Here is a 42289-nt window from a genome sequence, read left to right as displayed (position 1 = left end):
CGGTGCGGGCCAGCGGCCTGGCGGTACTGGAGCTGGAGGAAGACCCGCTGCGCGCCGTGGAAGCCATCGTGCGCCAGGCCGAACGGGCGGTGACCGAGGACAAGGCCGAAGTCATCTGCCTGGGCTGCGGCGGCATGGCCGGCCTGGATGAACAGATTCGCCAGCGCACCGGGGTGCCGGTGGTGGACGGAGTAACGGCAGCAGTGACCATTGCCGAGTCCCTGGTGCGTCTGGGGCTATCCACCTCCAAGGTACGCACCTATGCCACGCCCCGGCCCAAGCGAGTGCTGGGCTGGCCCTTGCGGGCGGGGCGCTGAGGCCGGCGGTACCTAGAGTCGTCGACAGGCCGGTTCCTACAAGGCGCTGAAGGCCTGAGCCAGGCCTTGCTCGGCGAACTGCTCAATGACGAAGTCGACAAAAGCCCGCGTCTTGCCCGGGAGCATCTTGTGCTCGGCGTAGTAGATCGAGGTAAAGCCATCGTCCACGTACCAGTCCGGCAGCACCCGTTGCAAGGCCCCGGAACGCAGGTAATTGACGGCAAACGGCATGCTCACCAAGGCCAGGCCCAGCCCTTGGGCCGCGGCGATGCAGGCGGCCTCGGAATCGCTCATGGTCATGCTGGCCTTGAGCTCCAGCGGGCACATCAGCCCTCCCCGACCGGTCATCTGCCAGGTGCGGATGCGCCCGGTCTGGGGGGAGCGGATAAGAATCCCCCGGCAATGCCGCAGGTCTTCGGGCCCGTTGATCGGTGCCCGCCCCCGCAGGTAATCGGCACTTGCCACCAGCACCCGGTGAGCCGGTGACAGTCGCCGGGCGACCACTCCCTGGGGCAATTCGAAACCGCCGCCAATGGCCGCATCGAAACCTTGGCCGATCAGGTCCACCTGGCGGTTGTCGAAATGCCAGTCGGGATGAATATCCGGGTAGCGGCGCAAAAAGGCGCCGAGCATCGGCACTATGTACAGCCCGCCGAACACTGTACCCATGCTGACCTTGAGCGTCCCCGCCGGGCGCCCCTGGGCATCGGCCAGGGTGCTGACCGCGTTCTGGATGGTCTGCAGGCTGTCGGCGACTTCCGCGAGGAACAGGTGGCCGGCCTCGGTCAGGGTCAGGCGCCGGGTACTGCGCTGGAACAGGCGCACACCAACCCGGGTTTCCAGCTTGGCCACGCTCTTGCCCACCGCCGCCGGGGTCAGCCCGAGCCGCCGCGCCGCCTCGGCAAAGCTGCCGACTTCAGCGCTGCGGACAAAACATTCGATACTGCTGAAGGCTTCCATAAGAGCCACTCTAAACTTCTGGTTTACACAGAGTATAGGGATTACCGGCTACTCAGAGGCTAACCAGCGGCAGATACTCGCTCCAAGCACAAGGCACCCGGCCTTGAATCTCTGGAGAAGCACATGAGCACATATGACCTCAGCGGCAAAGTAGCCTTGATCCAAGGCGGTTCCCGTGGCATTGGCGCAGCCATTGTCGAGCGCTTGGCGGCAGAAGGCGCCAGCGTTGCCTTTACCTACGTCAGTTCGGCGAGCAAGGCCCAGGCCCTGCAGGACAGCATCATCGCCAAGGGTGGCAAGGCCCTGGCGATCCACGCCGACAGCGCCGACGCCGAGGCCATCCGCCGAGCAGTGAACGACAGCGTCAAGACCTTTGGCCGCCTCGATATCCTGGTCAACAACGCCGGGGTGCTGGCCATCGCACCCTTGGACGAGTTCAAGCTGGAGGACTTCGACCAGACCCTGGCGATCAACGTGCGCAGCGTATTCATCGCCACCCAGGAAGCCGCACGACACATGGGCGAAGGTGGGCGCATCATCAACATCGGCAGCACCAACGCCGACCGCATGCCCTTCGCCGGTGGCGGCCCCTACGCCATGAGCAAAGCCGCACTGGTGGGCCTGACCAAGGGCCTGGCCCGGGACCTGGGCCCGCGGGGCATCACCATCAACAACGTCCAGCCCGGCCCGGTGGACACCGACATGAACCCGGCGGACAGTGACTTCGCCGCGAGCCTGATGAACCTGATGGCTATCCGCCGTTATGGCCATGCCGAGGAAGTCGCCGGTTTCGTCGCCTACCTGGCCAGTGCCGAAGCGGGCTACATCACCGGCGCCAGCCTGACTATCGACGGTGGCTTCGGCGCCTGATCCTCACCCGCATAAAAAAGCCGGGCCGGGGCTCTACGCCCCGGCCCGGCCGGCGTGCAACCGGTGCGCAGGATCAATCAGGGTTCGCGGCGCATACGATGTTGATGATTCGATCAGGCACAAAGATGAACTTCAGCAAGCGCCCGCCAGACAGCCAGCGCTGCACCGTTGCATCCTCCAGCACCTGAGCCTTCACCGCCTCTTCCGTCATCCCCCGCTGCAGCATGATGCGAGTCCGCAACTTGCCATTGATGGAGACCGGGCATTCAAACTGCGCCTCATACAGCACACTTTCGTCGGCGACGGGATAGCCGCAATCAAGGATCGACCGCGAGTGCCCCAGCGCCTCGGACCACAGCTCTTCAGTAATGAACGGCGCATAGGGGTGCAACAGCTTGAGCAACAGCTCCAGCACACCACGCTTATGGCACTGCAAGACGCTGAGCTGGTTCACGCAGATCATCAGAGCGGCAATCGCAGTGTTGTAGGACATATCCTCGGTGGCACGCCCCACCTTGGCAATCGCCGTGTGCACCGCCTTGAGTTCCTCGTCGCCGGGCTCAAGGTCATCCACGATCACCGCGCCCTCCTCGTCCAGAAACAGGCGCCAGACCTTCTGCAGGAACTTGTGCGGGCCATCGATGGATTGCGTCGACCAGATGGCGGTCTGGTCGATCGGCCCGAGGAACATTTCATGCAGGCGGAAGGTATCGGCCCCGTAGACCTCGATCAGGTCATCGGGGTTGACCACGTTGTACTTGGACTTGGACATCTTTTCCGACAGGCGATCACACAGGAACACGCCCTTGGAGCAGACAAACGTGCCTTCGGTGTAGGTCTGGCGCCATGTGCGAAGAGCGTCGATATCCACCTGGTTCTTGTCATTCACCATGCTGATATCGACATACAGCGGCTGAACGTCCCGCCCGTCCTTGAGATCGGCGGAGACGAATTCATGGGTCGCCTTGTCCCGATAGATGATCGCCGAGACGCCGAGGATCATGCCTTGGCACAGGACCCGCTTGAAGGGTTCGGAAAAACTCAGCAAGCCGCGATCCTTGAGGAAATGCGTCCAGAAGCGCGAGTACAGCAGGTGGCCGGTGGCATGCTCGGATCCGCCGACATACAGATCCACGGCCTGCCAGTAGGCCAGCGCCTCCTTCGACACGGGCTCATGGCTGTTGGTCGGATCCATGTACCTGAGGAAGTACCAGCTCGACCCGGCCCAACCGGGCATGGTGGTGGTTTCATACTTAAAGCCGCGGTAGCGCCAGCTACTGGCTCGCTCCAAGGGGGGCTCACCCTCGCTGGTCGGCAGGAAGGCCTCGATATCGGGCAGGGTCACCGGCAGGTCCTGCTCGGGAACCACGCGAGCAATGCCCTGCTCGTCGTAGTACACCGGGATCGGCTCGCCCCAATAGCGCTGGCGGCCAAAAATCGCATCGCGGATGCGGTAATTGAAGGTGCGCTTGGCGGTTCCGGTCGCCACCAGGCGCTGCAGAATCCACTCGGTGGCCTCGGCACGCAGCATGCCCGTGGCTTCCTGAGAGTTGATCAGGCGGCCTTCATTGATCAGGAACGGCTTGGCGGCCTGCTCTGCCCCCTCATAGATATGCACCACGGGCAGATCGAAGGCCTGGGCAAAGTTGAAATCCCGTTGGTCTCCGGAAGGTACCGCCATGATGGCGCCCGTGCCGTAATCGGCCAGGACGTAGTCGGCAATCCAGATCGGCAGGTTTTCGCCGGTCAAGGGGTGGACGGCGTAGGCGCCGGTGAACTGGCCGGTGATCCGCTCGGCCTTGGCCATCCGTTCGCGCTCGGAGCGCAAGGCCGCTTCTTCGCGGTAATTGGCCACTGCAAGCTTGAGAGGCGCTGAGGTGATTGCCTCGACGGCATCATGCTCAGGCGCCAGCACCAGGAACGTCGCGCCATACAGCGTATCGGGGCGGGTGGTAAAGACCTTGATCGCGATCTGCGAATCACGCACCTGGAAATCAATTTCCGCGCCCTGGGATTTGCCGATCCAGTTGCGCTGCATGTCCTTCAAGGCTTCCGGCCAATCCAGGCTATCGAGCCCCTCCAGCAGGCGGTCGGCATAGGCGGAAATCCGCAGCATCCACTGCTTCATCATCTTTTTCTGAACCGGGTGGCCACCCCGCTCGGAAAAACCGTCCTTGATTTCGTCGTTGGCCAGCACCGTGCCCAGGGCCGGGCACCAGTTCACATAAGAGTCGGCGCGATACGCCAATCGGTAGTTCATCAGGAACTCCGACTGCTGCAAAGGCGAGAAAGCGGCCCACTGTTGCGCGCTGATGGTTGTGGTCCGCGAATCAGACCAGGCATTCACCCCGGCATTGCCGGATTGTTCAAAACGCTGGATCAGGGTATCGACAGGCTGGGCCTGGTGGGTATCGAGGCAGAACCAACTGTCGAACAGTTGGGAGAATATCCACTGCGTCCAGTGATAGTACTGAGCATCGGAAGTCTTGATCTCGCGGTCCGGGTCATAACAGAAACCCAGTTTTCTCAACTGCGACTTGAACGTGGCAATGTTCTTGTCAGTGGTTACTCTTGGGTGCTGTCCGGTTTCGATTGCATACTGTTCCGCGGGTAATCCGAAAGAGTCGAAACCCATGGGATGCAAAACATTGAAACCGGCCATTCGTTTAAAACGACTATATACGTCAGTCGCAATATATCCGCGCGGATGCCCAACATGCAGACCGGCACCCGAAGGATAAGGAAACATGTCAAGGCAATAATATTTAGGCAGAGAAGTATCTAGTTCAACGGAGTAATGCTTTTCATTTTCCCAGCGAGCGAGCCATTTATCTTCTATCTTCCTGATACTTTCCGTCTTCATGAACAACTCCTGAAAAATGCCGCACGCACTCATTTACGAGGGCGGAATATATTACAGTCGACTACCATTCGCAACGCGCGGCAGATTGCTTTAGGAGACGCATTTAATGTTCGAATAAGCTGTTTTCGGGTTTGCGCCCAAGCATATAGGTACACCCTTGTTGAGCATTAGATCTGCCGCAGATTGCCCAGTTGCGATCATCTCGTTCAGCGCTTGCAGATAACCGCTCTCAAGCTTGGATGCTCCCTGATACTGCAACCCCTGGGCGGCCAGCCCGACCAGGCGTCCAATCCCTTCGGCCAGCGAGTTTCCCGCCCCATCGACCCCGGCCATGCCGAACTCCGCCGCCTGGGCATACTTGCGATTCAACTCGGAAGGCGCCTGCGCGCCGAGCATGTCCAACGCGGCATCAAGCGCCTCTTCGCTATAGGCCAGGCCCTTCCAGAAGGCCGCGAGTGAAGCGGCGAAGTGAGGTGCACAGGTATCGGCCGAGCGAAACTCGACAATGTTCTTCAGCCGGGCCTCAGGGTAGAGGGTACCCAGATGCATGATCCAATCCTGAAGCGTGGCAGCGCCCGAGGCAGCCCCCAGGCGCATGTAGTCGCGAAAACTCAGGTCGTTCATGTGGATCAACTGCCCTTCACGCTGAATGAACAGCAGTGGTTTCTCCAGGGCCCAGTCAACATAGTGCTCAAAGGCATGGGCGCTGAAGTGTGCGCGCAACATGAACTCGGGAATCCCGGAGCGTTGTTGATCGAATTGGGTCCAGGCATGCATCCGATGACTCTTATAGCGGCTGGTGACCGCCGAAAAGTACGGAGAGTTGGCGAACAAGGCGACGATGTAAGGCTGACAGGCAACCCCCAACTGCAACAACTTGCCCGCATGCTGCTCGGAGAAGTAGTCGACGGAAATCTGCATCGAGGCCGTCATCTTCTGCCCGGCCGAGGCCCCCGAGACCTTTTCCAGGATAGGCATCATGTGCAAGTAGCGAGTACGCGGCACCGTCGCCACCGACGCCACGCCCCCGTAGGGCCGATAACCGATGGGCAGCAACGAAATGGCCAGGCCCTGGCAGACCCGATCCAGTTCCCGCAGAAACACTTCGAGTTCGATCACAACATCGGACACCAGACGCAACGCCGATGAAGAGAACTCCACCTGGCCACCAGGCTCCAGGCTGATGACCGTGCCGCCGCGCCTCAAACCGATGATCAAGCCATCGTCATAAACGGGCGAGTAGCCGTATCCCAGCAAGCCCTTGAAGATGCTCGACAGGCTGCGCAAGCCAAAAAACGGCACACTCAGGGAAGTCGCCTTATCAATCAGGATCAACTCGTATTCAAGTCCGATCAATGCCGAAGTCCGGCGTTTGATATGCCGATGAAAATAGGCAATACAATCTTCCTTGGTGATGGCTCTTGCGCCCAATACTTCCAGCAATTCAGCGGCCATATTGATTTCCTCCTACTAAGCCAGCAGATCCTGGAGATCAGTGAGTGCCATCACTAACGTGTCGATATCTTTGCGACTGTTGTAAAGATGCATCGAGACCCGCAAGGCGCCATTAATTCCACTGTTGCGGTAGAGCGGCTGGTTGCACTGGTAGCCGGAACTCAGTGCAATGTCGTAACGATCGGAAAGAATCCGCGAGACAAATCCGATATCCACCTTGCCGACGGCAACCAGAGGAAAAATCGGCAGGTGCTGCGGCCCGATGGGGAAGGCGATTTCAATATTGCGCACCGATTGAATCTGCGACAGGAAATAGCGCTCCAGATCCTCATCGTGGTCTTGAACCCACTGCCCGCCCAAGCTGTTTATATAGTCGACCGCCGCCCCCAGCCCGATGGCCCCTTCAATGTTCGGCGTGCCGGCCTCGAACCGACCGGGGCCGGATTGATAACTGACATCACCCTGCCCCACTTTGTTGACCATGCCGCCACCATAGCGATAGCTCTGCATCGACGCCTGCAGATCACGCCGCATGTACAGCACGCCAACCCCCGAGGGGCCGAACATCTTGTGCCCGGAAAGGGCGAGAAAATCACAACCGATCTGCCCGACATTGACCGGGATATGGCCAACGGTCTGCGCCGCGTCCAGCAGGCTCAACGCCCCCCGTGCCCGGGCGATCTGACAGATCTGCCTGACGGGTTGCACGTTGCCGGTGACATTCGATGCGTGGCAGACCGCGACCAGACGGGCCGGATCGGCGGCGAGCAACGAATCCAGATGATCCAGGTCGATACAACCGTTCTGATCCAGACGGGCAACCGTGACTCGACACCTGGACAACCAGGGCAGGAGATTGGAATGGTGCTCCAGGGGCGAAACCACGACATGGTCGCCATTGCCCAACGCCAGCCCATGGGCGAGCAGATTGATCGAGTCCGTGCAATTGGCGGTAAAGACCACTTCATCGGCGCTGCACCCCAGAAAGCAGGCCAGCTTGTTGCGCGACGACTCAAACAGTTGGGTGGACAACTGAGCATACTGATGATTGGAGCGCCCGACATTGCTACCGGCATGCAGGTAAAAATCAGTGATGGCGCTGATCACCGACGCGGGTTTCAACGAGGTGGATGAACTGTCCAGGTAGATCCGCTGATTATCCCGAAAGAACGGAAAGTCACTGCGCGCATCCGGCAACACCATGCATTTCACATCCAAGGCTTGCATAACATTCTCTCTTTTTTTATTGAGGGACGACTCTTCACGGACCCGCTATTTGATAATCGCGAACTTTCCCGAGGCTTGTGGCGCAATGCTTGGAACGGCCATTGATTCAACAGTACGCATGCGGCCAAACCAGCCACGCAGGCACCGCTCAACGGCCGGCAGGTCGGCGTCGTATTCCGGGACATCGGAAACGTAAAACAGCGTGACCTTGTGCTCGGTCACCTGCAGTTGATACTGCCGGACCCAAGGCGCGGAAACGGCGAACAGCTCATCAAGATCGGCGAGGGTCTTGAGCTCCCCATCATCGGTCACCAGGCAGTCCCTGATACGGCCATGCAGCTTCAGCAAAGGAATGTCATCCACGGCGCCGAAGACCCTATTCGACCACTCACCTTCCGGCACTTCGACAAGATCCCCGGTGGCATAGCGCAACAAAGGCATCAGCGGGTTTTTCCAGGACGTGACAATCAACTCGAACAGATTGCGCCGGGCCAGGTACGGTTTGAGTTCGACCAATGTGTCGTGGCCACAACGGACGAAAGTGCCACTGCGGTTCTGCATGAACAGTACGCCCAGCTCCGTCGAGCCATACATGCTCAGAACCGGCAAACCATAGGCGCTCTCGATGAGCCGGCGAACATTGGCGGTCATGTACTCGTAGGAAGCTGCGATGTAGTCAGGGATGTACAGAGGCTCAGTAATCCGGTACTGCGCACGCTTGCTCAGGAAGATCGCGAGATAGGTCGGATCTATCTCCAGTAGCTTTGGCGCAAACATCCGCAGTTCCGCATCAATGCGCTGGATATCGGTGAGCGTCCAGCGCGTAGGGTCCGGATGCGTATTGAGGCTCAGCACCCCATTGTGGATGCGCTGCTGGTAGTCCGGGTCGTCAAGAAAGCACGACACCGCGGAACAGGCCGCCGTCGTCAGTACTGCTTTCCTGTCATGCTCCATCGAATAACCAACCATGTCCGCCACCCGCTGATAGGCGCGCGTGAACTCACGTCCCCACCAGCCCTTGTAGCGAATGATCTGGAGAATCTGGGAGCTGCTCCCGGAGGTATTGGCGAACTCCACATCGCCGCCCTCGATGCCGACACGCATCGCCTGGGTCATGAAGTTTCCAGGAAACCCGGAAATGATTGCCTTCTTGTCCAGCAGCGGAATACCGGCGGGGTCGCCCGCCTTGAAGAATAAATCGAGGCGCTTCATCAAAGGCTGATAAAGGGGCACCTGGAAGTGTTCAATTGACATGTTGCCGACTCCTTGTGGCAGCCTCACTGGCGAATGTTTTCCATATCTGCAGGTGCTCGGGATGATTGAGCAGGGTCTTTTCTATATGCCCCTGCAGCCCCAGGACGAAATGCTCGTGACTGGCCAGCTCGACCGCCTCGATCACCCCATCGGCAGCCCTCGCGCAGGCTCTCAAGCCTGGCGCCAGGCGCTTGATCGCCTGGTGGTGCACCGACGAAACGCTGAAACTGCGCTTGTCGATAATCCGATAGAGCCGGCTCTGCGGGTCGACGTCCACAGGGTGATAGTTGATCCAGCCATCGGGGTCGATCCCGTGCTCGACCCCTCGATCGGGGATCTCCTGATACAGCGAGCCGCCTTCGGCAACGTTGATCAATTGCAGGCCTCGGCAAACGCCGAGAATCGGTAGCTGTCGTGACCTGGCCTGCCGGTACAAGGCCAACTCCAGTACGTCACGATCCTTGTCGGGACTGAGCATCAGCGGCCGCTTGTAAGGCTCGCCAACCCCTGATACCTGCGCCGAATAGCTGACCTCGCAATCCTCGCCGTAATGGCTCGGACAAAGGTCCTGACCGGAGCCCAGCAACAGTCCATCGGCCATGGCGAACAGGCGCTCCAACGCCTCAACGGGCATCCCCGGCACCACCACCAGCGGAACACAGCCCAGGCTGATCAGCAGCTCGGTGAAACTGCAATTGAGAACATTCATCGCCAAGGCAGCGGAGTGATTGATAGCCAGCCGCTGGCGTGCGGCGCTGATGAGAATAACGGGCTGCATCATTCAATTCCCTGAATAGGTACCTGCACAGCGCCTACGCGCAGTGCCCAGGCTTCATGGCGTCGGCGTCAGTGACTGGCGCGCAGGCAGCGCATCGAGGTAGCTGGCAATCGAGTCCAGCTTCAGTCGGTCATAGGAGTAACGCTGGTCCGGCTCGGTATCGGGCATCTTGGTGCCGGCACGCATGGCCGATTCGACGAAGATGCCCAGCAAGGGATTGACCTCAAGGACATAGAACTTGCGGTCGGCGGTCGACTGCACCATGTCGACGATCGTCCCATTGATTCCCAACACCTGGGCGGCCTTGAGCGCAACTTCAACTTCGCCCCCCAGGATGCGCGGCGTCATTTCACCGCCCGCGGAAATGTTGGTCTTGAAGCTGTGTTTCTTCTTGCGGCTGTAGCCGCCCATCAACTCGCCGTTGAAGATCTCGACCCGACAATCGTAATCGCCAAACTCGATGTATTGCTCAACGTAGTAATCACCGAGAAAGTGCGCCGTCGCCTGGATGAAGTCGATGAACTGTTCAGCCTCCACAAAGCGCATCACGCCCACGGCCCCATGGCCCGAGCGGGGCTTGTAGACCAGGCTGCCCCAGCGCGCAAAGAGTTGGTGAATGACCGCATCATCAATCTGGCTACCCAGCAGTGCGGAGTCGGGTACGTTCACTCCATGCATGCGCAACAGCTGGTTGGCCTTGAACTTGTCGCGACAGTTGAAGAATGAAACACACTCGTTCACCACTACTACGCCGCTGTCTTGCAACGCCCGAAGAATATCGGCCTGATACGGCGACTGCTCATCGGCGTTCATATGAAACAGGGCATCGAACTCACTGAGGCAGCGCCCACAGGCGGTATAGACCTTCCCGGAAATGACATGGCATTGGCGCATGTCGAAATCGGAAAAAACCACAAAGCCTTTTTCCTCAAGCAACTCACGAAGCATTTGCTTGGGAATATGGCCGTTGTCGTTTTCATACATCCACAGTACTACCGAACGACGACTTCTGGCTGAAGTGCTCATCGCACAATCTCCGCGTTGCTATCTGCTACCGAGGGTGGGCATGGCGTGCCGTGGCACGCCATGCATGATTCAGAGAATGACCGAGAGCGGGTCTTTGTAAGACTCGCGCTGAGTCAGGCCATACCACCAGCGACGAACGTTCTCATAGTTGAATACGATGCTTTCGCTCTGCGCCTTGAGGATGTAATCGGTGTACTGGACAAACGCCAGGTCGGCCAGGGACAGCGAGTCCCCCACCAGGAATCGCCCCTCCTCGCCAATGGCGTGATCCATGGCGGCGTAGATGGCGTTCAGCTTCTCCTCGGCCTCCTTGACCACTGCCTGGTCAGTCTGCCCGCCGTACATGGGCAGGAACAGCTTCTGCCAGACCAGGGCATAGGCCTGGGGCGTGAAATAGCTGGAGTCCACGCTGAGCCACTGGTCCATCCGCGCTATGTCTTGCCGGTCCTGTGGAATCAACGAAATGCCGGGCAGGATCGCCTCCAGATAACGGTTGATGGCCTGCGACTCATAAAGGGTCAGGTCACCGTGGATCAGCACCGGAACCTTGCCGAACGGGTTGAGACTCAAGTGCTCGTCCGACTTGTGCGCACCGGTCCCCAGGTCGATGCTGACAAACTCCACCGGCGTGTTCTTTTCCTTCAGAACCATCAGCACACTGCGGGTGCAGGCGCTGTTTTCGTTGCCGATCAACTTCATGCTGCGCGCCGTCATTTACCCATCCCCATTTGCGACCCCATGTCCAGGGTATTGCCAAAGGTCCAGCCCTTGCGGATCACATTGCCGTCAAAGTAGGCAATATCCATGTTGTCCACGTTGACCACGCGGTTGGATGCCGGGATGCCTTTGAGAGGCCCCTTGTGCGTCGCGGTGAAGATCCCCTGGTGAATCACGAAGTCCCCTACCGACCACATGTTGGTCATGTTGATGGACGCATCGGGGAAGGCTTCGGCCAGCATCACGAAATCGTCCCGCGAATGGTCCTTGCCCACGGCCAACCCGGGGACCATCTGGTCATCCCATTCGATATCGTCGCTCATGCAGTCGAGCCACGGCTCCAACTGCTTGCTCAGCAGCAGTTCGTTGTAGTGGCGCATCTTGGCCAGGTTCTCGAAGCGCGGCTTCAGCGTCTTGCAGTCATAGATCTCACACGGCTCGGTCAGTGACGGCACGCTGCGCCCCTGATCGTCGATCACACCGAGCTGGATCAGCAGGGTGTAGGGGTCCTCGTAGGTGTGTTCCTTGGTCACACGGAAATCACTGTCGAACCAGAACAGGCTGGCAGCGATCAGGCCAACCTCCTTGTTGCTCGGCTCAACGCCCATGTAGGCCTGGGCGTGCCGCCCCTTCCAGCCCCACACGGCGATGAGCACATTGTCCTTGAGAAACAGGATGCGGTCGGCCAACTGCATGTCGGCGAACGTGCCCTGCCACTCCTGGTAGTGCTCGAGGATCTGCGTCACGCCAATGCGGTCAGGCTGTCCGGGAGATTTGCGAATGGCATCTGCCGCGTACAAAGATGCCAAAGACTTGTAGTCCTTAGTACGGACCGCAGTCAGATAACTCTCACGAAATAAGGTTAGGCTCATCTTTATTACCAACTTTGTGAATGAATGGGTTCAACTTTGCACTGCAGCAGTACTTCAGGCATCGGGTCATCACTGGGGGACTCGAAGTCCATGCCAAAGATTTCCTTGTTTTCCTGCTTTATCCACTTGTCAAAGGGATGCTGGGAGCTCGCCAACTTTGCGAATGCCGCATTCAAATCTGGCGCCGCCAAATAACAGATAAACAGCTCCATCTCGCCAAAAGGCTGCAGGAACCAGTTCTCCTCCACCGTATCGAGGCGCTCCAGAAACTGGCGAAAATCGGCATTGCGTTCATTGCGGATCAACTGGGCAAACTTCAGGAAACGCTCTTTCTTGTCACCGGGTAAAGGCACCGCAAAAGCCATGGTCTGCATAAAACACCTCAGTTGCGCTTGATAAACTCTAGGCACACACCCGGTTCGGAAGTCATGAACAACCGGGCTTTCAATGTCGGTTCATTCCCATCCACTGCGCGCAACTCATAACGTTGCGCAATACGCACCAGAATCGTCTTGCCCTCGCCCTCGGCCAGATGGATACCGATGCACTTTCGAGCGCCCGCGCCAAACGGCAGGTAGGCATACTTGTGCACATGCTTGATGCGTTCCGGTGCAAAGCGTTCCGGGTCAAACTTCAAAGGCTCTTGCCAATATTCCGGATTGCGATGCAGGCCCCACTGGGCAACGATGAAGTCCGCGCCCTTGGGAAACAGATAGTTCTGGTACTGATAGTCTTCCAGCACCACTCGGCTCATGCCCCAGGAAGACGGATAGAGCCTGAGGGACTCCTTGAATACCCAGTCGGTGTAATCGAGGCGCTTCAAATCTTCCAGGGTGCAGAGTGCATTGCCGAGTTCAGCCTCGACTTCCTCATGCAGCCTCTGTTGTTCCCGTGAGTTGTTCGCCAGCAGATAGAGGGCGAATGCCACGCCGTTCGCGGTGGTTTCATGACCGGCCAGAAACAGGTTCATGACTTCATGCCGGAGTTGGATATCCGTCATCCCCTCCCCGGTGTCTTCGTACACCGCAGACATGTACATCGATAACAGGTCGTTGTGCTGGACCGTCTTGTTCTGACGACGATCGTGGATGATGGTGTAGATGATCGCGTCGATTTTCTTCTTGGCGTTCTCATACGCCTGCTCATCGGTGGCGCTGATGCTCGCCGGCGACCACAACTTCAGCAGCGAATACTCCTGCAAGACCTCAAGGGCCGCGGTGACATCACTGGAAAAACGCAGAATGTCCGTGGAGAACAGACACTTGATGACAATCCGCAGGGTTAGCTTTTTCATCTCCTGAGTTGCATCGAGAACACCTTCGGACCGAGCATCCCACTCATCGAACATCTCGTTGATGCATTCGTGAAATACGTTGCCGAAAGCGTCAACGCTGCGTTTGCTGAAAGAAGGATTGGCAATCTTGCGCTGACGCTTCCATTCATCACCGATCAGCGTCGACAGCCCATTGCCAATAGCCGGGCTGATCTTTTCCATGGTCTCGGCGCTTTTTGAGAAAAACCGCTCGTCACCAATCAGCATGCTTTCGATAAAGGGCGCATCGGCGATGAGATAACCGTTGATGCCCCGCAGGTAAACGATATTCCCGTACTTTTCCAACGCCCGCGTGGTCAGGCCCAGGGGGTCCTTCAACATGTAGGAAGGGTCATTGAACTCGGGAGAAACATCATCGCTGCCCGGCACCACATCAAAGCCGGTACCAACCAGGAGTGCCGCTTCCGTCGCTTGCGGCAAATCGCCCTTCCTCAAGTCTTTCAAATTACTCATAGCTGGACACTCTCATAGTTATCACGATTTACAGATAAGACTCTTGGCTCACCATTTACAGCAAAGAAGTTAAGCGACCAGGACACTTCCAGATTCAGGACGTGGTGCCACCAACCGGCCGGCAAATACAACATATCGCCAGGCCGCAGTTCGCAAACAGTGGATACCGACTGCTGATAATCCGGAAACTTCTCCGCCTGGTAGTTTTCCGGATCAACCCGACTTGGCTCATACATCAAGTTCCCGCCAACACTGGCCGGGTAGAGAAATCTCGTTTCACTGGGGGCATAAAGGCGTATTTTCTTGCGCCCTTTCAATTGCACCAGAAAGTTATCCACCATATCCCTGTGCAATCTCAGCCCGGTACTGGCCGGACCTATCCACCATCTTGGCGTGTTGAATACCTCGCGCGCGAAGACACTCGGAAAACAATAGGTATCGTCCAATGCAGGCGGTACGGTATTGGCCGCCATATAACCGCTGACAGACGCTTGCGCGGCATACAGGGACTCTACATATTCGGCAAACGAGGTTTTCCGATACTTGGGTGGCTGAGCATTTTCCAGATCGTATTCTTCAAGAAGAAGACTCACGTCCAGGTTACCCACCCGATTGACGATATGCCCCACAGGCATTGAGAAGATCGGCCATGAAACTGCCGCATTGCGCACAATGACCGGTTCTCCACGGCGTAAATAAGGTTCGATATCCCTTTCATCAGCGATCACCTGGCAAAACGGAAAATCCTTTCCTTGAGTACTACGAATCCCCAGTTGAGCAATGCGCTGAGCGTCGACCAAGGCATTGTTGAAAATAAAATTCAACAGCTTCATCACATCGACAGCAATAGCGGAGTGGTCGTTGTCTGCGCTAATCAACAACTTCCCGGTATTGAACAGCGTCAGCGGGTCATCGACCTTGTTTGCCAAAGCCTGGAGCGTCATGTCACTGAGCACGATGGTGGCGCGTGGTGGGTACTCCTGCGCGGTAAACGACCAGCTCAGTGTTTCAGAAACTTTCATGCAGCCCAGATGAACTCCAGACTCAAGTTGCCAGTGATAGCGTCCCTGCAGGCCACGAAGTGCCCAGGCAGGAACTTTTTCACTCAATGTCTCGATCAATCGAAGGTTGGAAACTGCATTTGCCAACATTGCATAGGCTCCCTGCCAGGCCAGATCAAAGCTCAAACAACAGATCCTTATATTCGTGTCTGAATACAAGACCTATTGCATACTCGATATACCGCACAAACAGCGCGGCATAACCTTTGCTATCAGGTGCTAGATGTTCTGCAAGCTCGATCCACTCTCCAGCATTGGAGAAACGCGCATAAAACAACTGCGTGAACACATAGTCACTGGACACGGGCTTCACACCGGAAAAATGCTGTTTACCGAAAAATGATATAACCGGCTGAATGCTGCTTGAATTTCGCCCGAACAGTTCAAGCAGCCAAGCGTGATAAACATCTTCCTGCAATGCTCTGTCATCAGCGGCCTCACGACTCAGCAACGCCTTGATGTCGCTGGGCAAGAGTCGCGCCTGGGCATCCCGGCCAAGCAACTTTGCCAAGTCCGTCCAATACGCCGAGCAGTCATCAAGATGTTGCTCCAGATAGAGCGCTATAAATTGGCTGAACGACTTATCTTTGCGATGAGCCTGGCACATCAGGGTGTTGGAGACGTAGTTGAAAAAACTGTATATCCGTTCTCGATCTCCCAGAGCACTCACCAAAAACTCTGGAAAATGAAAGGTAGGCCATTTGGAGTCGGTGGCGATAACACCATCACGACCAAAGGAGTAAGTGGTATCCCTCGCAACAAAACCCTGAGTCCGACCTATGCCAAATACTCGAGTACTGGGAATCACATACCCAGCCTCGTACTTGTTTGTCAGTCCACTTTCTTCGAGAAATGCCAATGTGCGAGCGATGGTGTATCTGTCCGCATGCGCATTCCCCAGAAAGAACGAGATGAGATTGGAGTACTCAATTGGCGCACTGGCGGTAAACTTCGCCTGCTCTTCCAGCTTTCGCGTTCTTTCCTCATGAATTTCCGCACGTATCGAAGACAGGCTTTTGAGAAAGGTAACGGCCTGCTCTCTCTTGTACGGCACCTTCGCCCGCTTCAGGTTATCTTCGTCCAACGAAAGAATATCGTTCATGGCGCCGGTGTAACCGGCACGCATCATCGTCTTCAGCTCATCGTGACCCAGCGAAGGCAGCGAATATCCTGACCATTTAATCTGACGCTTCTTATAACGCTCATTAAGACGAATCACCCGCTCGGCCAGCTCCAAGGCGAAACCAGCACCACCGATATTCAGTTCAGAGCAGATAAACCAGAAGTCATAAAGATCGTTCTTTAATAGAAACTCCAGGTCAGCTTCGACCACATCCAGATTACGCTTGTCAATCCGCTTGCCCTTGACGTCAGGTTCAACACAGAAATAGCACTGAAACGGGCATCCACGCGAAACCTCCACAGCAATGGTCGGTGGCGTTTTCGACTGTAATGCCGGCCCGTAAAAGGCCTTGATTTCGTTAACGATATCCAGCCGGTACTCGGTCACTTCGGCTGGCTTGTAGAAACCGACATCGTTATATAGGTACTCAGCCCCGTTCTTGTGAATCAGTCCAGGCACAGCCCCCAGGTTTCGGCCAGAGAGAGTGTCGTTGAAGGAGCGAAAGAAGCCGTCTGGACAGCCCTGCAAGCCAAGGTCGATTTCCAGATAGTTAGCCAACTTTCTGGCATGAGTGGTGAAACCAAAGCCACCCATGATGATAGGTGCATCCGACAACTCCCTCACCAGGCGAATCAGGCGCCTGCTGTCTTCAACGGGGTAATAGGTTCTAAAGTAATTCCCAGGCTCGCCATCTACCGCATCATAGTTGGAAAGATCAAGGGAGTCCCCTTGCCGCAGATGTATACCAATCATCTTCGGACGCTGGGTCTTTATCACGTTTTTAAGATATTCGTACCAATGTTCAACGTACAGCAAATCAATACGTGTGACCCTGATATCGAATCGCCGAGCAATCTCACTAATCTGAACAAAGGCATACGGATATATCGGACGCCACGGCAAGTTACAACAATTCAGCAATAAGAAATCGGTTTCCTGCATACTCACGGCGCGTCATCCCTGTACAACAGTGCAGAAAGCTATTTAGCTGGCCAAGAACATTGGCAGTTTGAAAACCGCCTTGCGTGAATTACAGCCCTGACAAATCTCCATATTTCCCAACTGTTTCACCCTGCTTTTCACAATCTTCTTCAGGTTGTCATTATCAATATGGCCAATATTTGATACGTGCCCAAAATCCTGGAAACAACCGAGTATCTCGCCGGTATAACTGATACTGACGCTGCCATCGCCAATGGCACAAAAGTTTCTATTTTCAAGGGTACCCAGCAGGGCATTCAGCATGAATTTGACCTTGCCCATGCCTGTTTTGTACTCGCTCTCAGACAGGTTCAAACCCAACTCGCGCACAAGTTTCTGACGGTATTCACTTTCGAGTTTGGCGTTGATATCCCCGCCTCGGTTCCAGAGCGGGAACAGATAGATCCGCTTGAAACCCAGGCTACGCAAATGTGCGACGGTCGCTGGCAACGTACTATAGATCGCCGGGCCGCCAGTCAAATGGACAATGACCTTATCCGCCGCGGCCTCGGCCAACGCAGCAATGTTGCGCCAGATCTTCTCGTGGTTCAGACCAATGTGAACCTTATCGAAAACCTCTTTCTGAATAGAACTGACAGATAGCCGGATGACATCAACGTTTTGTACACAGGCATCTATATTGCGCTGATTGAAAGTGACTGCCGTTGTTGTCACGTCAGTCAAGACTCCAGAGCGACGCATCATTCGCAAAAGCTCATGAAACTCTGGATGAATGGTCGGCTCCCCCCTGCCCGCCAAGTCAAGTTCCCAGACATAGGAAGGGTCTATCTGCGAAACTATCTTATCCATGGTCTCAAGCGAAATAAAACCATAGTCCTTGATCACTGAGCGGGGGCACATACTGCATGCTGCTGGGCACGATGGCGTCGCCTCAACATTGACAAGTACCTTCTTAAGCACGGGCAGTTCTCTCCATTGATTTTTATATTCCCTGTGGAGCTCATCTAGACTGCCGTCGCGTTCAAACAGCGCAGCCCGTCCGTCCTTCAACAATCTAGAGACATTACCGCTCATCTGTAACTACCACTATTGGTAGGTACTCAGCGAGACGAAGTCTTTACTCTTTCTATTCCGGCAAGACGCCATCGGACAAGTTGCTGGCAAGCGCCCATTGCCACATCTTTTTTCTGACGCCAAACTTACATCTACGCATGTTTCATATTTATAAACTTGATTTCCATCGTAGAACTGGTCAGATTCGCGACGCAACTCGATGTCACCGCAATACGAAAGATGACTATACAAGGAGGGTATTTATGAAAAGCTGGCAAGATGACTTACTGATGATAACGGACCTGAAACTTTCCGAAGCTCAAATAGTCAAGCGAATTCAAGATGCGGCTACAACGCTTGAATTCGAGTACTGTGCTTACGGGCTACAGGTGATTTTTCCCGAGGAGAAAGTCGTGATGTTCAACAACTATCCTCGTCAATGGCAGAGGCGCTACGACACTGAAAACTACCTGGCCACTGATCCAATAGTGGCACAAGGTAGACAATCCCAGGCACCGATCATATGGGAGGACGCGGTATTTCGCGAAGCACCTGTATTTTGGGAAGAAGCGCGGGCAGCTGGACTAAAAGTTGGATGGTCACAGTCAAGTACCAATGCTGCCGGTGCAGCCAGCATGCTATCACTCAGCAGATCGTCACAACCCATCACCCGCCAGGAACTGGATGCCAACGAAATAAAAATGCGCTGGCTGGTAAGTGTGGCTCACATCACACTTTCAAACCGGATCAGCACACGTCTTGCCAACCCCTACGAAGTTAAGCTGACCTCCCGTGAGAAAGAAGTTCTAAAGTGGACCGGCAGCGGCAAGACCTCATTTGAAATATCCTGCTTGCTGGCCATTTCAGAAAACACGGTAAACTTTCATATCAAGAACTCCATTCTAAAACTAAGCGCCGCCAACAAAACTGCTGCCGTTGTCCAAGCATTCCTCACAGGACTACTGATCTAAATAACAATAATAGAAAATAATAAGACAAACCCAAACCGAAAACTTTCTCTGCCTTCACCTTCCCCTTTTGCACCTCAGTCTCAGGAACTCTTCTGCTCTTGAGCCATGCTGGCGCCGGCTGCCCATACCTCCTGTCCGGCGACCAGCACTAATACCGCAAAGCCTTTGCCCGGCAAAAAAAGCCACCTACCTACCAATAATGGTAGGTACCCGGCTTTACTCGCTAATTTACGATCACGCTCGACTTGAACGCCGAGGATGTATGATGCGTATTTTTTCCGGAAATGGTAAAGCATTAGGCTCGCAGCTAAAGCAGGACATTGCTTCTTATCGTTATAAGGTATTTGTGGAAAAGCTCGGCTGGCCATTGGATTGCCCCGATCAGTTGGAACTCGACGAGTTTGACCGGGATGACACGCTTTACCTCGCGGCCAAAGATGAAACAGGCGCCATTGTGGGGACAGCACGCCTGCTACCCACAACCCGCCCTTATCTATTATCGGAAGTATTTCCCGACCTGCTGGGTTCAGATCAGCCGCCCTCTCAAACTCATGTCTGGGAGTTGTCCAGGTTCGCCGCTGTATCGCTCGATAAAGAGACCGATGTTCTGAATGCCTACTCTTCCTCCCACTCAATGTCGCTGCTGCTTGAAGCCTTCGAGTACGCCAAGTCTCTGGGGGCACGCAAACTACTGACGGTTTCGCCGAGTGCGATCGCACGGCTGCTGATCAAGAGAAAGTTCAATATTCGGCGCCTCGGCCCCTCCAGGATCAGTGAGGGGCTGAGCATCATGGCCCTGGAAATCGACCTGTCTGCAGTACGCAGCCATTAAGCTAGAACGGCCCAGGAGCTCCAGCGCAGCGCCTGGGCAAGCACGGGTTTATGCTGGCCAATCCAGCCTGGGCAAGCCACACGCTGCGGGCTGAAAGGCCTTCAACGATCGCAGGATCGCATCTGCGTGGGCAAACTTGCTATCGGCCATCGCCGGATCGGGCACTGCGATCACGCTCATGCCAGCGGCCCTGGCCGCGGTCACGCCAAACGGCGAATCCTCGAACACCAGACACTCGGCCGGAGCCACCCCCAGGCGGCGGGCAGCCGTGAGGAAGATATCCGGCGCCGGCTTGGCCGCCGTCACTTCCGGATCGTCGGCGGTGACGATGGTGTCGAATAGCGCGAACCAGTCGCCATGGCGGGTGGTTTTCTCGCCGAACGACATCTGCGACGAACTGGTGCCCACGGCAATGGGAATCCGGTGTTCCTTCAAGTGCCGCACCAGCTCTTGGGCCCCGGGCATGGCTTGGGCGCGGGGAAAGCGCTCACGCATCAACGGTTCGCGCATCACCAGGAACTCTTCGGCGCTGATGGGCAGGTCCAGGGCCTGGACCACATAGTGCGCCAGGTCGCCGGCTCCCCGGCCGATGATGTTCTGCTTGATGGTCCAATCGTAGGTGCGGCCATAACGCTCGGCGATCAACTGGGTGATCTCGGTGTAGATGCCCTCGGTGTCCAGGAGCAAGCCGTCCATGTCGAAAATGACGGCCTTGATCGGCCCCAAATCATTCAACTGTGCATTCATCGCATCTGATCCGTTAGCAAAAATACATTCCAGGGAGCGGCTCAGGTACGGCCAGTTCTTCTTGGCAATTCATCAATTAAAGGATTCAGCAGCATAGCGGCGGGCTTGGGTCGGGAGCAACCGAGGGGGCTGGACGGCGGTTGCTGCGGACCTTAGTCGACTGCACCAGGCGGGCTCTTGTCGCCTTCTGGCGCCTCTTGCAGAGGTACGCGTGCATCGTCCTGCAATGAACCGGGGTCTTCATTCCCGGGGTCGTTGATCACCTCCGGCTCGTCGGAAGCGGGCTGTGCCTGGCCTGGCGTCTCGCGGTGCATGATCGTCTCCTTGAACATCGGGACTCAGAGCCTTGAGTATGGCGAAGCCAGGGGCAAGCCACACAAAAAACCCGGCGCAGGGCCGGGTTTTCTTCAGGCAAGGCAGAATCAGTGACGCTTCTTGTGACCCATGCTGCTACCCAGGGCGCCACCGGCCGCGCCGCCGATACCGGCGCCGACGGTCGAGCCGGTGCTACCGCCCAGACGATTACCGATCAGCGAGCCACCGGCCGAACCCAGGCCACCACCGATGGCCGCCTTGGCCCGGCTGCCTTTGCGCGCCCCGGCCGCACTGCCTGCCGCACCGGCAACACCCGCGCCGATTGCCGCCCCGGTACTGCCACCGAGCTTCTGCCCGACCACATTGCCCAACGCCCCACCAAGCCCGCCACCAATGGCCGCAGTGCCATCGCCGGCCATAGCGCCTTGAGCCAGCAGAAGTCCCACAACCAGGGCAGGTAAAGTTAAACGCATGACTTGAACCTCAAAGAAAGACTGTCGGACTGACAAGAAAGCCCAGCGCCACGCGGCCCAATTCGAGCTATCGCGGCCGCACCCGGTTACTCCCAGGTGCCTTGGACAGCTGATTTTAAAAGAGTTTTATCCCCGCGCAAAAAAAAGCCCGCTGGGGAACGGGCTAGGGATGCTGCTTTTAACGGATGGTTCGAGCCTACTCAGGCAAATGTGAAGATTATGTGAAAAGAGCCTGTCAGTGGGAGCAACACCAACAGACCTTGAGCTTCACCTATCCCGAGGCATCTTCAGCTCACCTTACCGAAATGTTCAGACCGGGCCGCTGGCAGGCAACGCCTTGGAACGTTACCAGTGCAACGCCCCGATCTCCGCCACAGAGGCTCGAACGCAGTTGCACTCAACGAATGCTGCGGATGCTGCCTTTATTGCCTTTGACCGTGACCGAGACTTTCTTGAAGACGAAGTAGTTTTCTTCACTCACTTCATAACGCGGAGCAACGATCAGATCGGCGCCCGAAGACTTGACTGCCTTGAAAGCCGCAGCGGACTTGACCGCACTGACCGGATCGAGGCCCAGGCCACCCAGTGCGCCACCGCCATCGCCACCGTAAACCACACCGTCGGCAAACTGGCTATCGCCACCGAACTTCAGGAAACCAAACAGGATGTTGACCGACGACTGACCGGAAATCGCTTCGCCCACTACTACATCCGCCTTCAGGTCAGCCTTGACCTGACTGTCGATTGGCGAAGATGGCTGGCTGATGTTGTAGCTGGTGCAACCTGCAGCGGTGGCAACAAGAGTGGACAGTGCGAGGAGTTTGAAAATGGCTTTCACGTTTATTTCCTTATCACGCTACATATAAAAAGCATCATCGCTGGATGCGCAGCCCCGTTTGAGTCGGGATAAGGAACATATCGTTACTTATAACAAATTGAGATAAGAAAATTCCGAAACACACAGAAAACATCTTAATAAATAGCCCAAAAAGCTCCCTAGCGAACAATGGGTCCTCGCCAACCTTTCCCCTGAAAAACCTCCAGGCAATAAAAAGCCCCGCATAAAGCGAGGCTGTCTGCACCCTGCGTTACCTTCTCTTCGGCAACGCCCTGGGGAAAAACATCTTGTTGCTGGCCACAGGCACCGCCGCCTTTCTCTTGCTGACAACTGTGCCAGAAGATTCAACCTCTGCTTCGAATGCAGCCTGACCGCAACGCACCAAGTTGTTGATTGGGAACTCATCCCCGTTGTCTTCAATATAAGCAAGACTCCTCATACCCAGCTCCCTCCAACAACCGACCAGTACCGGCAAGCTCCTGATTGCCTGGAAAATACTGCTCGTCACGGCAAATCAGACTAGACAGTCATTTGCCGACCCGCCGTTCAAAACAGACAGGCGCCGACGAGTGGCTGCACGCCATGGGCGACGATGGATCGCTCCACCTCCCGAACGCACGTAAAGGCTGAAAATGGGCCGGTTGTCGTCGGGTTACTACAGTTGGCATTAAAGCTTTAAAGACCAGCCAGGAAGCATGTGCTCAAGCTCTTCATTACTTCACCTGCCGCCACCATCTGAAAAACCCAGTTTTTTATATCTTTGTCAATAGTGCCGTTGAGCGACTGTGCGGGAAATAACGCGGTGCTAGGCTTTCCTGGCGTCACACCATGCGCGCGCCCGATCTGTTCAGGCTAGTGATAAAGGCAGGTCAGGCTCAGGTACAAGCCGCTTGTCAGATGACTGAAAGGATTCGCACATGAAAAAGTCCATAACTGCTCTGGCCGTATCCGCGACGATCGCTTTCACCGCAACTGTCGCGAACGCTTCCGTACATCCGACCCCGATCAAGGCTCCGCAGACCCTCAATCAGGTGACAGCTTCTACTGATACCCCTTTCGGAACCCAAAAAGCAGCGAGCGAAATCCAGATGGCCAGCCTGGCCAGAAGCTGCTCCGATAGCCGATATTCCTGGTGGGAATATAGCGGTTGGGAAATCGTCGGCTGCCTCATAAGCGGCCAGTGGTAACCCTTCAGGCGTAGCTGGTGCGTGGTTTGCCGAATGAGCGCGCACCAGAGCCTGCTACAGGCTGCCCCGGGGTCAACCCAACACAACTTCCCCCTACCTGCTCGATCGGGACATTTTTCAGACGCCAAAAACCACAAACCCCCGACTTTCTTTAGGAAAGTCAGGGGTTTGTGTTTGTAGAATGTGGCGGTGAAGGAGAGATTCGAACTCTCGATACAGTTTCCTGTATACACACTTTCCAGGCGTGCTCCTTAAGCCACTCGGACACTTCACCGTATCTCTTCAAACCGATTCAGTCTGTCGAGGCGCGCTAATGTAGTCGATCGCTTTTCAGATGGCAAACTTTTTTTTCAGAATTTTCATGCGCTTAAGCTCGATCCCCGGCCAAGGGCAATGCAGCCCCCCATGCAATAAGGCAAACCGGCCATTCTTCAGCCTTGCCCACAACCCTATAGAAGAAACCATGCGTTACCCGCTGTGTGATGCAGGGCCCTTAGCGGCCTCGGGGCTGACTCACCAGTCAGTCATGGCGCTTTACCGCAGCTACCGTGGTGGGTAACTTCTGCAGCACTTCAATACAAGGAATTGCGTCATGAGTGAGTTGATTTCCTACCATCTCGAAGACGGTATCGCGACCCTGACCTTGAGCAATGGCAAGGTCAATGCCATCTCCCCGGACGTGATTGCGGCCTTTAATGCGGCGCTGGATCAGGCTACCGCCGATCGCGCGGTGGTGATCATCACCGGCCAGCCGGGGATTCTCTCTGGCGGCTACGACCTCAAGGTCATGACAGCCGGCCCCAAGGAGGCCGTGGCTCTGGTAACCCTGGGTTCGACCCTGGCCCGCCGCCTGCTTTCCCACCCCTACCCGGTGATCGTCGCTTGCCCAGGGCACGCGGTGGCCAAGGGCGCGTTCCTGCTGCTGTCGGCGGACTATCGCATCGGTGTCGAAGGCCCCTTCAGCATCGGCCTCAATGAAGTGCAGATCGGCATGACCATGCACCACGCGGGTATCGAGCTGGCCCGTGACCGCCTGCGTCGCTCGGCTTTGCATCGCTCGGTAATCAATGGCGAGATGTTCGACCCGCAAAGCGCGGTAGATGCCGGCTTCCTCGATAAGGTGGTAGCGCCCGATGAACTGCAAGGCGCCGCCCTGGCCGCTGCACGCCAGTTGAAGAAGATCAACATGGTGGCGCACAAGAACACCAAGCTGAAGGTGCGCAAGGCACTGCTGGATGCCCTGGACAACGCGATCATCCAAGACCAGGAGCACCTGGGCTGAAACCCGCGGATTTGCTACCTGAACCAGCCCGGCCTTCGCGCCGGGCTTTTTACTGCATGCCTTGCCAACAAGCCGCGACCGCTCTAGATCACCATCGCCAGCCATTGCTGGAAACATGTACTTAAACATCGCCCATCTCCCGGCTGAGAACGGCAATTGCCGAAAACAGTGCACATCCGTACACTGCGCCACCTTTTGTCCCCGGGTGGGCCGTTTAGATGCTGTATCTGCTTCGTATGTCGTTGATGGGCTTGCACTTTATCCTGGCAGGCAGCCTGGGCCTGCTGCTCGGCCTGTGCCGCCCATTCAACCCGGACAACAGCCGACTGTGCGCCCGTCTCTACGCCTGGCCGGCGATGTGCATCCTGCGCTTGCGGGTCAAGGCCGAGGTCGGCCCGCTGATGGACAAACCCCAGGGCTGCGTGATCATCGCCAACCACCAGTCCAACTACGACCTGTTCGTATTCGGCAACGTGGTGCCGCGAAGGACCGTGTGCATCGGCAAGAAGAGCCTGAAATGGGTGCCGCTGTTCGGCCAGCTGTTCTGGCTGGCAGGCAACGTGCTGATCGACCGTGGCAACCCGCACAAGGCCCGGCGCTCGATGCTCACCACCACCCACACCTTGCAGCACAAGGACACCTCGATCTGGGTCTTCCCGGAAGGCACCCGCAACCTCGGGGAAGAGCTGCTGCCCTTCAAGAAAGGTGCATTCCAGATGGCCATCGCCGCAGGCGTGCCCATAGTCCCGGTGTGCGTCAGCAGCTACATCAAGCACATGCGCCTGGATCGCTGGAACAGCGGCAAAATCCTGATCCGCTCGCTGCCCGCCATCCCCACGGCCGGGCTGACCCTGGACGACATGCCCCTGCTGATCGCCCAGTGCCGCGAACAGATGCGCGAATGCATCGCCAGCATGGACCGCCAGCTGCAGGCCGCCTGACCCCGGCGCCACAAAAAGCCCGCCTTGCGCGGGCTTTTATTTGTCCGCGAACTCCCTCGCGGCCAGTGACTCTGATGGAGCATTGCAGGCTAAGCTGCACCTGATCTATCACCGCCCCCTTGATAAGAAGAAGTGAACCGGAACCATGGGTAGAGTTGTTGCTGCCGCCGTCTACAGCGGCGGAAAGAAAGTCACGGATATCAGCCTCGACGAAGGGGCCGCCTGGGCCGCCAAGCCCGGCCACTTCGTCTGGATCGGCCTGGAGGAACCCAACGCCCACGAGCTGGCCAACCTGCAGCGCCAGTTCAACCTGCATGAACTGGCTATCGAGGATGCCCTGGAAAAGCACAGCCGGCCGAAGCTGGAAACCTTCGGCGACGCGCTGTTCATCGTCACCTATTCGCCGGTGCGCGAGCAGGGCAAGCTGGAGTTCATCGAAACCCACATCTTTGCCGGCAACGGCTACATCATCACCGCGCGCAACGGCCACTCGGCCTCCTATGGCTACGTGCGCCAGCGCTGCGAGGCGCGCCCGCTGCTGCTGGAGCACGGTGAAGACTTCGTGCTCTATGCCCTGCTGGACTTCGTTACCGAGAACTACCAGCCGGTCAGCGAAGCCATCCACGCGGAAATCGACGAGCTGGAGCGCAACGTCCTCTGCGACTCGCTGAACGAACGGGACATCCAGCACCTGCACGGCCTGCGCCGCGACGTGCTGCGCCTGCGCCGGCATGTAGCGCCCATGGTGGAGATCAGCGAAGAGCTGCAGAAGCTCAGTTTTCCCTTTATCGACAAGAACATGCGGCCGTACTTCCGGGATGTGCAGATTCACGTCACCCGGCAGATGGAAGACCTCTCGACCCTGCGCGATATCGCCAGCCAGACCATCGAGATCGGCGTACTGCTGGAGGCTTCACGGCAAAGCATCGTGCAACGCAAGTTCGCCGCCTGGGCCGCGATCCTGGCGTTTCCGACGGCGGTGGCGGGGATCTACGGGATGAACTTCCAGAACATGCCGGAGCTGAGTTGGCACTACGGCTACTTTGGCGTCCTGGGTTTTATCAGCGTGGGTTGTGTCGGCCTCTGGGCCAGCTTCAAGCGTTCCGGCTGGCTCTGAAGGAGCGACGGCCCTGCGCCTTGCGGCAGGGCCATGGCCGGGTTCAGGCAGCCTCGGGCTTGTGAGCGACGAAACGCATCATCCACTCCGCCACAGTGGTGCCGTGATGGTCGTGCTCAAGGCTGGCCACGCCCTTCTGGTAGATCTGCTCGCCGAGAAACTCCTGGCGCAGGTCCAGCAAGGCGCGGGAATAGTCGTGGATGAACTCGGGGTGGCCCTGGAAGCACAGCACCTGATCATTGATATGGTAGGCCGCGAACGGGCAGAAATCGCTGGAGGCGATCACCGTGGCATTCTCCGGCAAGGCAGTAACCTGGTCCTGATGGCTGATCAGCAGCGTCAGCTCCTCCACCACCGGGCTCATCCACGGCGCCTTGGCCGCCAGCTTGTAGCTGTGGGTACCGACACCCCAGCCCTGGCTCGCGCGCTCGCTCTTGCCCCCCAGCAGCAATGCCAGCAACTGATGGCCGAAGCAGATGCCCAACAGCTTGTCGCCACGCTCGTAGCGCCCCAGCAGGTAGGTCTTGAGGGTCTGGATCCAGGGATCGGTGCCGAACGAATCGGCCTTGCTGCCTGTCACCAGATAGGCGTCGAATTCCAGGTCATCGCTGGGGTACTCCCCCTGGACCACGTTGTAGACGCTGAATTGGGCAGCGATGGGCTGCTGGGAAAACAGGCGCTGGAACATCTGCCCGTAACCCTGATATTGATCGACCAGTTCGGGACGCAGGATATCGGTTTCAAGAATGCAGATGCGTAGCGACATAAAAAATTCCTGACAAGGCGATGGCAATAATGAACAGTCCAGAGCCTGCCTTGAAATACCACGGCAAGGCAAGCCCCGGATCAGCTCATTGAGCGCCTGTCGGTGTCAGAACAACTGGCCCAGGCGAGCCTTTTCCAGAAGCAGCGTCGGCGGCCGGAAACGTTCGCCATATTGCTCGGCCAGATACTGCGCACGGGCGACGAAATCCTGCACCCCGTACTGATTGATGAACTGCAGGGCGCCCCCGCTCCAGGCGGCAAAGCCGATGCCGAAGATCGAGCCGATGTTGGCGTCCGCCGTGGAGTGCAACACTCCCTCCTCCACACAACGCACGGTCTCGATGGCCTGGACGAACAGCAGGCGATCCCGCACATCCTGGGGCGAGATCTGCCCGTCGGCCTTGTAGAAGCGCGTGCGCAACTGCGGCCACAAATGCTTCTGGGCACCGGCCGGATAATCGTAGAAACCGCCAACGGCCGCCTTGCCCGGGCGCTTGTATTCGTTGAGCAGCAGGTCGATCACGGCAAATGCCGGATGTTCGATGGCCGGCTTGCCCTCGGCCTGCAGGTCCTTGGCGGTCTGCTGGCGGATATGGCTCATCAGGCTCAGGGAAACCTCGTCGGAAATTGCCAGCGGCCCCACCGGCATCCCGGCCTTGCGCGCTTCGGTCTCGATCATCGGCGCCGCGATGCCCTCGCCGAGCATGGCGATGCCTTCGTTGGTGAAAGTGCCGAACACCCGGGAGGTGAAGAAGCCACGGCTGTCATTGACCACGATCGGGGTCTTCTTGATCTGCAAGACAAAGTCGAAGCCGCGGGCCAGGGTTTCATCGCTGGTTTTCGCCCCCTTGATGATTTCCACCAGGGGCATCTTTTCCACCGGGCTGAAGAAATGCAGGCCGATGAACTTGTCCGGGTTCGGCACCGCCGTAGCCAGGCCCGTGATGGGCAGGGTCGAAGTGTTGGAGGCGATCACCGCGTCACCGCCGACCACCTGCTGCGCAGCCCGGGAGACCTTGGCCTTGAGCTCGCGATCCTCGAACACCGCCTCGATGATCAGGTCGCAACCGGCCAGGTCGGCATCCTCGGCGGTGGTGCGGATCCGCGCCAGGGTGGCGTCCCGCTGCTCGCGGCTCAACTGCCCGCGAGCCACCTTTTTCTCCAGCAGCGCCGCCGAGTGGGCCTTGCCCTTCTCGGCCGCCTCGGGGCTGATGTCCTTGAGCACCACCTCGATACCCGCCACCGCACTGACATAGGCAATGCCCGCGCCCATCATGCCGGCGCCAAGCACCCCGAGCTTTTTCGTGACCTGCGGCGACATGCCCTGTGGCCGTGAGCTGCCGGCATTGATCTGGTTGAGCTGGAACCAGAAGGTGCCGATCATGTTCTTCGCCACCTGGCCTGTGGTCAGCTCGGTGAAGTAACGGGTCTCGATCAGTTGCGCGGTGTCGAAATCCACCTGGGCGCCTTCGACGGCAGCGCAGAGGATCTTTTCCGGCGCGGGGAAGCAACCCTGGGTCTTGGTCCGCAGAATCGATGGGGCGATGGCCAGCATCTGCGCAACCTTCGGGTTCGACGGCGTGCCACCAGGGATCTGGTAGCCGCGCACATCCCAGGGCTGCTGCGCGCCCGGGTTGGCGAGGATCCAGGCCCGAGCCTTGGCCAGCAGGTCGTCGCGGTCCGTCGCCAGGGCATCGATCAGGCCAGCTTGCAACGCCTGCTGCGGGCGCACTTTCTTGCCTTCCAGCAGATAGGGCAGAGCCTTTTCCAGGCCCAGCATGCGCACCATGCGCACCACCCCGCCGCCGCCGGGCAACAGGCCCAGGGTGACTTCCGGCAGGCCGACCTGTACCGATTTATCGTCCAGTGCAACGCGATGATGGCAGGCCAGGCAGATTTCCCAGCCGCCGCCCAGGGCCGCGCCATTGATTGCAGCGACCACCGGCTTGCCCAGGGTTTCCAGGGCTCGCAGCTGGCCCTTGAGGGCCAGCACCATGTCGTAGAAAGCCTTGGCCTCGGGCCTGCCGACCTTGATCAGCTCATTGAGGTCACCGCCGGCGAAGAAGGTCTTTTTCGCCGAGGTGATGATCACCCCGGCAATCGATTCCCGTTCGGCCTGCAAGCGCGCCACGGCACCGGCCATGGCGTCGCGGTACAGGGCATTCATGGTGTTGGCGCTCTGGCCCGGCATATCGATGGTCAGGACGACGATCTGGTCCTGGCCTTTTTCGTAACGGATGGCATCGGTCATGAAAGGGATTCCTTGAAGTCGGGGCTCAGAGGCGTTCGATGATGGTGGCGATACCCATGCCGCCGCCGACACAGAGGGTCGCCAGGCCATAGCGCTGGCGCCGGGTTTCCAGCTCATCGAGCAAGGTGCCGAGGATCGCGCAGCCGGTGGCCCCCAGCGGGTGGCCCATGGCGATGGAGCCGCCGTTGACATTGACCTTGGCCGGGTCGATGGCCATGTCCTTGATGAACTTGAGCACCACCGAGGCGAAGGCTTCATTGACTTCGAACAGGTCGATGTCCTCGACCCGCAGCCCGGCCTTGGCCAGGGCCTTGCGGGTGGCCGGCGCCGGGCCGGTGAGCATGATGGTGGGGTCGGTGCTGGTGACCGCCGTGGCCACGATCCGCGCCCGGGGCTTGAGCCCCAGCTCGCGGCCCTTGGCTTCGGAGCCGATCAGCATCAGCGCCGCGCCGTCGACGATGCCCGAGCTGTTGCCGGGGGTGTGCACATGGTCGATCCGCTCCACATGGCTGTAGACCCGTAGCGCCGTGGCATCGAAGCCCATCTGCCCCATCATCTCGAAACTCGGCTTGAGCTTGCCCAGGCCCTCCAGGGTCGAATCGGCGCGAATGAACTCGTCATGGTCCAGCAGCACGATGCCGTTCTGGTCCTGCACCGGCACCAGGGATTTGGCAAAGGCCCCGCCAGCCCGGGCGCGGGCGGCCTTCTGCTGGGAGTGCAGGGCAAAGCGGTCGACGTCCTCCCGGGAGAAGCCTTCCAGGGTCGCGATCAGGTCGGCGCCAATCCCCTGGGGGGTGAAATGGCTGTGCAGGTTGGTCTCCGGGTCCAGCACCCAGGCCCCGCCGTCGCTGCCCATGGGCACCCGCGACATGGACTCGACGCCGCCAACCACCACCAGTTCCTCGAACCCGGAACGCACCTTCATCGCCCCCAGGTTGACTGCCTCCAACCCGGAAGCGCAGAAGCGATTGATCTGCACCCCGGCCACGCTTACATCCCAATCCGCAGCCTGGACCGCGGTCTTGGCGATATCGGCGCCCTGATCACCGATGGGCGTCACACAGCCCAGGACCACGTCGTCCACCTGGCTGGTGTCCAGCTCGCAGCGCTGCTGCAGGGCGCGCAACAGGCCCGCGGTCAGGTTCACCGGTTTCACGCTGTGCAGGGCGCCATCGGCCTTGCCTTTGCCGCGGGGCGTGCGTAACGCATCAAATATCAAAGCTTGGGTCATGACGTCCTCGAACCGCTGTGCAGGGGAAAATGTCGAGCTCCCACCTTAGGCGCGGCAGCGTCGGATTCAATGACCGATGCGCTCAGCCGCCTTGACGCCGACGCTCAGACGAACGGTAGGCAGCTAAGGGCTCTGCCGATGAAGGGTCGCGAGCTGTCTAGCCAGAGGGCGGCCAAGGCACGCCCGGGCCGATATATAGCCTTTTAATAAATCAGAAATATAAATTCATACGAATTGGATCTAAGCCAGAGGATTCAAGGCCCCTAAGGTAGAAACTGTAGGAAGTTCCAGACGGATTCTGCACTGGGGCAAGTAAGAAAAAGGACACATAGCCGGTTCATAGTGACTCGTAATGGAGTTCACCCACCGGCATGCATTGACGCTCAGGAATAACAACAAAAGGCATTCAGCCATGTTCAAGCATTCGAAAGTACGTCAGGCGGGGCTCATTCTTTTCGCAACCACACTGCTGTTGATCTTGCCGAATCTCACCAAAGTGATCGGCTGATCTGTGGCTGCTCGATCAACGAGACGGAAAATTGTCCCCGGTTCCTACCGGGGCACGGACTTGTGTGCCAGTCTTCCTGAGGAACACCAAGGGGAAGACTCATGCGCCATTGGATTGCACTCGCCACACTCCTGAGCGCCTTTCACGCTCACGCCGGAATCATCGACGTCAACCGCGCGGTGGACGAAATCAATGATGGGGCGTTGATCCTCGATCTGCGCAACGAGAGCGACTTTGCCGCCGGCAATGTGCACAACTCGCTGCAGGTCAATCTCGAACTGGAGGACGGCACCGGCATCAGCGCCGAGGGCCTGGCCTACCAGTTGCGCAAAGTGGTGCTGGACCCCAACGCCACCGTGGTGATCTACAGCGACACCAACCAGCACGCCCTTGAAGCCGAAGACACGCTGGTCAAGCACGGCTATTTCGGTATCGTGAACGGCGGCAACTACGAAGAACTCCGGGACGCCCTGTTCGACCATGTGTCGCGACCAGACGACGTGCTTCCCGGCGACGAACCCACTGACGACGACCCGACGGCCATCAATTGAAAGTATTCCTCCTTGGCGCTGCCCTGCTGCTGAGCAGCCCGCTGCACGCCGCGCAACTGCTGATCGACCTGGGCTCCGCCAGCCACACCTGGCAGACCGAAGAACTGCTAATGCACCCCCAGGCCCGGACCATTACCATCAAGGACGATGTGTCCTACAAGCGCGACATGCAGTACCGCGCCGTGCCCATGGCGACCCTGCTCAAGGGCCTGAAGGCCGAAGACCATCTTCAAGCCGTGGCCCTGGACGGCTTTGCCGCGGAGCTCAGCGCCGCGCCGCTGCTTGAACGCCAGGGCGCCCAGGCCTGGCTGGCCGTGGAGGACCCGAGCCGGCCCTGGCCTGCGCTAGCTGCCGACAAACCCAGCGCCGGGCCTTTCTATCTGGTGTGGACCGACCCTGCCGCCGGGCATATCAGCCCGGAGCAATGGCCGTTCCAGGTGGCGCGCATCCAGCGCCTGGAGCCAGTGGCGCAGCGCTTCCCGGCCCTGCTTCCGGATCCGCAGTTGGCGGCCACTGATCCGATCAACCAGGGCTTTGCCCTGTTCCAGAAAAACTGCCTGGCCTGCCACCGCCTCAACGGTGCCGGCGATTCACAGTTCGGTCCGGACCTGAATATCCCCTACAGCCCCACCGAGTATTTCAGCGGCGATTTCCTCAAGCGCTATATCCGCGATCCGCAAAGCATGAGGCGCTGGCCCCAGGCGAAGATGCCCGGGTTCAACAACAACGTGCTGCCGGATCAGGAGCTGGACCTGCTGCTGGGGTATCTCAGGCACATGGCGGGGCGCAAGCAGGTTCCCTGAGCCTTGCGACATCGCCTTTGCCACCTCTGGCGCCTTCGCCGGCAAGCCGGCTCCTAGCGAAAACGCGTGTTACTGCTGGAGCACCCTGGCGTGCATCTGCTCACCGGCGGCGCCCCGGCGCATGCCGCGTACCGGGCAGGCATCCAGGTAGTCCAGGCCCACCGCCAGCTTGAGGTGGCGCTCGGGCCGCGCCAGTTGGTGGGTCACATCGAAGCTGTACCAGGCGCCTTCCAGCCAGGCTTCGGCCCAGGCGTGGCCAAGTAATTGCCCGCTGTCCTCGCGGTACAGATAACCGGAAACAAAACGTGCCGGAACGCCCAGGCTACGGGCACAGGCAAGGAAAGCGTGGGTGTGGTCCTGGCAGACCCCCGCGCGCCCGGCGAAAGCCTGCGCCGCGCTGGTGGCCACGTCCGTTGCCCCAGGCGTGTAGGCCATGAGCTGGTGCAGCCCATGCATCAGGTCGATCAACCCTGTGCGATCACGCCGCCTTGCGCATTGCCGGCCGGCGAACTCGCGCAGTTGAGCATCCGCCTCGGTCAGGCTGGTGAAACGCAGGAACGGCAAGGGCGACTGGCATTCATGCTCGGCCTCGCGCAGCTCATCGATATCCACTTGGCCACGGGCGCCGATGATCACTGCTTCGTGGGGCTCGTCCAGGGTCAGTACGTGCAGGATGTTGCCGAAGGGGTCCCGCTGCGCACGCACCGGTCGTGGCAGATCCAGCTGCCAGCAGAGCACTTGCTGGCGCTCGCTGTCGTGGGGTGTCAGGCGCAGGTACTGGATGCTGGCGCCTACCGGATCGGCGTAGCGATAGGTGGTTTCATGGCTCACGGACAGTCTCATGCCGCCTCCAGATAAGAGCGGTGAATCGCGTTGCCCAACTGGCGCACCAGGGGGATGAAGTCGGTCAGCCAGGCGTGCAGGCCTTCGTCGAGAATCTGATCGATACCGATGTAGCGCAGGCGTGCATCCATCTGCGCCGCCAGACGCTGGGCCGGGCGCCCGTTGTCGCCGGGCAGGCTGGCGAGGATCTGGTCGATCTCCTCGGTACAGGCCCGCAGCGAGCGCGGCACGTCGGCGCGCAACAACAGCAGCTCGGCCACATGCCGGGCGCCGGGGGCCTCGCGATAGACCTCGGTGTAGGCCTCGAAGGAAGACAAGGCCCGCAGCAACGCACTCCACTGGTAATAGGCATGGGCGGTGCCGTCGCACACCGCATCGGCCTGGTCGCCGGCCATCTCGTAGCGTGCGTCCAGCAGGCGCAGGGTGTTGTCGGCGCGCTCGATGAAGGTTCCCAGGCGGATAAAGCGAAAGGCGTCGTTGCGCATGATGGTGCCGTAGGAGGCGCCACGAAACAGATGGGAGCGCTCCTTGATCCATTCGCAGAAGCGGTTCATGCCATAGGCACTGAGGCCCTGGCTGGCGATCTGGTGGATGTCCAGCCAGGTGGCATTGACGTTTTCCCACATGTCGGCGGTGATCCGCCCGCGCACGGCATGGGCGCAGGCCCGGGCCGATCCCAGGCAACTGTAGATACTGGCGGGGTTGGCCGGGTCCAGGGCGAAGAACTGCAGTAGCTGCTCGGCGTGCAAGGCCTGGTGGCGGGCGTGGTAATCCTCCAGGGTGCCGGTGATCAGCAGTGGCATGGCCAGCTCGTGCAGGCCATCGCCGCGCCCGTCCTGGGGCATCAGCGACAGGGAATAGCTGACATCGAGCATCCGCGCCAGGTTTTCCGCGCGCTCCAGGTAGCGTGACATCCAGTACAGGTCCGACGCGGTTCGACTCAACATGGCAGGCTTCCTTAATCCTCGACCACCCAAGTGTCCTTGGTCCCGCCGCCCTGTGAGGAATTCACCACCAACGAACCTTCACGCAGGGCCACACGGGTAAGACCACCGGGCACCACACGGGTTTCACCACCAGAAAGGACAAAGGGCCGCAGATCGATATGCCGCGGGGCGATGCCGCTTTCGACAAAGGTCGGGCAGGTGGACAGCGCCAGGGTCGGTTGGGCGATGTACGCCTCGGGCCGGGCCTTGATCCGTACACGGAACTCCTCGATCTGCGCCGCCGTGGCCGCCGGCCCCACCAGCATGCCGTAGCCGCCGGAACCCTGGGTTTCCTTGACCACCAGTTGCGCCAGGTTGGCCAGCACATGGGACAGCTCGGCGGGCCGGCGGCACTGCCAGGTCGGCACGTTCTGCAGAATCGGCTCTTCGTCCAGGTAGAAGCGGATCATCTCGGTGACATAGGGGTACACCGACTTGTCATCGGCCACCCCGGTGCCGATGGCGTTGGCCAGTACCACAGTGCCCGAGCGGTAGGCTGCCAACAGGCCGGGCACGCCGAGCAGGGAATCGGGGTTGAACGCCAAGGGGTCGAGGAAGGCATCGTCGAGGCGACGGTAGATCACATCCACCGCCTGCGGGCCGGCGGTGGTGCGCATGAACACCCGGTCGTCACGCACGAACAGGTCGGCACCTTCCACCAGCTCCACTCCCATCTCCCGCGCCAGGAACGCATGCTCGAAAAATGCGCTGTTGAAGCGCCCCGGGGTCAGTACCACCACCGTCGGATTGTCCAGGGGGCTGGAGCTTTTCAGGGTATCGAGCAACAGGTTCGGGTAATGGTCGATGGGGGCGATGCGCTGGGCGGCGAACAGCTCGGGAAACAGGCGCATCATCATCTTGCGGTCTTCGAGCATGTAGCTGACGCCGCTGGGGGTGCGCAGGTTGTCCTCGAGCACGCAGTAGCGGCCGTCGCCGTCGCGTACCAGATCAACTCCGCAGACATGGGCATAGACATCACCGTGCAGGTCCAGGCCCTGCATGGCCAGCTGGTACTGCTGATTGGCCAGGACCTGCTCGGCGGGAATGATCCCGGCGCGGATGATTCGTTGCTGGTGGTAGAGATCGGCCAGAAACAGGTTCAGCGCCCGTACCCGCTGGATGCACCCTTGTTCGATGATCCGCCATTCCCGGGCCGGGATGATGCGGGGAATGGTGTCGAAGGGAATCAGCCGCTCGGTGCCCTGCTCATCGCCGTACAGGGTGAAGGTGATGCCGGCACGGTGGAACAGCAGGTCGGCCTCGCGACGGCGGCGGGCCAGGAGTTCGTCGGGGGTATTGGCCAGCCAGCGGGCGAACTCGCGGTAATGCTCGCGAACCTGGCCGTCGGCCCCATGCATTTCATCAACAGCGCTGTGGTTCATGCCGTACTCCCTGTCACCTGCACACCCGGGCTTCGCCAGCCCTGTGCCTTCGGCACAAGCGCCCCAAAATCAGTCCGTTGCAGCCCAAGGCCGATGCCCGCATAACCGATGCATGCGGACCGCCCCTGCCCGGGCCATGGCTGGCACCGGTCTTGGCTATCACCAGCATAGTCAGAGTTGATTTCACTGCCCGCTGGCCACTGGGGATAATCGCGTCCATCGAGCAAACACTTCGCCAAGCCTGATGAAGTCGCTGCTGCAACCTTGATGACACCGATGACAACCGGGTCCGGGCTCTCCCGACCGGTTCCCTCTCCTGACCGGTCTTCCCTTTTAGCCACCCTCTCGGGTGGCTTTTTTTTACCTTGTGCGTGCCCCGAAAACACAATTGGCCGGCCCAGGGGCCAGCCAATTGTCTGTCTCGGTATATCTAGCGCAGGCTATACCAGCCGTCCACGGATCTCCTGTTTCACTCCCCAGCCCTCAATGATGCCGCCCAGGGGCTCGACCACCGCCTCGAAGTCCTGTTCAAAATCCCCGATGCCACCATAGGTGGCGTACATCACCTTGCTCAGTTCCAGGTACCAGGCGCCGTCGTCACGCACGCTGACCTGGGCATTCAAGGATTCACCGCGAAAATGTCCTGCCGCCCTGCGTGCCCGCTCCTCATCCGGAAAAATGGCGTAGAACTCGATGGGATGGAATCGTGAAAAGTCGAAACCGCCTTCTTTCATGCGGCGCAGCACACTGCTGCTGATGTCTTCTTGAACGGCTGTGCTCATGAAACGTCCTCCTCAAACCGATGGATAGACTTTCCGTGTTTCCCGAACCACCGGCCAAAGGGACCGGCATCACGACCCGGGGCGGGTCGTCAGGAAACAAGCATGGAGCTGACAAGATCAGAGCCTAGCGAAGAATTCGCTGATCTCGTTTGCAGATTAGCGCCTTGCTCTGGACGTCGCCAGAAATTGCTGCGAAGCGCGCTCTACCCTCTCTAGATCGGCGTGATACTGAGAATCTGAATGCTGTTCTGCTCTTTCAGGCTCTTGAGGGTGGGATCCTCGGTGCGCCCGTCCAGATCGTTCAGGTCCAGTTCGGCACTCACTGGCAACAACTTGGCCCGCACCAGTTGTGCGGCGCGTTCCATCGTCGGTTGCTGGTCGCAGTCGAAATGCTCGACGGACTGGACACCATGATCGTCAACGAAAGTGACTTGCCACTTTTGCATCAGTGCCTCCTCGATAGCCCCATGAGTGGGCTGACAACATCTCGACCCTGAGCAACGGGCAATCGTTCAACCACGCTACCGGAACACGTCAATGACAAGGCCGCCCGAAGGCGGCCCTGGTAATGCAGGCAAAACTCAGCCGATCAAGGCTTTTCGGCGCGAGCCTTGAGTGCCTTCAGGGTGTTGAACGGCGCATCCACCACGAACTTGTTGGCCAGCCAGGACGGCACGCTGCCACCCGGCTCGGTGTGCACCTGGTAAGTCACTTCCACCTGATCGGCGCCTTTGGGTACGAACTTCCAGTAGCCCTCGACCTGGGCCACCCGCACGAAGCCTTTCTCTTCAGGGATGTAGGTGGGCACGCCCTCCAGTTTGCGGGTCAGGCTGCCGTCGGCCGCTTCGCTGGTAGTGATGTGCAATACCGAGTCACGAGCAGTGACTGGCCACGGGGTGTTGAACTGGGTGTAGGTCCAGCTTTGATCGCCCTCGTGCTTGAGCAGTTTCTGGGTCTTGCACTCGTGGATCCAGGAGCAGGCGCCCGCCACGTCTTCCTGCAGCGCGCGGAGCTTGGCGATGGAGGTCTTCATGGTGGTCACACCACGGTAGGCCTTGTATTTGGAGCCGGCCACTTCACTCAAGGAGACCTTGATGCCGTCTTCATCCTTGGCGGTTTGCCAGTCTTCGGCGTGGGCCGTTGCCGACAACAGCACGGTTAAACCACAGAGCACAGCCATTCGTTGCAGCGAACCCATTGTCTTATTCCTTATTGTTGAAGTTCCGTTCATTGAGAACACTCTATGCCGCGGTCACTTGTTCCCACCAGCCAATCAGGCGGATGGCTTCTTCGCGGCTTTCGCCACACACCTCGGGATCCGCCAGGAACGCCCCACACACCGCCGGCCGCTCCGGCAGGCCGAACAGCCCGCACAGGTGTTCGACAGAAAGATGCAGGCAACGTTCTCCCGCCGGCTTGCCCTGGGGCATTCCAGGAATCGGGGTGCTGATGGAAGGGGCGATGCAGCAGGCGCCACAACCTTCACGGCAGTTCATGAGGAAAAGCTCCTTGCGACAAGCAGAGTGTTGAATGACGCCCGCCAAGAGTAACCGCTAAAACAGCCGTTTAAAATTACTCAAAGAACGGATTTGACGCACAACCGTGCGTGACTGATCAGTCTCCGACAAAGTGTCGAGCCAACCCGTCACAGAAGAGGATGAAGAATTTACTGCTTGAACTCGAAATCCAGGGCCGCGCCTTCGATATCCCGACGTTCCTCGTTGCGCAGCTGCAATTGCATTTCATTGCTGAGCAAGCGGCCGTTGAGCTGGAACGGGCTGCTTTCCTTGGGCTTCTCGCCAAACATCTGCGGCAGCAGCGGCTCGCGCTTGGGTAGCGGCACACTGCCCACCGGCTGCAGGTGCTTGACCATTTCCGGCGGCAGGCTCAAGTCCACCTTGGCGCTGGGCAACGGCTTCTTGATGTCCTGATAGGCCCATTTGGACTTGGGCTTGGCGGGCGCCTTCTTGGCCGCGGACTTGCTCTTGCTGGCACTGGCCGAAGGCTTGGCCTTGCTGGCCGGAGCCTTCTTGGCAGGGGCCGCCTTAGTGGCATGGGCCGCCCCGGCAGCCGGCTTGTCCTGGGAGGAAGCCGCCTGGACAGGAGCCACGAAGGCGGTTCCCAACAGACAGACACTTAACCAGAGGGCAGGTAGAAAGGCTTTCATGAAAGACAGGTAGATCGACAAAAGGTCCTCTATGCTCGCTTGTTGCAGGCCCCATGACAAGCACAGGGCCACACTGATTAAAATCCGCCCGCCGCCTCCTGGCACAACTGGCTGGCAAGCATTCCCAAAGTCATCAGGGCCCGCTCGGCCTCGCGATTCCAGGGCGTACCGCAGTTGAGCCGCACACAGTGGTTGAACTGCTCGGTGTTGCTGAAGATCAGCCCCGGGGCGATGCTGATGCCCTGCTGCAAGGCTCGCACATGAAGCTCCTGGGTGTTGACCCGCCCCGGCAGGCTGACCCAGAGAATGAAGCCCCCGTTGGGCCGGGTGATCTGCGTGCCCTCAGGGAAGTACTGCTGCACCGCCAGCTGAAAGGCGCTGAGATTCTTCCGGTATTCCTGGCGGATGTACCGTAAATGCCGGTCATAACCGCCGTTTTCCAGGTAGGCCGCAACCCCCATCTGGGTGACGCTGCACGCAGAATGGGTGCTGAAGGTCTGCAGGCGCTGGATCTCCTGCTGGTACTTGCCGGCAATCATCCAGCCGATGCGCACGCCGGGAGACAGGGTCTTGGAGAAGCTCGAACAGTAGATCACCCGATCCAGGCGGTCATAGGCCTTGAGGGCCTTGGTACGCCCCACCTCGAACATCAACTCGCCATAGATATCGTCCTCGACCACCTGGATATCGAAATCCGATGCCAGGCGCAGCAACTGCTTCTGCCGCTCCTCGGGCATGGTGCCGCCCAGGGGATTACTCAGGCGTGTGGTCAGCACCAGGGCCTTGATCGACCATTGGTTGGCCGCCAGTTGCAGGGCTTCCAGGCTCATGCCGGTGGACGGATCACTGGGAATCTCGATGACCTTGAGCCCCAGCAAGTCCGCCAGTTGCAGCAGGCCGTAGTAGGTCGGCGACTCCGCAGCAATCAGGTCCCCGGGCCGGGTCAGTACCCGCAATGACATCTGCAGGGCATCGACGCAGCCGTGGGTGATCACCACTTCCGACGGGTCGACCACCACCCCGGCATCGCGCATGCGAATGGCCACCTGACGCCGCAGTGGCTCGAAGCCCGGGCTGAACATGTAACTGAATGCCCGGGGGCTGTGAAACCGGGTGACCTTGGCCAACTGCTGGTGCAGCGCCCGCACTGGCAGATAGTCAACGCTGGGCACTGCGGCCCCCAACGGAAACACACCTTCGCGACGGGACTCCACCAGCACCTGCTGAATGATGCTGCTGCGGGTCACCAGCCCAGGGCGCTCGACCCGGGCGATATCCGGCGTGGGCGCGGTCAGCGCCGGCGTCTGGTGCACGTAGTAGCCCGACTGCGGGCGCGCGCGAATCAGCCCCTGGTCTTCGAGGTTGGCGTAGGCCTGGAGTACCGTGGCGTGGCTGACATTGAGCTGCGAGCTCATCTTGCGTACCGACGGTACGCGCTCCCCCGGCTGGTAGACACCACGGCGAATATCCTCAGCCAGTTGCTGAGCGATACGTTGATAGAGCAAGAGATTGGTCATGGCGCAGCACTCGATTTCACGGCGTTTTATTCTTGTGTGAAACAATACCGGCACAGTTTAGAAGTGTACTGGGACAGTTTCTACAATAGTCGAGGACACGGGGCAGTGAAAAGCATAACTGTAGGGTTTTTGTGAACCTCTTGGCAGGCATAAAAAAACCCGACGCGAGCAAGGCGTCGGGTTTTTCCGTGGCACTGGCGCAGCTTCAGCGAGAAGCGCCCAACTGGCCTTTTTCGTCGGAGAACACGATCTCCACCCGACGGTTCTGCGCCCTTCCCCGCTCGGAAGCATTGGCCTCCACCGGATAGTCGTCGCCATAGCCTTCGACCTGGATGCGTTTTTCATCGATACCCAGGTCCACCAGCACATCCGCCACGGCTTGGGCGCGGTCCTTGGACAGCTGCAGATTGCTCTGGCGCTCGCCGGTGTTGTCGGTGTAACCCTCGATGCGCACCACGCGCTTGGGGTTCAACTGGAGGAACTGCACCACCTTGAGCACAGTGCGGTTCGCCGAGTTCTTCAGCTCCGCTTCGCCGGTATCGAACAGCACATCCCCCAGAGTCATCACCAGACCGCGATCGGTCTGGGTGGTGGCCAGGCTGATGATCTGTTCTTCCAGCCATTTGCCCTGCTGCTGCACGCTGAGCAACTTGGCTTCGCGCAGGGCCAGTTGCAGGCGCTGGCGCTCCAGCTCGAGCTTGGCCGCACGCTCGTTATTGAGTGCCTGTTCGGTATGCTCACGGGCGATTTCGCTGTAGCGCCGACTCAGGTAAGCGTAATGCTCCACATCGCCACCGCTGCCCCAATAGGTAGAGAGGCGATCGGCACGTGCCAGGGACTCCCCGGCACGGATCACGTCCTTGGGCGCGATACGCAGCACGTTGGAGTCTTCCTTGACCTTCTGGAAGTCGTTACTGGCCTGCTGCAGGGCTTCTTCGCTGTGCTGGCCAGCGCAGCCATAGAGACCGGCGCATGCCAGGAGCACTGCACTGCCGATGATCCGGGTAGACAGATTCATTGGGCATCTCCCAGTTGCTTGCGCAGGCGAGTGATGCGGGTATTGAGTGCATTCACCTGTTCCTGGCTCTTGCGGGTCAGGACCTTGGCTTCGGCCAGGCGCGCATCCAGCTCGGCTTGTTCGGCGCGCATCCGCGCTTTCTTGTAGGACTCATCCTGCATGTTGCCCTGCGCCCGGGAGAACTTGTCTTCGGCCAGTTTCAACTCGGGCATGTCCTCGGCAGAAGCCCCCACGGCCTTGGCCTGCTCCAGCGTCTGCGCGGTGAGGCGCATCTGCTCGATGGGCGCCGGGTCGGTTGCACAACCCGCCAGGGCGAGAACAGCCATGGCGGCGAAAAGAGGTCGAATAGTCACACAAGATTCCTACTGTTTTGGGCTGCTGACGGGTTGCTGCAACTGGGCCTTCCAGCGCTCCAGATTGCGCTGCAGCAAGGTCTCCGTCAGACCGGACGCGGGCAATTCTGTCATCTTTTTGGCCA

The 42289-nt window shown here is 58.8% G+C and carries 44 protein-coding genes and 1 tRNA gene (1 of these 45 running past the window's edge); 11 read left to right on the top strand and 34 right to left on the bottom strand.

Annotated features, from left to right (window positions below; translation table 11 throughout):
* On the top strand, nucleotides 1–317 hold a 317-nt coding region (locus F6S12_RS03005), incomplete at its 5' end, for an aspartate/glutamate racemase family protein (RefSeq protein WP_315868703.1).
* Between the two features lie 36 nt (nucleotides 318–353).
* Here the strand turns inward: F6S12_RS03005 and F6S12_RS03000 are convergent.
* Nucleotides 354–1277 carry a LysR family transcriptional regulator gene (locus F6S12_RS03000; RefSeq protein ID WP_047336124.1) on the bottom strand — a complete coding sequence of 308 codons (924 nt, stop codon included), beginning with the start codon at nucleotides 1275–1277 and terminating at the stop codon, nucleotides 354–356.
* 123 nt (nucleotides 1278–1400) lie between these two features.
* Here F6S12_RS03000 and F6S12_RS02995 point away from each other — a divergent pair, with 123 nt between their 5' ends.
* A complete protein-coding gene (locus tag F6S12_RS02995; protein WP_015634734.1) occupies nucleotides 1401–2147 on the top strand; it encodes a 3-oxoacyl-ACP reductase family protein in 747 nt (248 codons plus the stop codon).
* 73 nt (nucleotides 2148–2220) lie between these two features.
* On the opposite strand, the gene leuS is transcribed toward F6S12_RS02995, so the two are convergent.
* The 13 genes from leuS to F6S12_RS02930 form a co-directional block, all read right to left on the bottom strand.
* Nucleotides 2221–5010: a leucine--tRNA ligase gene (gene leuS / locus F6S12_RS02990; protein ID WP_315868702.1), complete on the bottom strand. Its 2790-nt coding sequence runs from the start codon at nucleotides 5008–5010 to the stop codon at nucleotides 2221–2223.
* 90 nt (nucleotides 5011–5100) lie between these two features.
* Nucleotides 5101–6465, bottom strand: a complete 1365-nt coding sequence (locus F6S12_RS02985) for a glutamate-cysteine ligase family protein (RefSeq protein WP_053150011.1) — start codon at nucleotides 6463–6465, stop codon at nucleotides 5101–5103.
* A gap of 15 nt (nucleotides 6466–6480) precedes the next feature.
* On the bottom strand, nucleotides 6481–7692 hold the full coding sequence (locus F6S12_RS02980) for an aminotransferase class V-fold PLP-dependent enzyme (RefSeq protein ID WP_052914315.1): 1212 nt from the start codon (nucleotides 7690–7692) through the stop codon (nucleotides 6481–6483).
* 45 nt (nucleotides 7693–7737) lie between these two features.
* Nucleotides 7738–8946 (bottom strand): hypothetical protein, encoded by a 1209-nt coding sequence (locus tag F6S12_RS02975; RefSeq protein ID WP_053150007.1) that lies wholly within the window; start codon nucleotides 8944–8946, stop codon nucleotides 7738–7740.
* Entirely contained in the window at nucleotides 8936–9727 is a 792-nt protein-coding gene (locus tag F6S12_RS02970; RefSeq protein ID WP_077933630.1) for a gamma-glutamyl-gamma-aminobutyrate hydrolase family protein, read from the bottom strand. The genes F6S12_RS02975 and F6S12_RS02970 overlap by 11 nt, the downstream gene beginning before the upstream one ends.
* A 51-nt stretch (nucleotides 9728–9778) precedes the next feature.
* The gene (locus F6S12_RS02965; protein ID WP_052914305.1) at nucleotides 9779–10750 is read right to left on the bottom strand and encodes a RimK family alpha-L-glutamate ligase; all 972 of its coding nucleotides are present in this window, start codon (nucleotides 10748–10750) and stop codon (nucleotides 9779–9781) included.
* Nucleotides 10751–10819: 69 nt separating this feature from the next.
* Nucleotides 10820–11464: a glutathione S-transferase family protein gene (locus F6S12_RS02960; protein ID WP_052914303.1), complete on the bottom strand. Its 645-nt coding sequence runs from the start codon at nucleotides 11462–11464 to the stop codon at nucleotides 10820–10822.
* On the bottom strand, nucleotides 11461–12339 hold the full coding sequence (locus tag F6S12_RS02955) for an ester cyclase (protein WP_080965399.1): 879 nt from the start codon (nucleotides 12337–12339) through the stop codon (nucleotides 11461–11463). Before F6S12_RS02955 ends, F6S12_RS02960 begins: the two co-directional genes overlap by 4 nt.
* Before the next feature lie 5 nt (nucleotides 12340–12344).
* Nucleotides 12345–12713, bottom strand: a complete 369-nt coding sequence (locus tag F6S12_RS02950) for a hypothetical protein (protein WP_047284824.1) — start codon at nucleotides 12711–12713, stop codon at nucleotides 12345–12347.
* 8 nt (nucleotides 12714–12721) lie between these two features.
* Entirely contained in the window at nucleotides 12722–14125 is a 1404-nt protein-coding gene (locus F6S12_RS02945) for a cytochrome P450 (protein ID WP_202602870.1), read from the bottom strand.
* Complete coding sequence (locus tag F6S12_RS02940) at nucleotides 14122–15312, bottom strand: cupin-like domain-containing protein (RefSeq protein ID WP_081002087.1); 1191 nt, start codon at nucleotides 15310–15312, stop codon at nucleotides 14122–14124. The genes F6S12_RS02945 and F6S12_RS02940 overlap by 4 nt, the downstream gene beginning before the upstream one ends.
* Nucleotides 15302–17257 carry a radical SAM protein gene (locus F6S12_RS02935; protein ID WP_155494402.1) on the bottom strand — a complete coding sequence of 652 codons (1956 nt, stop codon included), beginning with the start codon at nucleotides 17255–17257 and terminating at the stop codon, nucleotides 15302–15304. The genes F6S12_RS02940 and F6S12_RS02935 overlap by 11 nt, the downstream gene beginning before the upstream one ends.
* Before the next feature lie 36 nt (nucleotides 17258–17293).
* Nucleotides 17294–18325, bottom strand: a complete 1032-nt coding sequence (locus tag F6S12_RS02930) for a radical SAM protein (protein WP_080965397.1) — start codon at nucleotides 18323–18325, stop codon at nucleotides 17294–17296.
* 242 nt (nucleotides 18326–18567) lie between these two features.
* Between F6S12_RS02930 and F6S12_RS02925 the strand changes: the two genes are divergently transcribed.
* Nucleotides 18568–19275, top strand: a complete 708-nt coding sequence (locus F6S12_RS02925) for an autoinducer binding domain-containing protein (protein WP_047336118.1) — start codon at nucleotides 18568–18570, stop codon at nucleotides 19273–19275.
* A gap of 265 nt (nucleotides 19276–19540) precedes the next feature.
* Entirely contained in the window at nucleotides 19541–20107 is a 567-nt protein-coding gene (locus F6S12_RS02920) for an acyl-homoserine-lactone synthase (RefSeq protein ID WP_047285471.1), read from the top strand.
* Nucleotides 20108–20155: 48 nt separating this feature from the next.
* Here the strand turns inward: F6S12_RS02920 and F6S12_RS02915 are convergent, their stop codons facing one another.
* The 4 genes from F6S12_RS02915 to F6S12_RS02900 all read right to left on the bottom strand — a co-directional run bounded on the left by F6S12_RS02915 (nucleotide 20156) and on the right by F6S12_RS02900 (nucleotide 22480).
* Nucleotides 20156–20854, bottom strand: a complete 699-nt coding sequence (locus F6S12_RS02915) for an HAD-IA family hydrolase (RefSeq protein ID WP_053149996.1) — start codon at nucleotides 20852–20854, stop codon at nucleotides 20156–20158.
* A 152-nt stretch (nucleotides 20855–21006) separates the two neighbouring features.
* The gene (locus F6S12_RS02910; protein ID WP_409999832.1) at nucleotides 21007–21168 is read right to left on the bottom strand and encodes a hypothetical protein; all 162 of its coding nucleotides are present in this window, start codon (nucleotides 21166–21168) and stop codon (nucleotides 21007–21009) included.
* A 108-nt stretch (nucleotides 21169–21276) separates the two neighbouring features.
* On the bottom strand, nucleotides 21277–21642 hold the full coding sequence (locus tag F6S12_RS02905; protein ID WP_015634733.1) for a glycine zipper domain-containing protein: 366 nt from the start codon (nucleotides 21640–21642) through the stop codon (nucleotides 21277–21279).
* A gap of 397 nt (nucleotides 21643–22039) precedes the next feature.
* Nucleotides 22040–22480 (bottom strand): hypothetical protein, encoded by a 441-nt coding sequence (locus tag F6S12_RS02900; protein WP_315868700.1) that lies wholly within the window; start codon nucleotides 22478–22480, stop codon nucleotides 22040–22042.
* A 917-nt stretch (nucleotides 22481–23397) separates the two neighbouring features.
* On the opposite strand from F6S12_RS02900, the gene F6S12_RS02895 reads away from it, so the two are divergent.
* Nucleotides 23398–23667 (top strand): hypothetical protein, encoded by a 270-nt coding sequence (locus tag F6S12_RS02895; RefSeq protein WP_041752037.1) that lies wholly within the window; start codon nucleotides 23398–23400, stop codon nucleotides 23665–23667.
* Between the two features lie 184 nt (nucleotides 23668–23851).
* Here F6S12_RS02895 and F6S12_RS02890 read toward each other — a convergent pair.
* Nucleotides 23852–23941 (bottom strand) — tRNA-Ser (locus F6S12_RS02890).
* Nucleotides 23942–24259: 318 nt separating this feature from the next.
* On the opposite strand from F6S12_RS02890, the gene F6S12_RS02885 reads away from it, so the two are divergent.
* The 3 genes from F6S12_RS02885 (at nucleotide 24260) to F6S12_RS02875 (ending at nucleotide 27007) form a co-directional block, all read left to right on the top strand.
* Entirely contained in the window at nucleotides 24260–24949 is a 690-nt protein-coding gene (locus F6S12_RS02885; protein ID WP_011060161.1) for a crotonase/enoyl-CoA hydratase family protein, read from the top strand.
* A gap of 218 nt (nucleotides 24950–25167) precedes the next feature.
* Nucleotides 25168–25890 (top strand): lysophospholipid acyltransferase family protein, encoded by a 723-nt coding sequence (locus tag F6S12_RS02880; protein WP_011060160.1) that lies wholly within the window; start codon nucleotides 25168–25170, stop codon nucleotides 25888–25890.
* A 145-nt stretch (nucleotides 25891–26035) separates the two neighbouring features.
* Nucleotides 26036–27007 carry a magnesium and cobalt transport protein CorA gene (locus tag F6S12_RS02875; protein ID WP_019093266.1) on the top strand — a complete coding sequence of 324 codons (972 nt, stop codon included), beginning with the start codon at nucleotides 26036–26038 and terminating at the stop codon, nucleotides 27005–27007.
* A 43-nt stretch (nucleotides 27008–27050) separates the two neighbouring features.
* On the opposite strand, the gene F6S12_RS02870 is transcribed toward F6S12_RS02875, so the two are convergent.
* From F6S12_RS02870 to F6S12_RS02860, 3 genes are all read right to left on the bottom strand, one after another.
* Nucleotides 27051–27773, bottom strand: coding sequence for an amidotransferase (locus F6S12_RS02870; protein WP_015634730.1), 723 nt, complete (start codon nucleotides 27771–27773; stop codon nucleotides 27051–27053).
* Nucleotides 27774–27878: 105 nt separating this feature from the next.
* Nucleotides 27879–30023 (bottom strand): 3-hydroxyacyl-CoA dehydrogenase NAD-binding domain-containing protein, encoded by a 2145-nt coding sequence (locus F6S12_RS02865; protein ID WP_315868699.1) that lies wholly within the window; start codon nucleotides 30021–30023, stop codon nucleotides 27879–27881.
* Nucleotides 30024–30048: 25 nt separating this feature from the next.
* Nucleotides 30049–31254, bottom strand: a complete 1206-nt coding sequence (locus F6S12_RS02860) for an acetyl-CoA C-acetyltransferase (protein ID WP_015634728.1) — start codon at nucleotides 31252–31254, stop codon at nucleotides 30049–30051.
* Between the two features lie 352 nt (nucleotides 31255–31606).
* Between F6S12_RS02860 and F6S12_RS02855 the strand changes: the two genes are divergently transcribed.
* The 3 genes from F6S12_RS02855 to F6S12_RS02845 all read left to right on the top strand — a co-directional run bounded on the left by F6S12_RS02855 (nucleotide 31607) and on the right by F6S12_RS02845 (nucleotide 33116).
* Nucleotides 31607–31762 carry a hypothetical protein gene (locus F6S12_RS02855; protein WP_015634727.1) on the top strand — a complete coding sequence of 52 codons (156 nt, stop codon included), beginning with the start codon at nucleotides 31607–31609 and terminating at the stop codon, nucleotides 31760–31762.
* Between the two features lie 101 nt (nucleotides 31763–31863).
* On the top strand, nucleotides 31864–32313 hold the full coding sequence (locus F6S12_RS02850; RefSeq protein ID WP_011060155.1) for a rhodanese-like domain-containing protein: 450 nt from the start codon (nucleotides 31864–31866) through the stop codon (nucleotides 32311–32313).
* Nucleotides 32310–33116: a cytochrome c gene (locus F6S12_RS02845; RefSeq protein ID WP_315868698.1), complete on the top strand. Its 807-nt coding sequence runs from the start codon at nucleotides 32310–32312 to the stop codon at nucleotides 33114–33116. Before F6S12_RS02850 ends, F6S12_RS02845 begins: the two co-directional genes overlap by 4 nt.
* 69 nt (nucleotides 33117–33185) lie before the next feature.
* Here the strand turns inward: F6S12_RS02845 and F6S12_RS02840 are convergent, their stop codons facing one another.
* The 12 genes from F6S12_RS02840 to F6S12_RS02785 all read right to left on the bottom strand — a co-directional run.
* A complete protein-coding gene (locus tag F6S12_RS02840; protein ID WP_019093261.1) occupies nucleotides 33186–33959 on the bottom strand; it encodes a transglutaminase N-terminal domain-containing protein in 774 nt (257 codons plus the stop codon).
* Entirely contained in the window at nucleotides 33956–34906 is a 951-nt protein-coding gene (locus tag F6S12_RS02835; protein WP_011060152.1) for an alpha-E domain-containing protein, read from the bottom strand. Before F6S12_RS02835 ends, F6S12_RS02840 begins: the two co-directional genes overlap by 4 nt.
* Before the next feature lie 11 nt (nucleotides 34907–34917).
* The gene (locus F6S12_RS02830) at nucleotides 34918–36327 is read right to left on the bottom strand and encodes a circularly permuted type 2 ATP-grasp protein (RefSeq protein WP_011060151.1); all 1410 of its coding nucleotides are present in this window, start codon (nucleotides 36325–36327) and stop codon (nucleotides 34918–34920) included.
* A gap of 440 nt (nucleotides 36328–36767) precedes the next feature.
* Nucleotides 36768–37109, bottom strand: coding sequence for a ribonuclease E inhibitor RraB (locus F6S12_RS02825; RefSeq protein ID WP_011060150.1), 342 nt, complete (start codon nucleotides 37107–37109; stop codon nucleotides 36768–36770).
* Between the two features lie 212 nt (nucleotides 37110–37321).
* Nucleotides 37322–37555, bottom strand: coding sequence for a hypothetical protein (locus F6S12_RS02820; protein ID WP_015634724.1), 234 nt, complete (start codon nucleotides 37553–37555; stop codon nucleotides 37322–37324).
* Between the two features lie 143 nt (nucleotides 37556–37698).
* A complete protein-coding gene (locus F6S12_RS02815; protein ID WP_011060148.1) occupies nucleotides 37699–38307 on the bottom strand; it encodes an START domain-containing protein in 609 nt (202 codons plus the stop codon).
* Nucleotides 38308–38350: 43 nt separating this feature from the next.
* Nucleotides 38351–38605 (bottom strand): YkgJ family cysteine cluster protein, encoded by a 255-nt coding sequence (locus F6S12_RS02810; RefSeq protein ID WP_011060147.1) that lies wholly within the window; start codon nucleotides 38603–38605, stop codon nucleotides 38351–38353.
* A gap of 170 nt (nucleotides 38606–38775) precedes the next feature.
* A complete protein-coding gene (locus tag F6S12_RS02805; protein WP_065364693.1) occupies nucleotides 38776–39276 on the bottom strand; it encodes a translation initiation factor 2 in 501 nt (166 codons plus the stop codon).
* A gap of 77 nt (nucleotides 39277–39353) precedes the next feature.
* Nucleotides 39354–40793 carry a PLP-dependent aminotransferase family protein gene (locus F6S12_RS02800; protein ID WP_011060145.1) on the bottom strand — a complete coding sequence of 480 codons (1440 nt, stop codon included), beginning with the start codon at nucleotides 40791–40793 and terminating at the stop codon, nucleotides 39354–39356.
* 205 nt (nucleotides 40794–40998) lie between these two features.
* Entirely contained in the window at nucleotides 40999–41811 is an 813-nt protein-coding gene (locus tag F6S12_RS02795; protein WP_011060144.1) for an OmpA family protein, read from the bottom strand.
* Entirely contained in the window at nucleotides 41808–42164 is a 357-nt protein-coding gene (locus tag F6S12_RS02790) for a DUF4398 domain-containing protein (RefSeq protein WP_011060143.1), read from the bottom strand. The genes F6S12_RS02795 and F6S12_RS02790 overlap by 4 nt, the downstream gene beginning before the upstream one ends.
* A gap of 9 nt (nucleotides 42165–42173) precedes the next feature.
* Nucleotides 42174–42289 carry the 3' end of a substrate-binding periplasmic protein gene (locus tag F6S12_RS02785; protein WP_011060142.1) on the bottom strand. Its footprint extends 709 nt past the window's final position, so only the last 116 of its 825 coding nucleotides appear in the window; its start codon lies off the right edge, out of view; it ends in the stop codon at nucleotides 42174–42176.

Origin of the sequence: Pseudomonas sp. JV245A, assembly GCF_032424515.1 — a bacterium.
GTDB classification, from domain to species: Bacteria; Pseudomonadota; Gammaproteobacteria; order Pseudomonadales; family Pseudomonadaceae; genus Aquipseudomonas; species Aquipseudomonas protegens.
Note: the sequence above shows the minus strand (reverse complement) of the source record. Positions and strands in the feature narration are given on the sequence as shown.

Coding starts and splice junctions, on each gene's coding strand:
- F6S12_RS03000 (WP_047336124.1), bottom strand. CDS start 1,277: ATGGAAGCCTTCAGCAGTATCGAATGTTTTGTCCGCAGCGCTGAAGTC.
- F6S12_RS02995 (WP_015634734.1), top strand. CDS start 1,401: ATGAGCACATATGACCTCAGCGGCAAAGTAGCCTTGATCCAAGGCGGT.
- leuS (WP_315868702.1), bottom strand. CDS start 5,010: ATGAAGACGGAAAGTATCAGGAAGATAGAAGATAAATGGCTCGCTCGC.
- F6S12_RS02985 (WP_053150011.1), bottom strand. CDS start 6,465: ATGGCCGCTGAATTGCTGGAAGTATTGGGCGCAAGAGCCATCACCAAG.
- F6S12_RS02980 (WP_052914315.1), bottom strand. CDS start 7,692: ATGCAAGCCTTGGATGTGAAATGCATGGTGTTGCCGGATGCGCGCAGT.
- F6S12_RS02975 (WP_053150007.1), bottom strand. CDS start 8,946: ATGTCAATTGAACACTTCCAGGTGCCCCTTTATCAGCCTTTGATGAAG.
- F6S12_RS02970 (WP_077933630.1), bottom strand. CDS start 9,727: ATGATGCAGCCCGTTATTCTCATCAGCGCCGCACGCCAGCGGCTGGCT.
- F6S12_RS02965 (WP_052914305.1), bottom strand. CDS start 10,750: ATGAGCACTTCAGCCAGAAGTCGTCGTTCGGTAGTACTGTGGATGTAT.
- F6S12_RS02960 (WP_052914303.1), bottom strand. CDS start 11,464: ATGACGGCGCGCAGCATGAAGTTGATCGGCAACGAAAACAGCGCCTGC.
- F6S12_RS02955 (WP_080965399.1), bottom strand. CDS start 12,339: ATGAGCCTAACCTTATTTCGTGAGAGTTATCTGACTGCGGTCCGTACT.
- F6S12_RS02950 (WP_047284824.1), bottom strand. CDS start 12,713: ATGCAGACCATGGCTTTTGCGGTGCCTTTACCCGGTGACAAGAAAGAG.
- F6S12_RS02945 (WP_202602870.1), bottom strand. CDS start 14,125: ATGAGTAATTTGAAAGACTTGAGGAAGGGCGATTTGCCGCAAGCGACG.
- F6S12_RS02930 (WP_080965397.1), bottom strand. CDS start 18,325: ATGAGCGGTAATGTCTCTAGATTGTTGAAGGACGGACGGGCTGCGCTG.
- F6S12_RS02925 (WP_047336118.1), top strand. CDS start 18,568: ATGAAAAGCTGGCAAGATGACTTACTGATGATAACGGACCTGAAACTT.
- F6S12_RS02920 (WP_047285471.1), top strand. CDS start 19,541: ATGCGTATTTTTTCCGGAAATGGTAAAGCATTAGGCTCGCAGCTAAAG.
- F6S12_RS02915 (WP_053149996.1), bottom strand. CDS start 20,854: ATGAATGCACAGTTGAATGATTTGGGGCCGATCAAGGCCGTCATTTTC.
- F6S12_RS02910 (WP_409999832.1), bottom strand. CDS start 21,168: ATGCACCGCGAGACGCCAGGCCAGGCACAGCCCGCTTCCGACGAGCCG.
- F6S12_RS02905 (WP_015634733.1), bottom strand. CDS start 21,642: ATGCGTTTAACTTTACCTGCCCTGGTTGTGGGACTTCTGCTGGCTCAA.
- F6S12_RS02895 (WP_041752037.1), top strand. CDS start 23,398: ATGAAAAAGTCCATAACTGCTCTGGCCGTATCCGCGACGATCGCTTTC.
- F6S12_RS02885 (WP_011060161.1), top strand. CDS start 24,260: ATGAGTGAGTTGATTTCCTACCATCTCGAAGACGGTATCGCGACCCTG.
- F6S12_RS02880 (WP_011060160.1), top strand. CDS start 25,168: ATGCTGTATCTGCTTCGTATGTCGTTGATGGGCTTGCACTTTATCCTG.
- F6S12_RS02875 (WP_019093266.1), top strand. CDS start 26,036: ATGGGTAGAGTTGTTGCTGCCGCCGTCTACAGCGGCGGAAAGAAAGTC.
- F6S12_RS02870 (WP_015634730.1), bottom strand. CDS start 27,773: ATGTCGCTACGCATCTGCATTCTTGAAACCGATATCCTGCGTCCCGAA.
- F6S12_RS02865 (WP_315868699.1), bottom strand. CDS start 30,023: ATGACCGATGCCATCCGTTACGAAAAAGGCCAGGACCAGATCGTCGTC.
- F6S12_RS02860 (WP_015634728.1), bottom strand. CDS start 31,254: ATGACCCAAGCTTTGATATTTGATGCGTTACGCACGCCCCGCGGCAAA.
- F6S12_RS02855 (WP_015634727.1), top strand. CDS start 31,607: ATGGAGTTCACCCACCGGCATGCATTGACGCTCAGGAATAACAACAAA.
- F6S12_RS02850 (WP_011060155.1), top strand. CDS start 31,864: ATGCGCCATTGGATTGCACTCGCCACACTCCTGAGCGCCTTTCACGCT.
- F6S12_RS02840 (WP_019093261.1), bottom strand. CDS start 33,959: ATGAGACTGTCCGTGAGCCATGAAACCACCTATCGCTACGCCGATCCG.
- F6S12_RS02835 (WP_011060152.1), bottom strand. CDS start 34,906: ATGTTGAGTCGAACCGCGTCGGACCTGTACTGGATGTCACGCTACCTG.
- F6S12_RS02830 (WP_011060151.1), bottom strand. CDS start 36,327: ATGAACCACAGCGCTGTTGATGAAATGCATGGGGCCGACGGCCAGGTT.
- F6S12_RS02825 (WP_011060150.1), bottom strand. CDS start 37,109: ATGAGCACAGCCGTTCAAGAAGACATCAGCAGCAGTGTGCTGCGCCGC.
- F6S12_RS02820 (WP_015634724.1), bottom strand. CDS start 37,555: ATGCAAAAGTGGCAAGTCACTTTCGTTGACGATCATGGTGTCCAGTCC.
- F6S12_RS02815 (WP_011060148.1), bottom strand. CDS start 38,307: ATGGGTTCGCTGCAACGAATGGCTGTGCTCTGTGGTTTAACCGTGCTG.
- F6S12_RS02810 (WP_011060147.1), bottom strand. CDS start 38,605: ATGAACTGCCGTGAAGGTTGTGGCGCCTGCTGCATCGCCCCTTCCATC.
- F6S12_RS02805 (WP_065364693.1), bottom strand. CDS start 39,276: ATGAAAGCCTTTCTACCTGCCCTCTGGTTAAGTGTCTGTCTGTTGGGA.
- F6S12_RS02800 (WP_011060145.1), bottom strand. CDS start 40,793: ATGACCAATCTCTTGCTCTATCAACGTATCGCTCAGCAACTGGCTGAG.
- F6S12_RS02795 (WP_011060144.1), bottom strand. CDS start 41,811: ATGAATCTGTCTACCCGGATCATCGGCAGTGCAGTGCTCCTGGCATGC.